Here is a 53159-nt window from a genome sequence, read left to right on the forward strand (position 1 = left end):
CCACCCGTGAGGGTGGCCGGCCCCGGTGCCGGGCGCCTGCGGCGCTGTGGACCCGCTCCGGTGGGAGCGGATCCGCTCACCGGCCCCGAGACCGCGTCGTGCGCGGCTGAGTCCGCTGCCGTGCCCCCGAGTAGGACGGCTGCGATGAGGCAGGGGGTGGGGCCCCGCCGACGGCGGGGCGTGACCGCCTCCGGATGGGGTCAGCTTTCGGCGAGGATGTGGGACAGCTCCCGGTCGAGGTCGAAGTGACGGTGTTCGGTGCCGGGGGGCACCGCGGCGTCCGTCCGCTTGAGGAACGACTCAAGCGCTCGGGCCGGGGCCTCCAGCAGGGCTTCTCCTTCCGGAGAGCTCAGTGCGATGCAGACCACCCCTTGCCCGTGGCTGCGCGACGGCCACACCCGGACGTCGCCGGTACCGGTGGGTCGGTGCAGCCCCTCCGCGAGGAGATCTCGGGCGAACACCCACTCCACGGTCTCGTCGGCGCCTGTGTGGAACGTGGCGTGCACGGCATAGGGGTCGGCGGTGTCGTAGCGCAGGCCCGCGGGGACGGGCAGTGATGACTCGCTGGACACGATGAGGCGCAGGTGCAGCTCGCAGCTGACCGTGGTGTTCATAAGCGCCATGGCCTTTCGCTCAGTGTGCGCTCGGGGAATCGCACGTCGGCGAACGGACCATCCCACCCCCAAGACCGATGTAAACCCCTCTGTCCCGATTCGGGCGCGAGTCGTACCCCTTACGGCGCATTGCGGAATCGCCCCGCAGTGGCCGGGCCGGGCATTACCCGGCGCTTCTTGGTTAGTTTCCTGGCATGACTGTGCGAAACGACAAGACGGCCGGGAACACGGGAACGGGTGAAGCGGCTGTGGCGGTTGACGCGGCCGTCGACGGCGGACGGGCGGTCGGATCGCGGGCCCCGGCCTTCGTCCGCCGCTCGCCCGCGCTGCACCGGGTCTGGCAGGTGGCGATCTTCCTGGCGGGCCTCGCCGTGGTGGTGCTCGGGCTGATCATGCTGCCGCTGCCCGGCCCCGGCTGGCTGGTGATCTTCCTGGGCATGGGGATCTGGGCGACCGAGTTCGTCTGGGCCCAGCTGGCCCTGCGCTGGACCCGCCGCAAGGTCGCCGAGGCCGCCCAGCGGGCCATGGACCCGCGGGTGCGCCGCCGCAACCTGACGCTCACCGCGATCGGGCTGGCCGCCCTCGTCGGGGTGGGCGGCTGGTACTTCGCCCGCTACGGCCTGGCCGTTCCCTGGCAGCTGGACGGGAGCTGACCCGCCCGGACGCGGGGCCGCGGGCAGGGAGCGTGTTCGGAGCACCCTCCGGGATGCGGTAATGTTTTCTCTGCACCCGGGCGATTAGCTCAGCGGGAGAGCACTTCGTTCACACCGAAGGGGTCACTGGTTCGATCCCAGTATCGCCCACCGGAATGCATTGTGATATGTGAGGCCCAGCCGATTATCGGCTGGGCCTCACGTGTATTTCCGGAATCCGCCTGAAGGGCCGCCGGTAATCGGCTGAGGGACAGTCACCTTCCCTGCGGGGCGCGAGTTCTGCGGAGGCGTCGGCGGTACCCGGAACGGGCGAGTTGTACGACCAGCCCCGAATGGTGCTAGAGTTCTTCTCGTTGCCCGGGCGATTAGCTCAGCGGGAGAGCACTTCGTTCACACCGAAGGGGTCACTGGTTCGATCCCAGTATCGCCCACCGGACAGCACGCAGGCCCTGACCAGGAAACCGGTCAGGGCCTGCGGCGCGTTCCGGGCCCGGAACGCCGGGCCGCGCGTCACGCCGCCGCCTCGCAACGGTGCTCCGGTTCCAGCCGGCGCCCGCATCCGCACCGGGCCGGCCGTAGCGGCCAGGACAGGTCCACCCGCTCCGGCGTCCCCGAGCGGTCGAACCAGTTCTGCAGCCCGCGTGCCTGCGCCGCGTGCCAGACCGCCTGCCGCAGGTGCAGCTCCGCCGCAGACAGCCCGCCGAGCGCCGCCGGGTAGCGGGAGCCGATCCGCCGGGTCAGCGCCAGTGCCGCCGCCGCGTCCGCCGCCGCGTCGTGCGCCCCGGCCAGGACGACGCCGTAGTGGGCGCACAGGTCGGTCAGCGTCCGGCGGCCCTTGCGGTAGCGGTCCACGTGCTTGTCCAGCACCCGGGGATCCAGCACCACCAGCCCGGACGTTGCCAGCCCCGCGGCCAGCGTCAGCCCGTGATGGCGGCGCAGTTCCCGGTCCAGCAGCGTCAGGTCGTAGGGCGCGTTCATCACCACCACCGGACGCCCGGCCCGCGCCTCGGCCGCCAGTGCCCGGGTGACCTCCGCCACCACCGTGCGGGCCGGGCGGCCGTGGGCGCGCACCTGCTCGTCGGTGATGCCGTGCACCGCGCGGGCGCCGTCCGGGATCGGAACCCCCGGATCGGCGAGCCAGGTCGTGGTCCGGGCCGGCTCGCCCGGCGCGAGCTGGACGACCAGGGCGGCGGAGACGATCCGGTCGTTCTCCACGTCCACCCCGGTCGTCTCGGTGTCGAAGGAGGCGAGCGGGCCGGTGTACCAGTGCTTCTGCATGACTGCCCCTCAGACGAGCGTTGCGCCCGGCTGATACCCGGTTCTGACGCCCCTTCAACCCGTTTGGCCCAAGCCCGGCCGGGGATCCTGCCCATGACTGTCCCGTTCGAATCGACCGGCCCGTCCGGAGCGGGACGGGCCCGGAACCGGGGGAGGGCACGGGGCGATGGCACTGACCCAGCCGCAGCCCGAGGAGGCGGCGGCGGCCGTACCGCGCGGGAACCTCGCGGTCACCGCCTGCATGGAGACCCTGCAGGTCGGCTACCTGCACGCGGTCGCCGCCGCGGCCGGCTGCTCGCTCTCCCAGCCGTTCCCGGACAACGGCATCGACTGGCACGTCAGCCACGGCTCCCGGGCGCACGAGGTGGACGACGAGGTCACCGTCAAGATCCAGCTCAAGGCCACCCAGCAGATCGCGCCCGACCCGGCCGGGCCGTTCTTCAGCTTCACCCTGGACAACGACCACCTGCGCAAGCTCGCCCGGCCCCGGGTCGCCGTGCCGCGGATCCTGGTCGTGCTGCTGCTGCCGCGCCGGGTCGACCAGTGGCTGCGGGCCCGCCCGGACGCCCTGGAACTGCGGCACTGCTGCTACTGGGTCAACCTGGCCGGCCACCCGGTCACCGGGCAGCGGCGCACCAACGTCCGGGTGCCCACCGCCAGGGTCTTCGACGACCGCGCGCTCTGCGACATCATGGCCCGGGTCGGCGCGGGCGGCAGCCCGTGACGGCCCGGGCCCGGCAGGGAGGAACCGGACCCATGACACCGCCGCACGCACCGGGCGAACCGGCCCGGCCCCTGCCCGACCCGGCCACCGTCGACCCGAGGGTCCTGGCCACCCTGCTCGCCCGGCACGGCTGGGTCCGCCGCGGCGGACCGGCCGCCCGGTACGGACGCTGGACCCCGCCCGACGACGAACCCGGCACCAGCCTGCTCGTCCCGGCCGGGGACGGCTTCGACGACGCCGTCGAACTCCTCGCCGACGCCGTCACCGCGCTCTCCCGCTCCCGCACCCCCTCCGCCCGCTCGATCCTGCTCGCCCTCACCGTCCCCGGCGACGAACTGCGCTGGCACCGCGAACCGTCCGGCCCCGCCGGGGCCACCCCCTGGGACGAGGCCGAGCGGCTCCGGCGGGCCGCCCGCGGGATGCTCGCCGCCGGCGCCAAGGCCGCCCGCAGCAGGGCCGGCTACTTCGGCGCCCGGCTGGACGCCCTCGCCGGGGACTTCCTGGACCGCGTCCTGCTGGTCGAACAGGGCGCCGAGCTCACCGCCCACACCCCCGCCCCCGAGGGCCGCGCCGCCGTCACCACCCTGGTCCGCGCTCTGGAGGCACTGCGCGACGCCGTCGACTACCGCCGGGTCAGCGGCGGGCCCGAGGCCTTCGGGAACGCCGTCCGGGCCGGGGTCAGCCGGGAGCTCGTCCGGTCCGTCGAGGAGCTGGTGCGCGACGCGACGGCCGCCCGGCTCAGCGTCGCCTGGTCACCCGCCGCCGGGACCCCGGGCGGCTTCGGGGACCGCCGGATCGACCTCGACTTCTCGCCCGGCGACCTGCCCGCCCTGGCGGAGGCCGCCGAGCTGCTGGAACGGATCGAGCCCGCCGTCGACGTCACCGTGGTCGGCGTGGTCACCCGGCTCAAGCGCGCCGACCCGGCCGGTCCCGGCTCGGTACGACTGCGGGTGCTCACCGGCGCCGAGGTCCGCGAGCTCAAGCTCCGCCTGCCCGACCCCGACTACCGGCTCGCCGCCGAGGCCCACCTCGCGGGCCTGCCGGTCCGGGTCTCCGGCCGGCTGGAGCGGCACGGCGGCTTCCGCCGGCTGACCCGCCCGCACGGACTGGAACTCCGCGGCTGGGAGGAGGGGGACCGCGAGCGGCTGCTGAAGGCGCTCGGGGAGAAGGCGGAGCGAGCGGGGGAAGGGGCGTAGGTGGACGGCGGGGGCGGCGCTCTCGGTACCATCGTCACGCGCAGCGCAGTGTTGCGTCCTCTGAAATCCAGCACGTCAGGAGAGACCGGTGACGGACGTCCGGGTAATCATCAGCCGCGAACCCGATCGGGAAGAGCGCGTGGTGACGACGGGCACCACGGCCGCCGAGCTCTTCGCCGACGACCGCTCGATCATCGCCGCCCGCGTCGGCGGCCAGCTCAAGGACCTCGCCTACGCCGTCCAGGACGGCGACGAGGTCGAGCCGGTCGAGATCGGCAGCAAGGACGGCCTCGACATCCTGCGCCACTCCACCGCGCACGTCATGGCCCAGGCCGTGCAGCAGCTCTACCCCGAGGCCAAGCTGGGCATCGGCCCGCCGGTCAAGGACGGTTTCTACTACGACTTCGACGTCGAGAAGCCCTTCCACCCCGATGACCTCAAGGCCATCGAGAAGAAGATGCAGGAGATCATCAAGCGCGGGCAGAAGTTCTCCCGCCGCGTGGTCACCGACGAGTCCGCCCGCGAGGAGCTGGCCGCCGAGCCGTACAAGCTCGAACTGATCGGTCTCAAGGGTTCCGCCGCCACCGCCGGCGAGGGCGCCGACGTCGAGGTCGGCGCCGGCGAGCTCACCATCTACGACAACCTGGACGCCAAGACCGGCGAGCAGTGCTGGGGCGACCTCTGCCGCGGCCCGCACCTGCCCAGCACCCGGAACATCCCGGCGTTCAAGCTGATGCGCAACGCGGCCGCCTACTGGCGCGGCAGCGAGAAGAACCCCATGCTGCAGCGCATCTACGGCACCGCCTGGCCGACCAAGGACGAGCTCAAGGCCCACCTCGACTTCCTCGTCGAGGCCGAGAAGCGCGACCACCGCAAGCTCGGCAACGAGCTCGACCTCTTCTCCATCCCGGAGGAGATCGGCTCCGGCCTCGCCGTCTTCCACCCCAAGGGCGGCATCATCCGCCGGGCCATGGAGGACTACTCGCGCAAGCGGCACGAGGAGGAGGGCTACGAGTTCGTCTACACCCCGCACGCCACCAAGGGGAAGCTCTTCGAGAAGAGCGGCCACCTCGACTGGTACGCGGACGGTATGTACCCGCCCATGCAGCTCGACGAGGGCGTGGACTACTACCTCAAGCCGATGAACTGCCCGATGCACAACCTGATCTTCGACGCGCGCGGCCGTTCGTACCGTGAACTGCCGCTGCGCCTCTTCGAGTTCGGGACGGTGTACCGCTACGAGAAGTCCGGCGTCGTGCACGGCCTCACCCGTGCCCGCGGCTTCACGCAGGACGACGCGCACATCTACTGCACCCGTGAGCAGATGGCGGAGGAGCTCGACTCCACGCTGACCTTCGTGCTCAACCTGCTCCGCGACTACGGTCTGACCGACTTCTACCTGGAGCTGTCGACCAAGGACCCGGTCAAGTACGTCGGCAGCGACGAGACCTGGGAGGAGGCCACCGCCGTCCTGGCGAGCGTGGCCGAGAAGCAGGGCCTGCCGCTGGTCCCGGACCCGGGCGGCGCGGCCTTCTACGGCCCGAAGATCTCGGTGCAGGCGAAGGACGCCATCGGCCGCACCTGGCAGATGAGCACCATCCAGCTGGACTTCAACCTGCCCGAGCGCTTCGACCTGGAGTACACCGCGGCGGACGGCTCGCGCCAGCGGCCGGTCATGATCCACCGGGCGCTGTTCGGTTCGATCGAGCGCTTCTTCGCGGTGCTGCTGGAGCACTACGCCGGCGCCATGCCGCCGTGGCTGGCCCCGGTCACCGTGACCGGCATCCCGATCACCGACGAGCACGTGCCGTACCTGCTGGAGGTCGCGGCCGAGCTGAAGAAGCACGGGATCCGGGTCGAGGTGGACACCTCGGACGACCGCATGCAGAAGAAGATCAGGAACGCACAGAAGACCAAGGTGCCGTTCATGCTGATCGCCGGCAACGACGACGTCGAGGCGGGCGCGGTGTCGTTCCGCTACCGCAACGGCGAGCAGAAGAACGGCGTTCCGCTGGCGGACGCGGTTCAGGAGATCGTGGACGCGGTGAAGAGTCGCATCCAGGTGTGAGTTCGGCCCCGCCCGAGCGGGGACAGCGCGGGGCAGGCTCTCGACGAGTCTGCCCCGCGCGGCTTTGCAAGCACCGTCGGGCGAATATGCTGATCAGCATGACGACTGAGCCGGAACTTCAGCGGGGCGTCGGTGAGCCGGACGGCTTCCGCCGCCTGTGGACGCCTCATCGGATGGCGTACATCCAGGGTGAGAACAAGCCCACCGGCCCGGCTCCGGACGACGGTTGTCCGTTCTGCTCGATCCCGTCCCTGAGCGACGAGGACGGGCTGATCATCGCCCGGGGGAGTGCCGTGTTCGCGGTGCTGAACCTGTACCCGTACAACGGCGGGCACCTGATGGTGGTCCCGTACCGGCACGTCGCCGACTACACCGACCTGGACGAGGCCGAGACGGCCGAGCTGGCGGACTTCACCAAGAGGGCGATGACGGCGCTGCGGGCGGCCTCCGGGGCGCACGGGTTCAACATCGGGATGAACCAGGGCGCGGCGGCCGGGGCCGGGATCGCGGCGCACCTGCACCAGCACGTGGTGCCGCGCTGGGGCGGGGACACCAACTTCATGCCGGTGGTCGGCCACACCAAGGTGCTGCCGCAGCTGCTGGCGGACACCCGGAAGATGCTGGCCGAGGCCTGGCCGCAGGGCTGATCCGAGGAACAACGCGGAAGGGCCCCACCGAGATCCTCGGTGGGGCCCTCCCGCATGCGCCGCGCCGGATCAGCCGGCGTTGAAGGTGTCGACGTCGTAGGGGCGGGGGCTCTGCGCCTCGGACTTGATGATCGAGGTGCGGTTCTTGAAGAAGCGGTCGGCGTCCAGGTCGTGCTCCTCCAGGAACTCCAGCGTGGCGGCATGGACCGCCGCGAGCACCGGGACGGCGGCGTTCTGGGCGTTGTCGACCATGGAGCGGTTCTCCCAGGCGCGGCCGGCCCAGATGTGCCGCAGCCCGAAGGGCTCGGGCAGGCCGAGTCCGCCGCCGAGCCAGCCGAGCAGGCCGGGCATCCGGTAGAAGGGGGCGCGGACGGCCTGGCGGACGACCTCGTCGTTGTCGATCAGGGGGAGCTTGACGGTGCGCTCCTCCCAGAACCGCACGGTCTTGGCGACCGACTTCTCCTTGTCCTTGGGCTTGTCGAAGAAGACGCCCTTGACCGGGCCGAGCGCGTAGCCGGACACGGTGATGTTCAGGACGTTGGCGAGCAGGGTGACGGTGACGGTGAAGGTGAGGACCAGCTTGCCGTCGTGGGTGATGAACTGGGTGGCGAGGTAGTGCCGGGGGCCGCCGGAGAAGGTCTGCTTGTCGGCGACGCTCTGCACGGCGAAGTCGCGCATCCGGTCGCCGTCCATGTCGGCGTTGCCGGGGCGGCTGATCTCGTCGGCGCCCTCGCCGATGTCGAAGACCACCCACTGCTTGATGGCGACGTTGGGCATGCCGCTGTTGGCGACGTGGCTGACACCGAGGCCCTTGAGGTGGGAGGAGATCCGGCGGATCAGGTCCCAGGGGTGGAAGGCGCGGAAGTCGGCGTGGCCCTCCGCGGGGTGGAGGGTGTCGGCGAGGCGCCATTCGCCCCAGCGGCGGCCGGCACCGAGGATGCCCTTGGGGCCGGCGTAGTGGTGGATGTTGGTCTCCTGCTCGGCGTCCAGGCGGCCGAGCTTGTCGCGCAGGTCGGCGGCCTTCTTGTCGAGGTCGTCCCGGGGGACGGCCTTGGCGACGGAGGCGGCCACCACGCTGCCCTCGACCAGCGCCTGCCAGCGGGAGCGCAGGTCCTTGGCGGAGCGCTCGACGATCCGGCGGGCGAGGTACCAGCCGACGATCGGGGCGAGCATGGTCACGCGCAGGTAGACGCCGATGAAGCCGCTGGCCGGCGGGCGCAGCGCGAGCAGGACGGCGAGGGCGGCGGTCGCGGCGAGCACGATGCCGCCGTAGACGGCCGCGTTCTTCGGGTTGTCCCGCTTGAGCCAGGCGCGGAGCTGGAAGGCGCCGAGCCAGATCAGGGTGCCGGGGAGGAAGAGCACGCCGGTGGCGATGGAGACGGTGCTGAGTTGCCGGTCGCGGGTGTTGCGCAGTTCCTCGGCGGCCAGGCAGTGTTCGACGACCTGGCGGGTGTCGACTCCGAAGGCCGGGACGATGGGCTTGCGGCCGCCGCCCAGGGCACGGGAGATCAGCGCCTTGCTGAAGGCCTCGCCGAGGTTGGGGCGGAAGAGCGCGAAGCGGCCCTTCTTCTCGGTGGCGTCGGTGACGGCGCCGACGAAGCCCTTGATCTCGCCGTCGCGGTACGCGGTCGAGGAGAGTCCCTGGGTGATGGCGGTCTGCGGGCCGGCGTCGGTCCGGGGTATCTGCGCACCCGGGGTCATGTCGAGTGTGGTCACGGTGGCGTCCCCTCCTCCCCTTGTCAGCGGCAGGTTACCGTGCCGTGGCACCCCCGCGCGGATGATCGTCTGAAGTACCGTCACCGGAGGCCTGAGGGGCATGATGCCCAGCTTCGGGCGGGTCGATACCCGTCGCGAGGAGGATGGGGGCGGTGGGGCAGGATGGACGGTGGGAGCGAGGAAAGGGGAGCGGCCGTGAAGGATCCGGTGCTGGTCTACGACGGGGACTGTTCGTTCTGTTCGTCCTGCGTGCGCTGGTCGGAGCGGTACCTGCGGCAGACGCTGGCCTCGGGGGGCTGGGAGGCGGTGCCGTTCCAGTTCGCGGATCTGGCGGGCCTGGACGGGTACGCGGGCGGCCGGGGTGAGGTGTCGGCGGAGCGGGCGGAGCGCGAGGTGCTCTGGGTGACGCCGAGCGGCCGGGTGTACGGGGGCGCGCAGGCGGTTGCGCGGCTTCTGATGCGCTCCGGCGGGGTGTGGGCGTACCTGGGCGCTGTGTTGACGGCGGCGCCGGTGCGGCCGCTCGCGGGGCTGGCCTACCGCTGGGTGGCGCGCAACCGGCACCGGATGCCGGGGGGGACGGCGGCGTGCGAGCTGCCGGCCCGCAAGCCCGTCCGGCCGTGAGGCCGCCCGGCCGTGGGGCCGCTCAGTCGGTGTAGCGCTGGGCGAGGGCGGGGGGCATGGGTTCGTGGCGCAGGTAGGCGCGGGAGAACTCGGCGGTGCCGTGGGTGAGCGAGCGCAGGTCGATCGGGTAGCGGACGAGTTCGAGCTCGGGGACCTCGGCGCGCAGCAGGGTGAGGCCGGTGCCGCCGGTCTCGCTGCCGAGGACGCGGCCGCGGCGGGCGGAGAGGTCGCCGAGGACGGCGCCGAGGTAGTTGTCGGGGAGCAGGACGCTGACGGCGGCGACGGGTTCGAGCAGGCGGATGACGGCGTGCTCGGCGGCGTCGCGCAGGGCGAGGGCGGCGGCGTTCTGGAAGGACGCGTCGGAGGAGTCGACGGAGTGCGCCTTGCCGTCGGTGAGGGTGATCCGGACGTCGACGAGCGGGTACCCGGTGGTGACCCCCTTGGCGAGCTGGGCGCGGACGCCCTTCTCGACGGAGGGGATGAAGTGCTTGGGGACGGAGCCGCCGACGACGTGTTCCTGGAACTCGAAGCCGGAGCCGGCGGGGAGCGGTTCGACCTCCAGGTCGCAGATGGCGTACTGGCCGTGGCCGCCGGACTGCTTGACCAGGCGGCCATGGCCGGCGGCGGCGGTGCCGAAGGTCTCGCGCAGGGCGACCTTGGGTTCGACGGTGTCGACGTGGACGCCGTGGCGGGTGCGGAGGCGGTCGAGGACGACATCGGCGTGGGCCTCGCCGGTGCACCAGAGGACGAGCTGGTGGGTGTCGGGGTTCTGTTCCAGGCGTAGCGCCGGGTCCTCGGCGGTGAGGCGGGCGAGGGCCTGGGAGAGCTTGTCGTCGTCGGCCTTGCTGTGGGCCTCGACGGCGATCGGGAGGAGCGGTTCGGGGAGGGTCCAGCCGTCGAGGGCGACGGGGTGGCCGGGGTCGTGGACGGTGTCGCCGGCGCGGGCGGTGGTGAGTTTGGCGGCGCAGACGAGGTCGCCGGCGACGGCGTGCGGGACGGGGCGCTGCGCCTTGCCGAAGGGGCTGGTGAGGCCGGTGACGCGTTCGTCGCCGTTCTGGTCGGCGGTGTGGGCGGGGCCGGCGAGGTGGATCCTGGTGTCGGGGCGCAGGGTGCCGGCGTACAGGCGCAGCAGGCTGATCCGTCCGACGTAGGCGTCGCCGGTGACACGGACGACCTGGGCGGCGAGCGGGGCGTCGGGGTCGCACTCGGGGGCGGGGCGGGTGCGTTCGGTGGGGTCGGGGAAGGTGTGCGCGACGAGGTCGAGGAGTTCGGCGGCGCCGAGGCCGTTCTCGCTGGTGGGGACGGCGGGGTGGAGGGCGCAGGAGAGGACCTCGCGGCGCAGGCCGGCTTCGAGGGAGTCGGTGTCGAGGGTGTCGCCGGAGAGGTAGCGCTCCATGAGGGTGTCGTCCTGGCCGGAGATGGCTTCGACGAGGCTGTCGTGGGCGGGGGCGGTGTCGGGCAGGGGGTCGGCGTCGCCGTAGGTGTCGCCGGTGAGGAGGTCGACGCTGCCGTCGGGGTGTCCGTCGTGGTGGACGGGCAGGAAGAGCGGGCGCAGGGTGTCCGGGCCGAGTCCGAAGGCGTCGTGGCAGGCGGTGAGGATGTCGTCGAAGCCGGTGTGGGCGAGGTCGAGTTTGGCGACGGCAATGGCGCGGGGGATGCCCTCGGCGGCGCATTCGCGCCACAGGGCGCGGGTGGGGGCGGTGACCGGGTCGGTGGCGGAGACGACGAAGACGGCGGCGTCGGCGGCGTGCAGGGCGGCGCGCAGGTCGGCGGCGAAGTCGGGGTGGCCGGGCGGGTCGATCAGGTTGATCTTGACGCCCTTCCATTCGAGCGGGAGGAGCGAGAGCTGGACGGAGCGCTGCTGCTGGTGCTCGATGTCCTCGTGGTCGGAGACGGTGGTGCCGTCGGTGACGCGGCCGGCCCGGCCGGTGGCGCCGGCGGCGAGGGCGAGGGATTCGGCGAGGGTGGTCTTGCCCACACCGCTGGGGCCGATGAGGACGACGTTGCGCAGGTCCTTCGGGCCGGTGACGGCGGGTGCCTGGCCGGCTCGTGCCGTGCTGCGGTCGGGCATCGGGGTCTCCTCCCGTGGCGCCGAGGCTTGTCCATCGCAGTCTAGGGTCGGGTGTCGAAGTGGCGCGTGTCGTACGGCCGATCGGTGATCGTGCGTGTGCACGGCGTGGCGGGGCGGCGTCCGGCGGTGCGTGCGCCGGAGCGTGTCCTCGGCCTGGCTACGATGGGTGGGCCGGACGGGCTGATCCGCCCGGCCGTCTGCCGCGCGTTTCTGCGCCAGGCGGGTATCTGGGAGATCGGAGCGGCTGGGAAGGCCATGCTCAACAAATACGCGCGTGCCTTCTTCACACGTGTCCTGACCCCGTTCGCCGCGTTCCTGATCCGGCTGGGCGTGAGCCCGGACGCCGTGACGCTGATCGGTACCGCCGGCTCGGTGGCCGGTGCGCTGGTGTTCTTCCCGCGCGGGGAGTTCTTCTGGGGCACCATCACGATCACGCTGTTCATCTTCTCGGATCTGGTGGACGGGAACATGGCCCGCCAGCTGGGCCGGAGCTCGAAGTGGGGGGCGTTCCTCGACTCCACCCTGGACCGGGTCGCCGATGCGGCGATCTTCGGCGGTCTGGCGATGTGGTACGCGGGCAAGGGTGACAACAACCTGCTCTGTGCGGTGGCGATCTTCTGCCTGGCGAGCGGTCTGGTGGTGTCGTACACGAAGGCGCGGGCGGAGAGCCAGGGCCTGCCGTGCGACGTGTCGGGGCTGGTGGAGCGGGCCGAGCGGCTGGTGGCCAGCCTGGTGGCGGCCGGGGTCGCGGGTCTGCACAAATTCGGTGTGCCGTACGTGGAGTGGCTGCTGCCGGTGGCGCTGTGGCTGGTGGCGGCGGGCAGCCTGGTGACGGTGTTCCAGCGGATGCTGACCGTGCGCCGGGAGGCGTTCGAGGCCGACCGAGCGGCGGCCGGGAGCTGATGGGGGGCGTCCTGCGGTGACGGACCGACTGGTGTACTGGGCGTACGCGCTGGGGTGGGGGCTGCTGAAGCACCTGCCGGAGCGGGTGGCCCGGGGGCTGTTCGACCGGCTGGCGGACTACGCGTGGCGCAAGCGCGGCAAGCGGGTGCTCCAGCTGGAGGCGAATCTGCGCCGGGTCCGTCCGGGCCTGGACGAGGCCGCGGTGCGGGAGTTGTCCCGGGCCGGGATGCGCTCGTACCTGCGGTACTGGATGGAGTCGTTCCGGCTGCCGGTGTGGAGCCGGGAGCGGGTGGCCCGGGACGTCCAGGTGGAGGGCTTCGAGCATCTGCGGGAGTCGTTGGAGGCGGGGCGGGGCGCGATGATAGCGCTGCCGCACATGGGCAACTGGGACCTCGCGGGGGCCTGGGTGGCGCAGCAGGGCTACCCGTTCACCACCGTCGCGGAGAGGTTGAAGCCGGAGCGGCTGTTCGACCGGTTCGTGGCGTTCCGGGAGGGCCTGGGCATGGAGGTCCTGGCGCTGACCGGCGGTTCGGTGAACGTGATCGGCACGCTGGCGCGGCGGTTGCGCGAGGGCCGGCTGGTCTGCCTGGTGGGGGACCGGGACCTCTCGGAGGCGGGCATCGGGGTGTCGTTCTTCGGTGAGCCGACCCGGATGCCGGCCGGTCCGGCGGCGCTGTGCCAGCGCACCGGGGCGGCGCTGCTGCCGGTGACGCTCTGGTACGACGGCCCGGTGCTGCGGGCGCGGATCCATCCCGAGGTGCCGGTGCCCGAGGAGGGCGACCGCAAGGAGCGCACCCGGGTGATGACCCAGGCGATGGCGCAGGTGTGGGAGCGGAGCATCCGCGAGCACCCGCAGGACTGGCACATGCTGCAGAAGTTCTGGCTGGCCGACCTGCCGGTCCGTAAGACGGTGAAGGCGGCGCCCGCGGAGCGCGCGGAGGCGGTCCCGGAGCCCGCGGCCGAGGCCTCCGGGTCCTGAGCCGTTCCGTCCTGCCCGCCCGCACCACTGTCCGAAGGAGCTTGAGGAACCCGTGAAGATCGGCATCGTCTGCCCGTACGACTGGGACGTCCCCGGTGGGGTGCAGTTCCACATCCGGGACCTGGCCGAGCACCTGATCGGTGTGGGGCACCAGGTGTCGGTGCTGGCGCCGGCCGAGGACGACGAGGCGCTGCCGCCGTACGTGGTCCCGGCCGGGCGGTCGGTGGCGGTGCCGTACAACGGGTCGGTGGCGCGGCTGAGTTTCGGGATCCTGTCGGCGGCCCGGGTGCGGCGCTGGCTGCACGACGGGCGCTTCGACATCCTGCACGTGCACGAGCCGGCCGCGCCGAGCCTGTCGATGCTGGCCGCCTGGTCGGCGACCGGGCCGATGGTGGGGACCTTCCACACCTCCAACCCGCGTTCGCGGGTGATGATCGCGGCCTCGCCGATCCTCCAGCCGGGGCTGGAGAAGATGCGGGCCCGGATCGCGGTGTCGGAGTACGCCCGGCGCACCCTGGTGGAGCACCTGGGCGGGGACGCGGTGGTGATCCCGAACGGCGTGGACGTGGGGTTCTTCGCGGCGGCCGAGCCGGACGAGCGGTGGACCGGCGGCGCGGCGAAGGGGGAGCCGGGCACGATCGGCTTCATCGGCCGGATCAACGAGCCGCGCAAGGGCCTGCCGACGCTGCTGGCGGCGCTGCCGGGGATCCTGGCGGAGCGGCCGGGGGTGCGGCTGCTGGTGGCGGGCAAGGGCGACGAGGAGGAGGCCGTCGCGGGCCTGGCGCCCGAGGTGCGCCGGCAGGTGGAGTTCCTCGGCATGGTGAGCGACCGGGACAAGGCCCGGCTGCTGCGCAGCGTGGACCTGTACGTGGCGCCGAACACCGGGGGCGAGAGCTTCGGGATCATCCTGGTCGAGGCGATGTCGGCGGGCGCGCCGGTGCTGGCGAGCGATCTGGACGCGTTCAAGCAGGTGCTGGACGGCGGGGACGCGGGCGAGCTGTTCCCGGTGGAGGACGCGGACGCGCTGGCCCGTACGGCGCTGCGGCTGCTGGGTGATCCGGCGCGGCTGGAGGAGCTGCGGGAGGCGGCCTCGCGGCATGTGCGGCGGTTCGACTGGTCGACGGTGGGCGCGGACATCCTGGCGGTGTACGAGACGGTGACGGCCGGCCAGGCGGCGGTGGTCGAGGAGGACGTGCGCGGCGGGCGGCGCCGGTTCGGGCCGGCCCGGGACTGATCCGCCGCGGCGGTTCGGGCCGGCCCGGGACCGGTCCCGGGCGGCGGGCCGGGGTGCCGGTGGCGTTAGGGTCGGGCGTCCGTACCACTGCGATCCACGGGGGCAACGATGCCGCAGATCTCCGTCGACTACTCGGCCGGCCTGGCCGGAACCTTCGACCGCCGGGGCCTCGGCCTGGCCATCAACCGGCTGGCGGAGGCGACGATCGACGCGAAGCCGGAGTCCTGCAAGACGGTGTTCCGCCAGAGCGAGGTGCTGGTGGTCGGTACCAGCGGGGCGGCCGCCGACGCCCAGGTGTTCGTGGAGTTCCAGATCTTTCCGGGCCGTTCGCCGGAGGCGAAGGCGGCGCTGAGCGAGGGCGTGCTGGCGCTGCTGGCGCAGTACGTCCGGCCGCGGCCGGGTACCCGGCTGTTCACGGCGGTGAACATCGCGGACATCGACCGGGAGAGCTACCGGAACGCGACCGCCCAGGGCTGAACCGGTGACACCCGGTAACGTAGCGGCCCGTGACTACCTGGATCTGGGCCGGCGTGGCCGTGGTGCTGTTCGGCATGTACCTGAGTTGGACGGCCGGCCGTCTGGACCGGCTGCATGCCCGGATCGACGCCGCGCGGGCGGCGCTGGACGCGCAGCTGGTCCGCCGGGCCTCGGTGGCGTTGGAGCTGGCGACGTCCTCGTTGCTGGATCCGGCGGCCTCGCTGCTGCTGCTGGACGCGGCGCACGCGGCCCGGCAGGCCGATGACGAGCAGCGCGAGGTGGCGGAGAGCCAGCTGAGCCTGGCGCTGCGGGCGGTGTTCGAGGAGCCGGAGCAGATGGCGGCGCTGGCGGCCGAGCCGGGTGGCGAGGACGCGGTTCGTGATCTGACGGCCGCGGTGCGGCGGGTGCCGATGGCCCGCCGGTTCCACAACGACGCGGTGCGGGCGGCCCGGGCGGTGCGCGAGCACCGGCTGGTGCGGTACTTCCGGCTGGCGGGCAAGGCGCCCTTCCCGCTGGCGTTCGAAATGGACGATGCCCCGCCGCCCGCTCTCACACCCGAAGGGGCACCTGCTTAAGGTGTCCCCCGGATACGGCCCGTTTGTCGTGTCCCGTCGTCCTGGCTGGACTTGGTGGCGCATGGTTGGGTCACCCGTTCTGCCTACCATAGGGCGATAGCACTGATTCATCTTCGAGTGAGGTCTCACGTGTCCACCACCCCCACCACCGCAGACCAGCCGCAGATCGGCACCGCCCGGGTCAAGCGCGGCATGGCCGAGCAGCTCAAGGGCGGTGTGATCATGGATGTGGTCAACGCCGAGCAGGCCAAGATCGCCGAGGACGCCGGCGCGGTCGCCGTCATGGCCCTGGAGCGGGTCCCCGCGGACATCCGCAAGGACGGCGGCGTGGCCCGCATGTCCGACCCGAACATGATCGAGGAGATCATCGCCGCGGTCTCCATCCCGGTGATGGCCAAGTCCCGCATCGGCCACTTCGTCGAGGCCCAGGTGCTCCAGTCGCTGGGCGTCGACTACATCGACGAGTCCGAGGTGCTGACCCCGGCCGACGAGGTCAACCACTCGGACAAGTTCGCCTTCACCACCCCCTTCGTCTGCGGTGCCACCAACCTGGGCGAGGCCCTGCGCCGCATCGCCGAGGGCGCGGCCATGATCCGCTCGAAGGGCGAGGCCGGCACCGGCAACGTCGTCGAGGCCGTCCGCCACCTGCGCCAGATCAAGAACGAGATCGGCCAGCTGCGCGCCCTGGACAACAACGAGCTGTACGCCGCCGCCAAGGAGCTGCGCGCCCCGTACGAGCTGGTCAAGGAGGTCGCCGAGCTCGGCAAGCTGCCGGTCGTGCTGTTCTCCGCCGGTGGCGTCGCCACCCCGGCCGACGCCGCCCTGATGCGCCAGCTGGGCGCCGAGGGCGTCTTCGTCGGCTCCGGCATCTTCAAGTCGGGCGACCCGGCCAAGCGCGCCGCCGCCATCGTGAAGGCCACCACCTTCTTCGACGACCCGAAGATCATCGCGGACGCGTCCCGCAACCTGGGCGAGGCCATGGTCGGCATCAACTGCGACACCCTGCCGGAGACCGAGCGCTACGCCAAGCGCGGCTGGTAGTCGCCCGGTAGTCCTGGGCCGGCCCGCCGCAGCGCCTCGGCGCGCGGCGGGCCGCGCCACGTAGTCCGTCGTAACGATCGATAGAGGTTGAAGACCGTGAGCACTCCTGTCATCGGCGTCCTCGCCCTCCAGGGCGACGTCCGCGAGCACCTGGTGGCGCTGGCCGAGGCCGACGCGCTCGCCCGTCCGGTGCGCCGCGCCGAGGAGCTGGCCGAGGTCGACGCGCTGGTGATCCCCGGCGGGGAGTCCACCACCATGTCCAAGCTGGCGCTGCTGTTCGGCGTGATGGACCCGCTGCGCGAGCGGGTCGCCGCCGGGATGCCGGTCTACGGCACCTGCGCGGGCATGATCATGCTGGCGGACAAGATCCTGGACGGCCGCGAGGACCAGGAGACCGTCGGCGGCATCGACATGACGGTGCGCCGCAACGCCTTCGGGCGCCAGAACGAGTCCTTCGAGTCCGGGATCGACTTCACGGGCCTGGCCGACGCGCCGGTGCACGGCGTCTTCATCCGCGCCCCCTGGGTCGAGTCGGTCGGCGCGGGCGTCGAGGTGCTGGCCGAGCTGCCCGCCGCGGACGGCCCGGAGAGCCGGATCGTGGCGGTGCGCCAGGGCAACCTGCTCGCCACCTCCTTCCACCCGGAACTGACCGGCGACCACCGGGTGCACGCGTACTTCGTGCGGATGGTCGAGGAGCACCTCGCCGGGGACGCGCGCTGACGGCGTCGACAACGCGCTGACCGTGTGCGCTTCACCGGTGACGACACCGGTAAGATCTCATCTGTTCATTTCCCTTTGGCGACGTAAAGGAGCTGGCGATGTCCGGCCACTCTAAGTGGGCTACCACCAAGCACAAGAAGGCCGTGATCGACGCCAAGCGCGGCAAGCTCTTCGCCAAGATGATCAAGAACATCGAGGTGGCGGCGCGCACGGGCGGTCCCGACCCGGCGGGCAACCCGACCCTCTACGACGCCATCCAGAAGGCCAAGAAGAGCTCGGTCCCGATCGACAACATCAACCGCGCCGTCAAGCGCGGCGGCGGTCTGGAGGCCGGCGGCGCCGACTACCAGACCATCATGTACGAGGGCTACGGCCCGAACGGCGTCGCGGTCCTGATCGAGTGCCTCACCGACAACCGCAACCGCGCGGCCTCCGACGTGCGCGTCGCGATGACCCGCAACGGCGGCTCGATGGCCGACCCGGGCTCGGTGTCGTACCTGTTCACCCGCAAGGGTGTCGTCATCGTCCCCAAGGCCGACGGCGTGGACGAGGACAAGCTGTTCGAGGTCGTCCTCGACCAGGAGCCGGAGGAGATCAACGACCTCGGCGACTCGTTCGAGATCGTCTCCGAGGCCTCGAAGATGGTCGCCGTGCGCACCGCGCTGGTCGACGCCGGCGTCGACTACGACTCGGCCGAGGCCAACTTCCTCCCCAGCATGCAGGTCGAGCTGGACGTCGACGGCGCCCGCAAGATCCTCAAGCTGATCGACGCCCTGGAGGACAGCGACGACGTGCAGAACGTCTTCGCCAACTTCGACATCTCCGACGAGGTCGGCGCGCAGCTCGACGCCGAGTGATCACTGCCCAGTGATCGTCGGTGAGTGACCGTTCTCACTGCCCGGCCCGGTGGTCCCTGGACCACCGGGCCGGTGTCGTCGGTCGGGTTGTCGGACCCGGGCGGTAGCCTGCGGAGGTCCTTCGTGGCGAGTGACAGGGAGACGGGCGAGTGGTGCGGGTACTGGGCGTGGACCCGGGGCTGACCAGGTGCGGGGTCGGCGTGGTCGAGGGTGCGCCGGGCCGGCCGCTGCGGATGGCCGGGGTCGGCGTGGTGCGCACCCCCGCCGAGGCCGAGATCGGGGAGCGGCTGCTCCGGGTCGAGCAGGGCATCGAGGCCTGGCTGGACGAGCACCGGCCCGACCTGGTCGCCGTCGAGCGGGTCTTCGCCCAGCACAACGTCCGCACCGTGATGGGCACCGCCCAGGCCAGTGCCGTCGCGATGCTCTGCGCGACCCGGCGCGGCATCCCCGTCACCCTGCACACCCCCAGCGAGGTCAAGGCCGCCGTCACCGGCTCCGGCCGGGCCGACAAGGCGCAGGTCACGGCCATGGTGCAGCGCCTGCTGCGGCTGGACGCGCCGCCCAAGCCGGCCGACGCCGCCGACGCGCTGGCGCTGGCCATCTGCCACATCTGGCGCGGCGGGGCGACCAACCGGCTGGAGGCCGCCGTCCGGGCCGCCCGGGCCACCCCCCGCTCCACTCCTCCGAAAGGCACCGTCCGATGATCGCCTTCGTGCAAGGGCCCGTGGCGGCCATCTCCTCCGGGACCGCGGTGGTCGAGGTCGGCGGGGTGGGCATGGCCGTGCAGTGCACCCCGAACACGCTGGCCGGGCTGCGGCTGGGCGAGCCGGCCCGGCTGGCCACCTCGCTGGTGGTCCGGGAGGACTCGCTGACCCTGTTCGGCTTCGCGGACGACGACGAGCGCGGCGTGTTCGAGATCCTCCAGGCCGCGCCCGGCGTCGGCCCCAAGCTCGCGCAGGCGATCCTCGGGGTGCACAGCCCCGACGCGCTGCGCGCCGCGGTCGCGGGCGGCGACGAGAAGGCGCTGGTCGCGGTGCCGGGCATCGGCAAGGCCAAGGCGGCCAAGCTGCTGCTGGAGTACAAGGACAAGCTCGGCGCCCCGCACGGCGCCGTCCCGGCGCAGAAGCCGATCGCCACCGGCCCGGCGCCGTGGAGCGATCAGCTGCACTCCGCGCTGACCGGCCTCGGGTACGCCCCGCGCGAGGCGGACGAGGCGGTCGCGGCCGTCACCCCGGAGGCCGAGGCGCAGGCGACGCCGGACGTCGGCGCCCTGCTCCGGCTCGCCCTGCGCGGCCTCAACCGGGCCCGCTGACCACCTGACGATCTGTCCATTTGTCGATACTGGAGACTCTGGAGCCCGCGACGATGTACGACCCGGAACCCGCCGACCGGCTGGTCACGGCCGCCGCCGACGGTGAGGACCAGGCGGTGGAGGCGGCGCTGCGCCCCAAGCTGCTGGACGAGTTCATCGGCCAGGAGCGGGTGCGCGAGCAGCTGTCGCTGGTGCTCCAGGCCGCCCGCAAGCGCGGCAGCGCGCCCGACCACGTGCTGCTGAGCGGGCCGCCCGGGCTCGGCAAGACCACCCTGTCCATGATCATCGCCGCTGAGCTGGGCGCGCCGATCCGGATCACCTCCGGCCCGGCCATCCAGCACGCCGGGGACCTCGCGGCGATCCTCTCCTCGCTCACCGAGGGCGAGGTGCTCTTCCTCGACGAGATCCACCGGATGTCCCGGCCGGCCGAGGAGATGCTCTACATGGCGATGGAGGACTTCCGGGTCGACGTGATCGTCGGCAAGGGCCCGGGCGCCACCGCCATCCCGCTGGAGCTGCCGCCGTTCACCCTGGTCGGCGCCACCACCCGGGCCGGCCTGCTGCCGCCGCCGCTGCGCGACCGCTTCGGCTTCACCGGGCACATGGAGTTCTACGCCCCGGCCGAGCTCCAGCGGGTGGTGCACCGCTCGGCCGCGCTGCTGGACGTGGAGATAGACCCGGCCGGCGCGGCCGAGATCGCCGGGCGCTCGCGCGGCACGCCGCGCATCGCCAACCGGCTGCTGCGCCGGGTCCGCGACTACGCGCAGGTCCGGCACGACGGGCAGGTCACCGTCGAGATCGCCGCCCAGGCGCTGGACGTCTACGAGGTGGACGCCCGCGGCCTGGACCGGCTGGACCGCGCGGTGCTGGACGCGCTGCTGAGGCTGTTCGGCGGCGGTCCGGTCGGCTTGTCGACACTGGCGGTCGCCGTGGGGGAGGAGTCCGAGACGGTCGAGGAGGTCGCCGAGCCGTTCCTGGTCCGCGAGGGCCTGCTCGCCCGTACCCCGCGCGGCCGGATCGCCACCGCCGCGGCCTGGCAGCACCTCGGTCTGACCCCACCGGTCCAGACCGTTCGCGGACGTGTTCCGGCGCAACCGGAGCTGTTCCCCGCCGATGAAAGTTGACCGCCATCGGCTGAACGGGTGAGTCGGTCCGGTCGGTTCCCATCCGGTGCTTCCGTGGTGGCACACGGAGGAGCCGGGAGTGAGGTCCGGGGAAACTGTGCAGGCGGAGGCTCGCCACTTTCGGTGGCAGGATGCGATGCTTGGCGTTGTCCGATCGATTCGGGGTCGCCTAGACTCCGCCGGACCGCCCCTCTCACCTGACGGGCCGACCAATACCACACAGGCCGCCGGCCGGCGGCCCGTAAAGGACCCTGGCTGCAGTGAACCTCATCATCCTTCTCCTCCCGATCATCGCGATCGTGCTCATGTTCCGGTCGCAGAAGAAGCGCCAGTCGCAGATGCAGCAGATGCAGACCGCGCTGGAGCCGGGGGCCGGTGTGCGCACCATCGGCGGTCTTTACGCCCAGGTGAAGGCGGTCAACGACGAGACCGTCGAGCTGGAGATCGCGCCCGGCGTGGTCACCCACTTCACCAAGAGCGCGGTCGCGGCGGTCCTGGACCCCCAGGAGTACGACGCGATCATCAACGGCCGCCCCGCCGATGACGAGCTGCCCGAGCCGGAGGCCGCCGACGCCGAGCCGGTCGAGGACAAGCCGCTGTCGCTCAGCAAGGACAGTGCCGAGAAGGGTGACGTCGAGGGCGGGGCTCCCGCGAGCAAGTAGTACGGACGGGCAACCCGCCCGGCCGCGCGGCACAGTGCCGCGAGCCCACAGGACCTCAGGGCCGCAGAACCGCCGGACCCCTGTCCCGCCACGAGCCGGACGGGGGTCCGGTCGGGGAAGTGGCATGGACAGGGAGAAACGAGCAAGGTGGCAACACCCAAGTCGCGCCCGCGCGACGGCTACCCAGGGCGGGCGCTGGCCCTCATCCTGGTCGTCACCGTCGGACTGGTCGCCCTCATGTTCGGGACGGGCACCACCAAGCCCAGGCTCGGGATCGATCTCGCCGGTGGCACCAGCATCACGCTGACCGCGAAGTCGACCGATCCCAAGGCGATCAGCAAGTCCAACATGGACATCGCCACCGGGATCATCGAGCGCCGCGTCAACGGCATGGGTGTCTCCGAGGCGGAGGTCCAGACCCAGGGCGACAACACGATCATCGTGAACATCCCCAAGGGCGGCAACCAGCAGAACGCGGCGGACCAGGTGGGCACCACCGCCAAGCTGTTCTTCCGTCCGGTCCTGGCCGTGGCGCCCAGCGGCGTCACCGCTCCGATGCCGACCGGCACCCCCTCCGCGGGCGCCACCGGCACCCCGGGGGCGACCCCGTCCGCCACCGCGACCGGCAGCCCCTCCGCGAGCGCCACCAAGCAGGGCCGCCCCGCGAGCGAGGCCCTGGCCGCCGAGGGCGCCAGCCCGACCGCCGCCGCCACCGGCGCGAGCACCGCGCCCTCCGCCGCCGCCACCGGCGCCCCGAGTGCCGCGGCCACCCCGCCGAGCGCCGCCGACCTCACCGCCGCGATGACCCAGGGCACCGTGCCGCCGGAGCTGACCGCCGCGTTCGCCGCGCTGGACTGCTCCAAGCCCGAGGTCCGCACCGCCCAGACCGGCGCCGATGACAAGGCCGTCGTGGCCTGCTCGCAGAAGCCCGAGAACGGCTACTACGAGAAGCTCGCCCTCGGCCCCGTCGCCGTGAAGGGCTCGGACGTCTCCAAGGCCCAGCCGAGCCTCGACACCCAGTCGGGTGCGGGCTGGCAGGTCCAGCTGCAGTTCAACGGCACCGGCACCGACGACTTCACCAAGATCACCGGCCAGCTCGCCACCCAGGCCCCGCCGAACAACCAGTTCGCGATCGTGCTGGACAACCAGGTCGTCTCGCACCCCGAGGTCAAGAACGCGATTCCCGGCGGCAGCGCCGTGATCACCGGCCGCTTCACCCAGACCGAGGCGCAGGACCTGTCCAACGTTCTCGGCTACGGCGCCCTGCCGCTGGAGTTCGTCAAGAGCGACATCACCACCGTCTCCCCGGCGCTCGGCAGCGACCAGCTCAAGGCCGGCCTGGTGGCCGGCGCGATCGGCATGCTGCTGGTGGTCGCCTACTCGCTGGTCTACTACCGCGGCCTCGGCCTGGTCTCGATCGCCGGTCTGCTCGTCTCGGCGGCCCTGACCTACTCGATCATGAGCCTGCTCGGCAACGCGATCGGCTTCGCGCTGAACCTGCCGGCGGTCTGCGGTGCCATCGTCGCGATCGGCATCACGGCGGACTCCTTCATCGTGTACTTCGAGCGCATCCGCGACGAGGTCCGCGAGGGCGCCCCGCTGCGCCCGGCGGTCCAGCGGGCCTGGCCGCGCGCCCGGCGCACCATCCTGGTCTCGGACTTCGTCTCCTTCCTCTGTGCCGCCGTGCTCTACGTGGTCTCGGTCGGCAAGGTCCAGGGCTTCGCGTTCACCCTGGGTCTGACCACGGCGCTCGACGTCGTGGTGATCTTCCTCTTCACCAAGCCGCTGATCACGCTGCTGGCCCGCCGCAAGTTCTTCCTGAACGGCCACCCGTGGTCCGGCCTGGACCCGAAGCGGCTGGGCGCCCGCCCGCCGCTGCGCAGCAGCCGTCGCCGTAACCCCTCCTCTGCCGCCGTGAAGGAGGCCTGACACCGTGTCACGCTTCTCCAACCTGGGCCACCGGCTCTACCAGGGTGAAGTCAGCTTCGACTTCGTCGGACGCCGCAAGCTCTGGTACTCCATCTCCGGCGTGATCGTGCTGGTCGCGGCGATCGGCCTGGCCATGGGCCTGCACCTGGGCATCGAGTTCAAGGGCGGCTCGGTCTACACCGTGGCCAAGCCCGGCCTGACGGTCTCCCAGGCACAGGAAACCGCGGACGGGGTCGTCTCCTCGCACCCGCTGGTGCAGTCGACCGACAACGGCAAGATCCGCATCCAGGTCAGCACCGAGGAGTCGAAGAGCTCCGACCAGATCCGCGCCGAGCTCTCGCAGAAGCTCGACGTGCCGCTGGACACCGTCGAGGCCCAGGTGATCGGCCCCAGCTGGGGCAAGCAGATCTCCCAGAAGGCACTCACCGGTCTGATCGTCTTCATGGTCCTGGTGACGGTCTACCTGGCGATCGCCTTCGAGTGGCGGATGGCGGTGTCCGCCCTGGTCGCCCTCATCCACGACCTCCTGATCACCATCGGCGTGTACGCCCTGGTGGGCTTCGAGGTCACCCCGGGTACGGTGATCGGCTTCCTGACCATCCTCGGGTACTCGCTCTACGACACGGTCGTCGTCTTCGACACCGTGAAGGAGAACACCAAGGGGCTCACCAAGCAGAACAAGCTCACCTACAGCGAGGCCGCGAACGCGGGCCTCAACCAGACCCTGGTGCGCTCGCTCAACACCACCGTGGTGGCCCTGCTTCCGGTCGCCGCACTGCTGTTCATCGGTGGCGGCTTCCTGGGCGCCGGCACCCTGAACGACATCTCGCTCGCGCTGTTCATCGGCCTCGCGGCCGGTGCCTACTCCTCGATCTGCGTCGCCACCCCGCTGCTGGCGCAGCTCAAGGAGGAGCAGCCGGAGATGAAGGCGTTGCGCAAGCGGGTCCTCCAGCACCGGGCCGCCGCGGCCGCCAAGGCCGAGGCCGCGGACGAGGAGCCGACGGGCGAGGAGCAGCCTGCGGGTATGGTCGGACAGCGTGGCCGCTCGGCCGGCACCTCCCGTGCCAAGGGCCGTCCGTCCACCAAGCGCTGACCCCGACCACGACCCCGGGGCCCCACCAGACCGTGAAGGACACCACCGTGACCACCGCCGACACCGCACTGGCCGAGCTGCTGAACAGCCGGATCCGCGACGTCCCGGACTACCCGAAGCCGGGTGTGCTGTTCAAGGACATCGCGCCGCTGCTCGCCGACGCCGAGGCCTTCGGTGCCCTCACCCGGGCGCTGGCGGACCGGGCCGCGGAGCTCGGTGCGACCAAGGTGGTGGGCCTGGAGGCGCGCGGCTTCGTGCTGGCGGCCCCGGCGGCCTTCGCGGCCGGGCTCGGCTTCGTGCCGATCCGCAAGCAGGGCAAGCTGCCCGGCGAGGTGTTCCGGCGCTCGTACGAGCTGGAGTACGGCTCGGCGACGCTGGAGGTGCAGTGCGACGCCTTCGCGCCCGGTGAGCGGGTGCTGGTGGTGGACGACGTGCTGGCCACCGGTCGCACCATCGGCGCCTCGCTGGACCTGGTGAAGGAGGCCGGGGCCGAGCTGGCGGGCGTCGTGGTGCTGATGGAGCTGGGCTTCCTGGACGGCCGCGAGCGGCTGGCCGGGCACCTGGGCGGCGCTCCGCTGGAGACGCTGGTCACGGTCTGACGGATCCGTCAGGAGGACGGCGGTCGGAACATCCGACCGCCGTCCTTCCGTTTCCTGGCCCGGCCGGATGAACACCCCGGCGCCCGGCTCGGTACCATGAAGATTCATCCCCTCCCGGTTGTCCCCGAAGGTCCGGGCCCCGGCAGGGGCCGGCCCCGGTGCCCCGAGGAGTTGTCCTTGCCCGACGAGGTTGTGCCCACGGCCGCAGCGGCCGCCCCCGAAGACCGTCCCACGCCCTCGGGGGCCACCCCGGCACGCCCGGCGCCGACCTCCTCGCGTTCGCTCGGCCCCTCCGGCCGCGGTTCCACCGGCGGTATGCGCGCCCGCCTGGCCCGCCTCGGCGGCCAGCGCTCCAGCGTGCTGAACCCCGTCCTGGAGCCGCTGTTCCGCTCGATCCGGGCGAACGACCCCAAGGCCGACCCGGCGCTGCTGCGCGACATCGAGAAGGCGTACGCGGTGGCCGAGAAGTGGCACCGCGGACAGAAGCGCAAGAGCGGCGACCCGTACATCACCCACCCGCTGGCCGTCGCGACGATCCTGGCCGAGCTCGGCATGGACGCCCCGACCCTGATGGCCGGGCTGCTGCACGACACCGTCGAGGACACCGACTACGGCCTGGAGACCCTGCGCAAGGACTTCGGCGACTCGGTGGCCCTGCTGGTGGACGGCGTCACCAAGCTGGACCGGGTCAAGTTCGGCGAGGCCGCGCAGGCCGAGACCGTCCGCAAGATGGTCGTGGCGATGGCCAAGGACCCGCGGGTCCTGGTGATCAAGCTCGCCGACCGCCTGCACAACATGCGCACGATGCGCTACCTCAAGCGGGAGAAGCAGGAGAAGAAGGCCCGCGAGACGCTGGAGATCTACGCCCCGCTGGCGCACCGGCTGGGCATGAACACCATCAAGTGGGAGCTGGAGGACCTCGCCTTCGCGATCCTCTACCCCAAGATGTACGACGAGATCGTCCGGCTGGTCGCCGAGCGCGCCCCCAAGCGGGACGAGTACCTGGCGACCGTCATCGACCAGGTCCAGGCGGACCTGCGCGGCGCCCGGATCACCGCCTCCGTCACCGGCCGGCCGAAGCACTACTACTCGGTCTACCAGAAGATGATCGTCCGGGGCCGGGACTTCGCCGAGATCTACGACCTGGTGGGCATCCGGGTCCTGGTCGACACCGTCCGCGACTGCTACGCGGCGCTGGGCACCATCCACGCGCGGTGGAACCCGGTGCCGGGGCGGTTCAAGGACTACATCGCGATGCCCAAGTTCAACATGTACCAGTCGCTGCACACCACGGTGATCGGTCCCGGGGGCAAGCCGGTCGAGCTGCAGATCCGCACCTTCGACATGCACCGGCGGGCCGAGTACGGCATCGCCGCGCACTGGAAGTACAAGCAGCGCGCGGTGGCCGGGGCGTCCAAGGTCCGCACCGACACGCCGACCCAGGTCCGCAAGGAGGACAAGGCCGGCGCCGTCAACGAGATGGCCTGGCTGCGGCAGCTGCTGGACTGGCAGAAGGAGACCGCCGACCCGGGCGAGTTCCTGGAGTCGCTCCGCTTCGACCTGGCCAGCAACGAGGTCTTCGTCTTCACCCCCAAGGGTGACGTGATAGCCCTGCCGGCCGGGGCCACCCCTGTCGACTTCGCCTTCGCGGTGCACACCGAGGTCGGCTACCGGACGATAGGCGCCCGGGTCAACGGGCGGCTGGTGCCGCTGGAGTCGACCCTGGAGAACGGCGACACCGTCGAGGTCTTCACCTCCAAGGCGGAGAACGCCGGACCCTCCCGGGACTGGCTGGGCTTCGTCAAGTCCCCGCGCGCCCGCAACAAGATCCGCGCCTGGTTCTCCAAGGAGCGCCGCGAGGAGGCGATCGAGCACGGCAAGGAGGCGATCGTCCGGGCGATGCGCAAGCAGGGCCTGCCGATCCAGCGGATCCTGACCGGCGACTCGCTGGTCACCCTGGCCCACGAGATGCGCTACCCCGACATCTCCTCGCTCTACGCCGCGATCGGCGAGGGCCACGTCGCCGCACCGAACATCGTGCAGAAGCTGGTGCAGGCGCTCGGCGGCGAGGAGGGGGCGACCGAGGACCTGGCGGAGACCGCCACCCCGACCCACGACAACCGCCGTGCGGTGCGCCGCCGGGCCAAGGGCGACCCGGGCGTGATCGTCAAGGGCGTCGAGGACGTCTGGGTCAAGCTCTCCCGCTGCTGCACCCCGGTGCCCGGCGACCCGATCGTCGGCTTCGTGACCCGCGGCAACGGCGTCTCGGTGCACCGCGCCGACTGCGTCAACGTGGAGGCGCTGAGCCAGCAGCCGGAGCGCATGATCGACGTCGAGTGGGCGGCCACCCAGTCCTCGGTCTTCCTGGTGGCCATCCAGGTCGAGGCGCTGGACCGCTCCCGGCTGCTCTCGGACGTCACCCGGGTGCTCTCCGACCAGCACGTCAACATCCTGTCGGCGGCGGTGCAGACCTCCCGGGACCGGGTGGCGATGAGCCGCTTCACCTTCGAGATGGGCGACCCGAAGCATCTGGGCCACGTGCTCAAGGCGGTGCGCGGCGTCGAGGGCGTGTACGACGTCTACCGCGTCACCTCCGCCCGCAAGTAGCGCGCGGGTACGCGGAAGGCCCCCGGGAGCTCCCGGGGGCCTTCCGCGTTCAGCGTTCGGGGCGGTCAGCCGCTGAACTCCTCCTGGCTGCGGTGCGCCTGCTCCAGCAGGGTCTGCACGCCGGCCAGCTCGGACTCCAGCTTGGCGGTCCTGGACGCGTTGCCGGCCGCGCGGGCCTTGTCCAGGTCGGCCTGGATCTTGTCGGCCTTGGCCTGGAACAGGCCCACCATGCCGGCCGCGCGGGCCTTGGCCTCCGGGTTGGAGCGCTTCCACTCGGCGTCCTCGGCCTCGCGGATGGCCCGCTCGACCGTGTTCAGCCGGCCGTCCAGCTTCGGACGGACCTCGCGGGGCACGTGGCCGATGGCCTCCCAGCGCTCGTTGACCTCGCGCAGCGCGGCCTTGGCGGTCTTGAGGTCGGTGATCGGCAGGATCGCCTCGGCCTCGGCGGCCAGCGCCTCCTTGAGCTTCTGGTTCTCCACCTGCTCGGCGTCCCGCTCGCTGAACACCGAGGAGCGGGCCTGGAAGAAGACGTCCTGGGCGCCGCGGAACCGCGCCCACAGCTCGTCCTCGATGTCCCGCTGGGCCCGGCCGGCGGACTTCCAGCGCGCCATCAGGTCGCGGTAGGCGGCCGCGGTGCTGCCCCACTCCGTGGACGAGGACAGCGCCTCGGCCTCGGTGACCAGCGCCTCCTTGGTCTGCCGCGCCTTCTCGCGCTCGGCGTCCAGGGTGGCGAAGTGCGCCTTGCGGTGCTTGGAGAAGACCGAGCGGGCGTGCGAGAAGCGGTGCCACAGCTCGTCGTCGCTCTTGCGGTCCAGCCGCGGCAGGCCCTTCCAGATGTCCACCAGGGCGCGCAGCCGGTCCCCGGCCTCCCGCCACTGGGTCGACTCGGCGAGCTGCTCGGCCTCGGTGACCAGGGCCTCCTTGGCCGTACGGGCCTCGTCCTGGGCCTTGGCGCGCGCGGCCTTGCGCTCCTCGCGCCGGCTCTCGATCTCGCCGGCGAGCGTGTCCAGCCGCTTGGCCAGGCCCTCCAGGTCGCCGACCGCGTGTCCCTCGACCACCTGGGCGCGCAGGTGCTCCAGCGCGGTCTGGGCGTCCTTGGCGGTCAGGTCGGTGGTGCGCACCCGCTTCTCCAGCAGGCCGATCTCCACCTCGATGCCCTGGTACTTGCGCTCGAAGTAGGCGAGGGCCTCCTCGGGCGAGCCGGCCTGCCAGGAACCGACGACGCGTTCACCGTCGGCCGTCCTGACGTAGACCGTGCCCTGCTCGTCCACACGGCCCCACGGGTCGCTGCTCATAGCGCGTCCTCCACATGACGTCGCGCCCGCGCCGGGGCGGCGCGCGTCCGTCGTCCACAGTTGATGTGCGACGGACCGAAAGAGTCCGCCGTCCCCGTCCGCCGTGCCTTGCTGCCGAGGGTGACGGCCAGGCGGGTGCGGGCACCCTATACAACGCCAACATAGGCGACCGGGACCGGTGCTGTCCGCATCCGGGCCGGGCGATTTCGGTCCGGGGCGCTGCGGGGACGGCGCCCAGGCCGCCCCCGCAGGGCCCCGGAGTAGGTCAACCCTTCGCCACCGTAACGGAGTTGAAGGTGACGTCGGCCATCGGGTGGCCGTCCGGCGAGCCCTCCAGGGTGCCCGCGGCGGCGATCTTCTGCACCACGTCCAGGCCCCCGGTGATCTTGCCGAAGGGGGTGTAGTTCGGCGGCAGCTTGGTGTCCTTGTAGACCAGGAAGAACTGGCTGCCGTTGGTGCCCGGGCCGGAGTTGGCCATCGCCACGGTGCCGGCCGGGTAGGTCGCGCCGGTCAGGTTCTCGTCCGCGAACTTGTAGCCGGGGCCGCCGGTGCCGCCCGGGACGGTCGCGCTGGCGGTCGGGTCGCCGCACTGGAGCACGAAGATGCCGTCGGTGGTGAGCCGGTGGCACTTGGTGTGGTCGAAGTACTGCTCGCCGGCCAGGAAGGCGAAGGAGTTCACGGTGTGCGGGGCCTTGGCGGCCTCCAGCGCGATCGTCACCTTGCCGCAGTTGCTGTCCAGCGTCATGGCGTACGAGCCGCTCGGGTCGATCGTCATGGGCGGCTCGGCCTGCCACTGCTTGCCGTTGGGCGCGCCCGGCGCCGGGGCGGCGCAGCCCTCGACCGGCTTGCGGGTCGGGGTGGTCGGCTCGTCGGTGCTGGTCGGCGCCGCCTGGGCGCTGTTCGCCGAGGCCTTCTTGTCGCCCTTGTCGTCGGAGCTGAACGCGCCGGTGGCGATCAGGGTGCCACCGCCGGCCAGCACCACGACGGCGAGCGAGGCGCCCAGGATCGTGTTGCGCCGCCTGCGTGCGGCCGCGGCCGCGACCCGGCGCTCCAACTGGCGCTCGTACTTGTCTCGGGCGAGCTGCCGCCGCCGTTGTTCGCTGCTGACCACCGGCCGTGTCTCCTACGGATGTGCGGGAAAAGTGGATGGATTCCGGAGCGGATCATCGCATCCCTCGGCGGCCAAGTGTAGGGACCGGGCCTGTAAGAACCCGGTGAACCTGCCGGGCCGCGGCGCCCCGTCACCGCTATCTGGTTCGCAACCGGACCCGCGGCGCCGGTAGGCTGCACCTACATCACCACTGGCAGCGATCACCACTGGTAGCCGCCGCAGCCGACCGCCGCACACCCGAAGGACGCGCGTGTTCATCGCCGGATTCCCCGCTGGAGCCTGGGGCACCAACTGCTACCTGGTCGCTCCGGCGGCGGGCGAGGAGTGCGTCATCGTCGATCCCGGCCACCAGGCGGCCCGCGGCGTCGAGGACATGGTCCGCGAGCACCGGCTGAAGCCCGTCGCCGTGCTGCTCACCCACGGCCACATCGACCACGTGGCCTCGGTGGTCCCGGTCTGCGGCGCCCGCGGCGTCCCGGCCTGGATCCACCCCGAGGACCGGTACATGATGTCCGACCCGGAGAAGGCGCTCGGCCGCTCCCTGGGCACCCAGCTGATGGGCGAGCTCACCGTCGGCGAGCCCGACGACGTGCGCGAGCTCACCGACGGCAGCGTGCTGGAGCTGGCCGGCCTGAAGCTCACCGTGGACCACGCCCCGGGCCATACCGGGGGGTCGGTGACCTTCCGGACGCCCGGTGCCGAGGACCTCCCCCCGGTGCTGTTCTCGGGCGACCTGCTGTTCGCCGGCTCCATCGGGCGTACCGACCTCCCGGGCGGGGACAGCGCGGCGATCATGAACTCGCTGGCCCGGGTGTGCCTGCCCCTCGACGATTCCACCGTGGTCCTCTCCGGCCACGGCGGTCAGACCACCATCGGCCGCGAGCGCGCCACCAACCCCTACCTCCGACAGGCAGCGGGGGCGGCCGGCGCCCCGGCTTTCCCGCGACGAGGAATGTGACGGAAGAGAAGTTGAGCACCTTCACCGCCCCCAAGGGCACCTACGACCTGCTGCCCCCCAGCTCCGCGACGTTCCTGGCGATCCGCGAGCGCATCGCCGCGCCCGCCCGCCGGGCCGGCTACGGCTACGTCGAGACCCCGGTCTTCGAGGACGTGAAGCTGTTCTCCCGCGGTGTCGGCGAGTCCACCGACATCGTCTCCAAGGAGATGTACACCCTCACCACCAAGGGCGGCGACGAGCTGTCGCTGCGCCCGGAGGGCACCGCCTCGGTGCTGCGCGCCGCCCTCCAGGCCAACCTGCACAAGCAGGGCAACCTGCCGGTCAAGCTCTGGTACTCCGGCTCGTACTACCGCTACGAGCGCGCCCAGAAGGGCCGCTACCGCCAGTTCTCCCAGGTCGGTGCCGAGGCGATCGGCGCCGAGGACCCGGCGCTGGACGCCGAGCTGATCATCCTGGCCGACGACGCCTTCCGCTCGCTGGGCCTGGGCAACTACTCGCTGCTGCTCAACAGCCTCGGCGACAAGCAGTGCCGCCCGGTCTACCGTGCCGCCCTGATCGAGTTCCTCTCGGGCCTGGACCTGGACGAGGAGACCCGCCGCCGCGCCGAGATCAACCCGCTGCGCGTCCTCGACGACAAGCGCGAGTCGGTGCAGGCCCAGCTCACCGACGCCCCGATGCTCCGCGACTACCTGTGCGAGGAGTGCAAGGCGTACGACGAGAAGGTCCGTGAGCTGCTCACCGCCAACGGCGTCGCCTTCGTCGACGACCCGAAGCTGGTCCGCGGCCTGGACTACTACACCCGCACCACCTTCGAGTTCGTGCACAACGGCCTCGGCGCCCAGTCCGCCATCGGCGGCGGCGGCCGCTACGACGGCCTGTCCGAGATGATCGGCGGCCCCGCGCTGCCGTCCGTCGGCTGGGCCCTCGGCGTGGACCGCACCTTCCTGGCCCTGGAGGCCGAGGGCGTGGACCTCGACCTGCCGGCCGCCACCTCCGTCTACGCCGTCGCGCTCGGCGAGGAGGCCAAGAACATCCTGTTCGCCAAGGTGGTCGAGCTGCGCCGGGCCGGCGTCGCCACCGACCTCGCCTTCGGCGTCAAGAGCATCAAGAACGCCATGAAGTCCGCCGACCGGTCCGGCGCCCGCTTCGCCCTGATCGCCGGGGACCGGGACCTCGCCGAGGGCGTCGTCCAGCTCAAGGATCTGAGCACCGGCGAACAGGCCCCCGTCGCCCTCGACGCACTCGTCACCACCCTGAAGGAGAAGCAGCTGTGATCCGCACGCACGACGCGGGCACGCTCCGCCCGGAGCACGCAGGCACCACCGTCACCCTGGCCGGCTGGGTCGCCCGCCGCCGCGACCACGGCGGCGTCGCCTTCATCGATCTGCGCGACGCCTCCGGCACCGTGCAGATCGTGGTCCGCGACCTCGACTCGGTGCACGGCCTGCGCGCCGAGTACTGCGTCAAGGTCGTCGGCGACGTCCGGGTCCGCCCCGAGGGCAATGAGAACCCGGACATCCCGACCGGTGCGGTCGAGGTCGTCGTCAGCGCGATCGAGGTGCTCTCCGAGGCCGCCCCGCTGCCCTTCCCGGTCGCCGAGTACGAGCCGGGCACGGTCAACGAGGAGGTCCGGCTGCGCTACCGCTACCTGGACCTGCGCCGCGAGGGCCCGGCCAAGGGCCTGCGCCTGCGCTCCAAGGTCAACAACATCATCCGCCGGGTGATGGAGGAGAACGACTACCTCGACATCGAGACGCCGTACCTCACCCGCTCCACCCCCGAGGGTGCCCGCGACTTCCTGGTCCCGGTCCGCCTCCAGCCCGGCCACTGGTACGCCCTGCCGCAGTCGCCCCAGCTGTTCAAGCAGCTGCTGATGGTGGCCGGCATGGAGCGCTACTACCAGATCGCCCGCTGCTTTCGCGACGAGGACTTCCGCGCCGACCGGCAGCCGGAGTTCACCCAGCTGGACATCGAGGCCTCGTTCGTCGACCAGGAGGACATCCTGGCCCTCGGCGAGAAGATCATCGGCTCCGTCTGGCGCGAGGTCCACGGCTACGAGATCCCCAACCCGCTGCCGCGGATGACCTACGCGGACGCCATGGGCCGCTACGGCTCGGACAAGCCGGACGTCCGCTTCGGCCAGGAGCTCACCGACCTGACCGCGTACTTCAAGGGCACCGACTTCCGCGTCTTCCAGGCCCCGTACGTCGGCGCCGTGGTCATGCCCGGCGGTGCCTCGCAGCCGCGCAAGCAGCTGGACGCCTGGCAGGACTGGGCCAAGGCGCGCGGTGCCCGCGGCCTCGCCTACGTCCTCATCGACGCCGAGACCGGCGAGCTGCGCGGCCCGGTCGCCAAGAACCTCTCCGAGGAGCACCTGGCCGGCCTCGCCGCCGCCGCGGGCGCCAAGAACGGCGACGCGATCTTCTTCGCGGCCGGCAAGGAGCGCGCCTCGCAGGAGCTGCTCGGCGCGGCCCGTCTGGAGATCGGCCGCCGCTGCGAGCTGATCGACGAGTCCCAGTGGGCCTTCCTCTGGGTCGTCGACTTCCCGATGTTCGAGCCGATCGAGGACGACAAGGGCCAGTTCCAGGGCTGGCACGCGGTGCACCACCCGTTCACCGCCCCGACCGCGGAGTCGCTGGCCACCTTCGACACCGACCCGGGCTCGGCGCTCTCCAACGCCTACGACCTGGTCCTCAACGGCTCGGAGCTGGGCGGCGGTTCGATCCGTATTCACCAGCGCGACGTGCAGAAGCGGGCGTTCGACGCGATCGGCCTCTCCGAGGAGGAGGCGGCCTCGCAGTTCGGCTTCCTGCTGGACGCCTTCAACTACGGCCCGCCGCCGCACGGTGGCGTCGCCTTCGGCCTGGACCGCATCGTCACGCTGCTGGGCGGGTACGACACCATCCGGGACGTCATCGCCTTCCCGAAGACGTCCACCGGCGGCGACCCGCTGACCGGCGCCCCGACCCCGATCACCCCGGCGCAGCGTCGCGAGGCCGGCGTGGACGCCCAGCCGAAGGTCCGCGAGGACGCCAAGGGCGAGGCTCAGCCCAAGTCCTGACGTCGCGTCATCCGCTAACCTGCAACGGCCCCGGACGGCTCGCCCGTCGTCCGGGGCCGGTCCACAACGGTGTGTGACACAGGGAGGGTTGACTCAATGCAGGTCACAACGAGAGTCGAGTGTCCGGACGACGTCCCGGCGACCAGACGCGTCCACATGGCCGCGTTCCCGGGGCCGGACGAGGCGGACCTGGTGGACGCGTTGCGCCGCGATCCCGCCTGGCTGCCCGGGCTGTCCGTGGTGGCGGTCGACGGTGCCGGGCTGGTGATCGGCCACGCGCTGCTGACCCGGCTGCGGGTCGGCGACGGCAAGGCACTGGCGCTCGCGCCGGTCGCGGTGGCGCCCGAGTGGCAGCGCCGGGGCGTCGGCGAGCTGGTCGTCCGGGCCGTGCTGGCGGCGGCCGAGGAGGCGGGCGAGAAGCTCGTGGTCGTCCTCGGCGATCCGGAGTACTACGGGCGGTTCGGCTTTGCGCCGGCCGGGCGGCACGAGGTCACCGGCCCGTTCGAGGTGCCGGAGGCGTACTTCCAGGCGCTGCCGCTGGCGGCGTACGACGGGGCCCCGCGCGGGCTCTGCCGCTACCCCGAGCCCTTCGTCGCCGTATAGAGCCTGCCTCCAGGCTCTTGCCCCGCCCCGAGCGCCGCTCCCTCGGGCGCCTCTCCCGGGGCCGGTCCACGAGACCGGCCCGGTCGCCACGGCCTCGCCGACCTGCGGATCCGGCCGCCGGCGCCTACGGTGAATGCTCATCAGCATTCGACCGAACGGAGGACCCGAGGGTGGCCGAGCAGCGGCGGACCGGGAAGCCGGGGAAACTTGCCAGGAGGCCGTACGAGCGGGAGCTGCTGCGGCTCCAGGAGGAGCTGGTGAAGCTCCAGGAGTGGGTGCGGGTCGAGGGCGCCCGGCTGGTGGTGGTCTTCGAGGGCCGCGACGCCGCCGGAAAGGGCGGAGCGATCCAGCGGGTGACGGAGTACCTGAACCCGCGCATCGCCAGGGTCGCGGCGCTGCCCACGCCGACCGAACGGCAGAAGACCCAGTGGTACTTCCAGCGGTACGTCGAGCATCTGCCGGCCGCCGGGGAGATCGTGCTGTTCGACCGCAGCTGGTACAACCGCGCGGGCGTCGAGCGGGTGATGGGCTTCTGCAGCGACGAGGAGTACTGGCAGTTCCTGCGCCAGTGCCCGACCTTCGAACGGATGCTGATCGAATCGGGCATCCTGCTGCGCAAGTACTGGTTCTCGGTGAGCGACACCGAGCAGGAGCGGCGCTTCCGAGGCCGGCTGGAGGATCCGATGAAGCGCTGGAAGCTCTCCCCGATGGACGTCGAGTCGATCACCCGCTGGGAGGACTACTCGCGGGCCAAGGACGAGATGTTCCTCCACACCGACATCCCGGACTCGCCCTGGCACGTGGTGGAGAGCGACGACAAGCGCCGGGCCCGGATCAACATGATCGCCCATCTGCTGTCCACCGTGCCGTACCAGGAGATCAGGGTCCCGCAGGTCAAACTGCCGCCCCGCCCGGCCTCGCGCGGCTACCAGCGGTCCCCGCGGGACCTGCAGAAGTACGTCCCGGACCACGCCGCCGGGCTGGAGTAGGACGGCCCCGTCGCGGGCCCTGCCGGGCTGTCCGGGGCCGCCGGGCTGTCCGGGGCCTCGCATAGGCTTCCGGTGTGGACGAACCGGACCTCTTCACCGCCGCAGCCGAGGAACGCCAGACCAGGGAGCCCGGCCGGGCGCCCCTGGCCGTACGGATGCGTCCGCGCACCCTGGACGAGGTGGCGGGGCAGCGGCAGCTGCTGAAGCCCGGCTCGCCGCTGCGCCGGCTGGTCGCGGGCTCGCGGGGCCCGGCGGCGACCAGTTCGGTGATCCTCTGGGGGCCGCCCGGCACCGGCAAGACCACCCTGGCGCACGTGATCAGCCAGGCGGTCGAGGGCCGCTTCGTGGAGCTGTCCGCGATCACCGCCGGGGTCAAGGAGGTCCGGGCGGTGATCGACGGCGCCCGGCGGGCGGTCGGGATGTCCGGCCGGGAGACGGTGCTCTTCCTGGACGAGATCCACCGCTTCTCCAAGGCCCAGCAGGACTCGCTGCTGCCGGCCGTGGAGAACCGCTGGGTGACCCTGATCGCGGCGACGACCGAGAACCCGTACTTCTCGGTGATCTCCCCGCTGCTGTCCCGCTCGCTGCTGCTCACCCTGGAGTCGCTGACCGACGAGGACATCCGGGCGCTGCTGCGCCGCGCGGTGGCCGACGAGCGCGGCCTGGAGGGCTCGCTGGAGCTGTCCGCGGAGGCCGAGGACCACCTGGTGCGGCTGGCCGGCGGGGACGCCCGGCGGGCGCTCACCACGCTGGAGGCGGCGGCCGGCGCCGCGCTGGAGAAGGGCGAGCCGAGCATCACGCTGGCCACCACCGAGACGGCGGTCAACCAGGCGGCGGTGCGCTACGACAAGGACGGCGACCAGCACTACGACGTGGCGAGCGCGCTGATCAAGTCGATCCGCGGCAGCGACGTGGACGCCACCCTGCACTACCTGGCCCGGATGATCGAGGCGGGGGAGGACCCGCGGTTCATCGCCCGCCGGCTGATGATCTCGGCCAGCGAGGACGTCGGCCTGGCCGACCCGACCGCCCTGCAGACGGCGGTGGCGGCGGCCCAGGCGGTGGCCCTGATCGGCTTCCCGGAGGCCCGGATCATCCTCTCCCAGGCCGCCATCGCGCTGGCGCTGGCGCCCAAGTCCAACGCCGCCTACCTGGCGATCGACGCGGCGCTGGCGGACGTCCGGCAGGGCCTGGCGGGCGCCGTCCCGCCCCACCTGCGGGACGCGCACTACGGCGGCGCGGGCAAGCTCGGCCACGGCCAGGGCTACCGGTACCCGCACGACCTGCCGGAGGGCATCGCCGCCCAGCAGTACGCGCCGGACGCGGTGCACGGCAAGGAGTACTACCGGCCGACCAGGCGCGGCGGCGAGGCCCGGTACGCGGACGTGGTGGAGTGGACGCGCGGGCGGCTGCGGGGGGAGCGCAGGGTGGAGGGCAAGGCCGGGAAGAAGGACGGGAAGGCGCCCGCGAAGCCGGAGCGGAAGGCAGAGGAGCAGCCCGGGGAAAAGGGCGAGTGATCCACCGGTATACTCGGTCGGAGTGCCATGTCCCGGGACGGCGGCGGGGGAGACCCCACCGACCGGCCGCACCAGCGGGGCACCGGCCGTAGGCCCCCTCCGAGGGGCCCGCACCAGGAGCGTCGCGCACCGTTTCGGTGTCGCGGGCGGCCCAGATTCTGGGCCGGTCCGTGTGACCAGCACTTTCGTGCCCGGCTCCGGAGAGCGGCTGACCGCATCGCCTCGGCGATGGGTTGTCTCCGGGTCGCGAGATGCGACCTCCGTCAACACCTGGTGAAGCCGTATTCGTAAGCAAGGAAGGTTTGGTTCATGGCGAACCAGAAGCGTCCCAAGGTCAAGATCGCGCGTGCGCTCGGCGTGCCGCTGACCCCGAAGTCCGTCAAGTACTTCGAGGCCCGCCCGTACCCGCCCGGCCAGCACGGCCGTGGCCGCAAGCAGAACTCGGACTACAAGGTCCGTCTGCTCGAGAAGCAGCGTCTGCGCGCCCAGTACGACCTGAGCGAGAAGCAGATGGCGCGCGCGTTCGACCGCGCGAAGAAGGCCGAGGGCAAGACCGGTGAGGCGCTCGTCGCCGACCTGGAGACCCGTCTGGACTCCCTGGTCCTGCGTTCGGGCATCGCCCGCACCATCTACCAGGCCCGCCAGATGGTCGTCCACGGCCACATCGAGGTCAACGGCGGCAAGGTCAACAAGCCGTCGTTCCAGATGAAGCCGGGCTTCGTGGTCACCGTCCGCGAGCGCTCCAAGGAGAAGGTCCCCTTCCAGGTCGCCCGTGAGGGTGGCTACGCGGGTGAGGGCCAGACCCCGAAGTACCTCGAGGTCAACCTGAAGGCCCTGGCCTTCCGCCTGGACCGTGCGCCGCAGCGCAAGGAGGTCCCGGTGATCTGTGACGAGCAGCTGGTCGTCGAGTACTACTCGCGCTGACCCGGCTCCGCTCTTCGCGGCACCACGAGCGAGCCCCCGCCGCCTTTCGAGGCGACGGGGGCTCGCCCCTTTTCCGTGCGGCCCTTCCCGCTGCGGTCAGATGCTCTCGCCGGTCATCGCGGCGGCCAGCCGCAGGTGCGGGCGGGCCTCCTCGGGCCGGCCCTGGCGCTCCAGGGTGCGGCCGAGCATCAGCCGGGCGTAGTCCTCGGCCGGGTCGGCCTCCAGGATCCGCAGCAGCTCGGCCTCGGCGCGGCGGAGCTGGGCCGAGTGGAAGTAGCTGCGGGCCAGCAGCATCCGGACGGAGAGGTTGGTCGGCTCCTCGGCCAGGACACCTTCGAGCGCGCGCGCCGCGTCGGTGTACGCCTTGGAATCGAAGTAGAACTTCGCCATGCGGTACTCGTTGGCGGCGTTGTGGACGGCCATGATGCTCCTTCCGGGCAGTTCCTTGCCTCCTCAAGCAATCGGCAAGTTTCAACTATTCCGCGCCGTCGAGGGCGCCGGCGGGGGCGGCACCGAGCGGGGGCCCCGCGCCGCTTCCGGGCCCTGCGTCCGGCCCCCGCCGCCGAGCGCCCGGGTGACCGCCGCGTCCAGGTCCAGCAGGGTCCCGGCCCGGTAGCACTCCTCGTACTCCTGGGCGGTCAGCCCGGCCAGCGCCCGCTCGGCGCACTCCTGGTGGGGGCCGAAGAAGTTCCGCGAGCCCAGGAACGGGTTGCCGACCGTGCGCCAGATCCGGTGCGCGGCCCCCTGCAGCACCCGGGCCTCGCGCAGGTCGCCCGGCTCGCCCGGTCCGCTCGGCTCGGTCTTCAGCAGGGCCAGCAGGTCGATGCCCAGCACGATGCCGAGCAGGTCGCGGAAGAGGTGGTTCAGCCGCACGCACTCCCGGGCCAGCGCCCGGGCTGGCTGCACGGCGCCGTCCAGCCAGTGCGAGAACGCCATCGCGTAGAGCACGTACCCGTAGGCCCACTGCTCGCCGTGCTCCTCGCACAGCTCGCGGGCCTGGCCGAACCAGAGTTCGCCGCTGTCCGGATCGCCCTGGAAGAGGTGGGCCAGGCCCAGCTCCAGCATGGCCATCACCACGTTGCTGTTGAGCTCGCCGATGGTCCGGTAGTGCCAGAGCGCCTCCTCGAACAGCTCGGCGGCCCGGTCGGGGTCGTCGCCGACCAGGGCGACGCAGCCCTGGCGGTGGACGGCGTAGGCCAGCGCCCGGTCGTCGCCGGTGTCCAGCGCCTGGCGGCGGCACTCCTCCAGTGCCGGGCGGGCGAAGCCGAGGTCGCCCTGGAGGGTGGCCATGTAGCCGGTCACCCAGAGGGCCTTGGCCCGGGCCTCGGTGGGCTCGCGGTCCAGCGCGAGCGCGCGGTCCAGCCAGTGCCGGCCCTCGGCGAGGTGGCCGCAGCCGATCCAGTAGAACCAGAGCGTGCCGGCCAGCAGCAGGGCGATCTGCTCCTCGCCCGGCTCGGCGAGGCAGAACTCCAGCGCCGCGCGCAGGTTGCCGTGAGCGAGCCCGGTGCGCTCGGCGGTCTCCGCCTGCCGGGGGCCGAACCACTCGACCTCGCCCCAGGTGGCGACGCCCAGGTACCAGTCCCGGTGGCGGCGCAGCAGCCGCTGCTGCTCGCCGGCGGCGCGCAGCCACTGGCCGCCGTACTCGCGCAGGGTGTCCAGCAGCCGGAAGCGCACGCCGAAGGCGCTGTCCTCGCGCAGCACCACGGACTGGGCGACCAGCTCGTCGAGCAGGTCGAGGACCTCCTCGGCCTCGATGCCCTCGCCGGCGCAGACGTACTCGGCGGCCTCCAGGTCGAAACCGCCGGCGAAGACCGAGAGGCGGGCCCAGAGTAAACGTTCCTGCACGGTGCACAGCTCATGGCTCCAGCCGACCGTCGTGCGCAGCGTCCGGTGCCGCGGCAGGGCCGTCCGGTAGCCGCAGGTGAGCAGCCGGAAACGGTCGTCCAGCCGGGCGGTGACCTGCTCCACCGACAGCGCGCGCAGCCGGCCGGCGGCCAGCTCCAGGGCCAGCGGGATGCCGTCCAGTCGGCGGCAGAGCAGCGCGACCGCCTCCGCGTTGGCCTCCGTCACCTCGAAGGACGGCAGCACCGCCCCGGCCCGCTCGACGAACAGCCGTACCGCGTCCGGCAGCGCGTCCGGCCGCACCGGGCCGGAGGGCGCCGGGCCGACCGGCAGCGGCGTGAGGGCCAGCAGGTGCTCGCCCGAGGCCCGCAGGGTGGTGCGGCTGGTGGTCAGCAGCCGCAGACCGGGCAGCGCCCGCAGCAGCGCGTCGGCCAGCTCGGCGCAGGCCTCCACCAGGTGCTCGCAGCCGTCCAGCACCAGCAGCAGGCGCCGGCCCTCCAGCCGCTCGATCAGGATGTCCAGCGGCGGACGGGCGGAGCCGTCGGCGAGCCGCAGCGCCTCCAGGACGGCGTGGCCGAGCAGCAGCGGATCCTGCACCGGGGCCACGTCCACCAGCCAGGTGCCGTCCGGGAAGGCGTCGGCCGCCCGGGCCGCCGCGCGCAGGGCCAGCCTGCTCTTGCCCACGCCGCCCGGCCCGGTGACGGTCACCAGCCGGGCCGAGTCCAGCAGCCCGGCCAGCTCGGCCAGTTCGCCCCGCCGCCCGACGAAGCCGGTCACCTCGGCCGGCAGTCGGCCGGGCTCCGGTCCGTGCGGCCCCGCCGCGGGCTCCCCGGGCGGTGCTGTCCAGTCCCCGGCCAAAGGCTGCTCCCCGTGCTCCAGGCCGGACCGGTCGGGGTCCGGACGTGCGTCGGGCCGTACGGGCGACGGCCTGCCAGGCAGAACGAGGTGACCGATCGGTAGGTTACGCGCGCGGATCGCACACCCGACCGGATCGCCGGGCGAACAACCCGGTCCGGAAACCGGGCCCGGGCGCGATAGGGTTTCCTGCTGGGGCCTGTCTGACAGGCCCAGGAGAACTGCAAGGCGAGGGAGCGCGCAAAGGTGTCCGTGGGAGAGCTGGCCGGATTGCTCGTCGCCGTGTTCTGGGCGGTCCTGGTCACCCTGCTCGCCGTGGTGCTGGTCCGCCTCTCGCGGGTGCTCAAGGAGGCCGCCGTCCTGGTCTCCGCGGTCACCGAACAGGCCGTTCCGCTGCTGACCGACGCGGGCGCCGCGGTGCGCAGCGCCAACGAGCAGCTGGAGCGGGTCGACGAGATCACCGCCAACGTGCAGGACGCCGCCGCCAACGCCAACGCGCTCTCCTCCACCGTGGCCGCCACCCTGGGCGGACCGCTGGTGAAGGTCGCGGCGTTCAGCTACGGCGTGCGCAAGGCCGTCGCCCGGCAGCAGGGCGGCCTGCCGCCGGTGCCGGCGCAGGCCGGCGAGCGCGAGGAGCTGGCCCGGCTGATCCGGGCCGAGGTGCGCGCCGCGACCGCGTCCAGGAGCGGCCTGTTCTCCCGGGTCCGGCGCGCGGTGAGGGGCTGACGGCATGGTGCGACGCATCTTCTGGATGGCGGTCGGCGCCGGCGCCACCGTCTGGGCCATGAACAAGGCCAACGAGGCCGTGCACCGGCTCACCCCGGACAGCCTCTCCGGCACCGCCGCCCGCGGCGCGCTGCACCTGGGCGACCTGGCCAAGCAGTTCGCCCGGGACGTGCAGGCCGGCATGGCCGAGCGCGAGGAGCAGCTGAAGGACGACCTCGGGCTGCACGGCACCGCCGTGGTGGAGCCCCGCGGCGACCGCCGGTCCCTCCTGGGGAAGCGTTCCGCGCTGCCCCCCTCCGGCGAGCCGCAGTACCGAGCTATCTCGGCGGCGCCCGGTAGCCCGGCCGCCGCCCTGCCTCCGTCCCGCAGCTCCTGCACCACCCCCCGGACCACTGAAGAAACGCCCCGCCGCGCCCTGCCGCCGCGGGGCGGCACCCCGAACCGGAAGGACCACTAATGGAGTCGGCTGAGATCCGCCGCCGCTGGCTGCGCTTCTTCGAGGAGCGCGGCCACACCGTCGTTCCGTCGGCGTCCCTGGTCGCCGACGACCCCACCCTGCTGCTCGTCAACGCCGGCATGGTGCCGTTCAAGCCCTACTTCCTGGGCGAGGTCAAGCCGCAGTTCTCGCGCGCCACCAGCGTCCAGAAGTGCGTGCGCACCCTGGACATCGAGGAGGTCGGGAAGACCACCCGGCACGGCTCCTTCTTCCAGATGTGCGGCAACTTCTCCTTCGGCGACTACTTCAAGGAAGGAGCCATCAAGTTCGCGTGGGACCTGCTCACCACCCCCGTCGCGGACGGTGGCTACGGCCTGGAGAAGGAGAAGCTCTGGATCACTGTCTACAAGGACGACGACGAGGCCGAGCAGATCTGGCGTGACGTCATCGGCGTGCCCTCGGAGCGCATCCAGCGCCTGGGCATGAAGGACAACTTCTGGTCGATGGGCGTCCCCGGCCCGTGCGGCCCGTGCTCGGAGATCAACTACGACCGCGGCCCCGCGTACGGCGAGGAGGGCGGCCCGGCCGTCAACGGCGAGCGCTACCTGGAGATCTGGAACCTGGTCTTCATGCAGTACGAGCGCGGCCACGGCGACGGCAAGGACGGCTTCGAGATCCTCGGCGACCTGCCGAGCAAGAACATCGACACCGGCCTCGGCCTGGAGCGCCTCGCCGCCATCCTGCAGGACGTCGACAACCTCTTCGAGATCGACACCAGCCGGATGATCCTCGACCGCGCCGCCGAGCTCACCGGCCACACCTACGGCGCCGACCACAAGTCGGACGTCTCGCTGCGCGTGGTCACCGACCACATCCGCACCGCGCTGATGCTGGTCGGCGACGGCGTCACCCCCGGCAACGAGGGCCGCGGCTACGTGCTGCGCCGCATCCTGCGCCGCGCCATCCGCAACATGCGCCTGCTGGGCGCCACCGAGCCGGTGGCCAAGGAGCTCATCGACGTCGCGATCAAGGCGATGGCCCCGCAGTACCCCGAGCTGGAGAGCGACCGCAAGCGCATCGAGACGGTCGTCGTCGGCGAGGAGGGTGCTTTCCTCCAGACCCTGAAGGCCGGCACCAACCTGCTGGACGTCGCGGTCACCGAGACCAAGCAGGCCGGCGGCGCGGTGCTCTCCGGCGAGCAGGCGTTCAAGCTGCACGACACCTACGGCTTCCCGATCGACCTCACCCTGGAGATGGCCGAGGAGCAGGGCCTCCAGGTGGACGAGTCCGGCTTCCGCCGCCTGATGCAGGAGCAGCGGGACCGGGCCAAGGCGGACGCCAAGGCCAAGAAGATGGGCCACGCCGACGTCGCCGCGTACCGCGAGGTCGCCGACAAGTCCGGCGCCAGCGTCTTCACCGGCTACGCCCTCACCGAGGGCGAGGCCACCGTGGTCGGCCTGCTGGTGGACGGCGTCCCGTCGCCGGCCGCCTCCGAGGGCGACGAGGTCGAGATCATCCTCGACCGCACCCCGTTCTACGCCGAGGGCGGCGGCCAGCTCGCCGACCAGGGCCGGATCCGGCTGGAGTCCGGTGCGGTGGTGGAGATCCGCGACGTGCAGCAGCCCGTCCCGGGCGTCGTGGTGCACTCCGGCGGGGTGCTGTTCGGCGAGGTCGTGCTGGGCGCCTCGGCGTACGCCACGATCGACATCGAGCGCCGCCGGGCGATCGCCCGTGCCCACTCGGCCACCCACCTGACCCACCAGGCGCTGCGCGACGCGCTCGGCCCGACGGCCGCCCAGGCCGGCTCCGAGAACGCCCCCGGCCGCTTCCGCTTCGACTTCGGTTCGCCCGCCGCCGTCCCGGGCAGCGTGCTGGTCGACGTCGAGCAGAAGATCAACGACGTGCTTGGCCGCGAGCTGGAGGTCACCGCCGAGGTCATGACGATGGACCAGGCCCGCAAGGCCGGCGCCATCGCGATGTTCGGCGAGAAGTACGGCGACGAGGTCCGGGTCGTGACCATCGGTGACTTCTCCAAGGAGCTGTGCGGTGGCACCCACGTCGGCAACACCGCCCAGCTGGGCCTGGTGAAGCTGCTCGGCGAGTCCTCGATCGGCTCCGGCGTGCGCCGCGTCGAGGCGCTGGTCGGCACCGACGCGTACCGCTTCCTGGCCCGTGAGCACACCGTGGTCGCCCAGCTCACCGAGCTGGTCAAGGGCCGCCCGGAGGAGCTGCCGGAGAAGATCTCGGGCATGCTCGCCAAGCTCAAGGACGCCGAGAAGGAGATCGAGCGCTTCCGCGCCGAGAAGGTGCTGGCCGCCGCGGCGGGTCTGGCCGACTCGGCCGAGGACGTGCACGGCATCGCCGTGGTCGCCGCGCAGGTCGCCGACGGCGTGGGCGCGGACGAGCTGCGCAAGCTGGTCCTGGACGTGCGCGGCCGCCTCGGCTCGCGCCCGGCCGTGGTCGCCGCCTTCACGGTGGCCAATGACCGCCCGCTGACCGTCATCGCCACCAACGAGGACGCCCGCGGCCGCGGCATCAAGGCCGGCGAGCTGGTCCGGACCGCCGCCAAGACCCTCGGCGGCGGCGGTGGCGGCAAGGACGACGTCGCCCAGGGCGGTGGCTCCAACCCGGCCGCGGTCGGCGAGGCCATCGCCGCGGTGCGCGGCCTGGTCGCGGAGCGCGCCAGCTGATGGAGCAGGAGGAGAGGCCCTTCCGGCGTGGGCGGCGGATCGCCGTCGACGTCGGGGACGCCCGGATCGGGGTCGCGTCCTGCGACCCCGACGGGGTGCTCGCCACGCCCGTGGAGACCGTCCCGGCCGGGGTGAAGTCGCAGGCCAGGATCGCCGCCATCGTCGACGAGTACGGCGCGATGGAGGTGATCGTCGGGCTGCCGCGCTCGCTCAGCGGCAAGGAGGGCCCGGCGGCGGAGAAGGTCCGGGCGTACGCGGCCCGGCTGGCCGACCGGCTCTACCCGGTGCCGGTGCGGCTGGTGGACGAGCGGATGTCGACCGTCACCGCGACCCACGGGCTGCGCGCCTCGGGGGTCAAGGCGAAGAAGGGCCGCTCGGTGGTGGACCAGGCCGCCGCGGTGGTGATCCTCCAGACCGCTCTTGAGTCCGAACGGGTGAGCGGACGCCCGCCCGGTGAGAGCGTCGAGGCGGTCGGCTGACCGGTCTGATCTAACGTCCCGTTTGAGGGGTCCGTGCGGACGCGTCCGCACGGACCCTTTTCGTTCGCTTCCGTGTCCGTTATGGATCGATCCGTATCGATTCATAACGGTCCGGATCGATCCGGGACCGCCGAGGGGGCGCGAGCCATGACCGACCAGGACTTCCACCCGGGGCTCACGCCGGGGCATCTGGGCGCGCCGGTGCTGGAACCGGAGGGCCGTCCGCCGGGCGCGCCCCGCCCGCGCTTCGATGCGCCGGATCCGCACCGACGGCGCAACGGGCTGGCCTGCGGGCTCACCGCGCTCGCGCTGATCGCGGTGTTCGGCGGGATCGGGCTGACCGGGTACACCTGGTTCCAGGCGCAGCGCAAACCCCCGGCCGCCGCCGACTTCGCCGGGCAGGGCACCGGCAGCGTGCAGGTCTCCGTCCCGGAGGGCGCCGGCCTCTCCCAGATCGCCTCCGCGCTGGTCCGCAACGGGGTGGTGGCCAGCTCGCTCGCCTTCACCCGGGCCGCGAAGGGCAGCGCGGCGGCGGCCGGGCGGATCCAGCCCGGGACGTACACGCTGAGGCAGAAGATGTCGGCCGCGGCGGCGCTGGCGATCCTGATCGACCCGGCCAACGCCAACGGCCTGACCATCCCCGAGGGCTGGCGCGGTTACCAGATCTACGCGGCCATCGACCGGAAGCTGAACCTGCCCGCGGGCACCGCCCAGAAGACCGCCCAGGACCAGGGCGCCGAACTCGGCCTGCCCGACTTCACCAACGGCAGCCCGGAGGGCTACCTCTTCCCGGCGACGTACAGCGTCACCGAGGGCACCACCGCCTTCGACCTGCTGAAGCAGATGGTGGACCGGGCCGGCAGGGAGTTCGGCCGGGACGACGCCACCGTGGTCGCGCAGAACCTCGGGCAGAGCGTGTACGGGCTGATCACCGTGGCCAGCATGGTCCAGGGCGAGGCCGACAACACCGAGGACATGGGCAAGGTGGCCCGGGTGATCTACAACCGGCTGGCCAAGGGCATGCCCCTGCAGCTGGACTCCACCATCAACTACGCGCTCGGCCGCTCGACCCTGAACACCTCGGTGACCGACACCAAGCTGGACTCCCCGTACAACACCTACCAGCACCCCGGGCTGCCGCCGAGCCCGATCTCCAACCCCGGGCGGCAGGCGATCCTGGCCGCGCTGGACCCGACGCCGGGGGACTGGCTGTACTTCGTCACCGTGAAACCGGGGGACACCCGCTTCACCGACAGCTTCGACGTTCAGCAACGCAACGTGGCCGAGTTCAACGCCAACCGGGCGGCGGCCAGGCCCACTGCCCCGGCCGCGGGCCCGTCCTCCCCGGAGTCCTCCGGCCCGGGGGGCGCGGGCGGGGCCGGTGCGGGGACGCCGTGACGGTGTCGGGGGCACCGTAACGGTGTTGTGTGCCGTCGGTGAGATCGCTCACTGACCGTGCGTCCGCCCGGGCGGGGGTAAGGCTGCGGTACGGTAACGTCTCCCTCCAGGCGCTGCGCTAGCACGCCGGTTCGAGAATCAGCCGGGACGGCGTCGTCCCGGACGGCCGGTTTGATCCTCCGGTCGTCACCGTCGGTTAAGGGGATCGATGACCGATCTGGGTGGGGGCTACGGCCCCCAGGGCGAGCCGTGGCACCCCGGTGATCCCGGGTACGACGGCCGGCAGCCGGTCCCCGGCCAGCAGGACGGCCAGTGGCAGCAGCAGTACCCGCAGCAGGGCCAGGCGGCCCAGCAGCAGCCGTACGGGGACGTGCAGCAGGGGTACGCCCAGCAGCAGATGACGCCGCAGATGCAGCAGCAGATGATGGCGCAGCAGGGCTATCCGCAGCAGCAGCAGGCGCAGATGCCGCAGCAGGGTTACCCGGGCGGTCAGCAGGGCTACCCCCAGCAGGTGCCGCAGCAGCAGGTGCCGCAGCAGGGCTACCCCCAGCAGGGGTACGCGCAGCAGCAGGTGCAGCAGGGCTATCCGCAGCAGCAGATGCCCCAGCAGCAGGTGCCGATGCCGCAGCAGGGCTACCAGCAGGGCTTCCCCGGCGGCCAGCAGGCCGCCCAGCAGCAGGCCGCCCAGCAGCAGACCCCTCAGCAGCAGGTGTCCCTGCCCCAGCAGCATGCCCAGCCCCAGCAGGACCAGTCCCAGCAGGCTCCCCAGCAGGAGCAGCAGACGCCGCGGCGACGGCGGCGGCAGCAGCCGGAGGCCCCGGCGCCCGCGCCGGCCTCCGGCCCGGGCCCGGACGGGATCGACTGGGAGGCCGAGGCCGCCGCGCTGGAGGCCGGCGCCGACCCGGTCGGTGCCCCGCGCGAGGCCGGGACGGACGAGTGGGACGGCCACCAGGACGTCCGCCACGAGGACGACGGCTACCTCGACGAGCACGCCGAGGCCGGGGAGGCCGGCTTCCTCGGGGAGCAGGACGAGTCCCGCGAGGCCCAGAAGAAGCGCAAGGAGAAGGGCAAGAAGTCGGGCCGCCGCAACGGCGGCGCCTGTCTGCTGGTCGCGCTGGTGCTGCTCGGCGCCGTGGGCGGGGCCGGCTGGTGGGGCTACGGCTTCTACCAGAGCCACTTCGGCCCGCCGGAGGACTTCACCGGCGAGGGCACCGGCTCCGTCCAGGTGGAGGTCAAGAAGGGCGCGGTCGGCGGGCAGATCGGTCTGGCGCTGAAGAACGCCGGTGTGGTCAAGAGCGTCGACGCGTTCTCCGCGGCCTGCAAGGCCGAGCCCAAGTGCGCCACCATCCAGTACGGCTACTACGGGCTGAAGAAGGAGATGCCGGCCGCGGCCGCGCTCAAGGAACTGCTCGCCCAGGCGGGCGGCGCGGCGATCGTCGTCCCCGAGGGCAAGAACTCCACCGAGATCTACACCCTCATCGACACCAAGCTGAAGCTGCAGGCGGGCACCACGGCGGGCGTCGCCAAGGCCCAGGTCAACGACCTCGGCCTGCCGCCGTACGCCAACGGCAACATCGAGGGCTTCCTCTGGCCGACCCGCTACAACATCGCCGAGGGCACGAAGCCCGAGGACCTGCTCAAGCAGATGGTGAAGAACGCCACCGAGAAGTACGCCGGCCTGGACGCCCAGGCCGCCTCGGTGGGGCTGAAGACCGGCTACGAGGTGCTCATCGAGGCGAGCATCCTCCAGCGCGAGGGCAACAACCCGGAAGACTTCGCCAAGATGGCCAAGACCATCCAGAACCGGCTGGCGGCCGGCGGCGAGATCAACCACCGGCTGGGCATGGACACCACGCTCCAGTACTCGCTGAACCGCAAGGACCTCGACAAGAAGGACATGGACGACGCGTCCAACAAGTACAACACCTACATCAACCCGGGCCTGCCGCCCGGTCCGATCTCCAACCCCGGGGACGAGGCGCTCAACGCGACGCTGCACCCGGCGGACGGAAAGTGGCTGTACTTCATCGCGATGTCCCCGATCCAGACCCGGTTCGCCGAGACGAGCAAGGAGCACTACGCCAACGTCAAGGAGTACTGCCAGTCGGCCGGGCAGGGCTTCGACGAGGCGCGCGGTCACTGCACCACCAAGAAGTAGCCACGGCCGGACGACAGTCCGCCAGTTCGCGGAGAGGCAGCGTTGACCAGCAAGCACCGGGCGGCCGTTCTCGGTTCGCCGATCGCCCACTCGCTCTCGCCGGACCTGCACCGGGCCGCCTTCGCGGCGCTCGGACTGGACGGCTGGCGCTACGACCGCTTCGAGGTCGACGAGGCCGGGCTGCCCGGGTTCGTCGCCGCGCTGGACGAGGCCGAGTGGGCCGGGCTGTCGCTCACCATGCCGCTGAAGCGGGCGGTCATCCCGCTGCTCGACGAGGTCAGCGCGACGGCCCGCTCGGTGGACGCGGTGAACACCGTGGTGTTCACCGCCGACGGTCGGCGCACCGGGGACAACACCGACGTTCCCGGGCTGGTCAACGCGCTGCGCGAGCGCGGGATCACCGAGGTGTCCGAGGCGGCCGTCCTGGGCGCCGGGGCCACCGCCTCCTCGGCGCTGGCCGCGCTCGCCCAGATCTGCACCGGCGAGGTGACGGTCTACGTGCGCAGTGCCGAGCGGGCCCGGGAGATGGCCGAGCTGGGCGAGCGGCTGGGCACGGCCGTCCGCACCGCCCACTGGGAGCGCGGCGCCGAGGCGCTGGCCCGGCCGCTGACCGTCTCCACCACGCCGGTGGGCGCGACGGACGTCTTCGCCGACGCGCTGCCCGCCGAGCCGGGCGCGCTGTTCGACGTGCTGTACCACCCGTGGCCGACGGCGCTGGCCGCCGCCTGCGCCGGGCGCGGGGCGACCGTCCTGGGCGGGCTGGACCTCCTGGTGCACCAGGCGGTGCTGCAGAGCGAGGCCTTCACCGGGCGGACGCCCGGGCCGCTGGCGGCGATGCGCGAGGCGGGGGAGAAGGCGCTCGCCGGGCACTGAGCCCCCGCGCCGAGTGGCGGGGGCACCGGTCGTGGGCCCGGTCCTCCGGCCGGGTGCCGGGCCCGTCCTGCGGCCGGTTCCCCGGGTGGTTCCCGGCCGGATGGTGGCCGGTTGCCGTCCGGCACGCGGACTGTGCCCCCAGGTGCTGCTGGGGCATGAAAGGATTCAGGCACAAGGCACGCCCGGGGCGGGCCCCGGCGGTGCCGAGGTCCGGTCCGCTGATGAAGGAGCTCCGTTGGGTACGTTGCGCTGGCTGACGGCGGGGGAGTCGCACGGCCCCGCACTCGTCGCGACGCTGGAAGGCCTGCCCGCCGGTGTACCGGTCACCACCGCTGTGGTGGCCGACGCGCTGGCGCGCCGCCGGCTCGGTTACGGCCGCGGGGCGCGGATGAAGTTCGAGCAGGACGAGGTGACCTTCCTCGGCGGCGTCCGGCACGGTCTGACCATGGGCAGCCCGGTCGCGGTCATGGTCGGCAACACCGAGTGGCCGAAGTGGGAGCAGGTCATGTCGGCCGACCCGGTCGACCCCGAGGTGCTGGCGGGCCTGGCCCGCAACGAGGCGCTCACCCGCCCCCGGCCCGGCCACGCCGACCTGGCCGGCATGCAGAAGTACTCGATCGACGAGGCCCGGCCGATCCTGGAGCGCGCCAGCGCCCGGGAGACGGCCGCGCGGGTCGCGCTGGGCGCCGTCGCCCGCGCGTACCTCCGCGAGGTGGCCGGGATCGAGATCGTCAGCCACGTGGTCGAGCTGGCCGCCGCCAAGGCGCCGGCCGGTGTGGTGCCGCTGCCCTCGGACGAGGCGCGACTGGACGCCGACCCGGTGCGCTGCCTGGACACCGACGCCTCGAAGGCGATGGTCGCCGAGATCGACCAGGCCCACAAGGACGGCGACACCCTGGGCGGCGTGGTCGAGGTGCTGGCGTACGGCGTGCCGGTGGGCCTCGGCTCGCACGTGCACTGGGACCGCCGGCTGGACGCGCGGCTGGCCGCCGCGCTGATGGGCATCCAGGCGATCAAGGGCGTCGAGGTCGGTGACGGCTTCGAGCTGGCCCGGGTGCCGGGCTCCAAGGCGCACGACGAGATCGTCCCGACCGCCGAGGGCGTCAAGCGCACCTCCGGCCGCTCCGGCGGCACCGAGGGCGGCCTGTCCACCGGTGAGGTGCTGCGGGTGCGCGCCGCGATGAAGCCGATCGCCACCGTGCCGCGGGCGCTGCAGACCCTGGACGTGCGCACCGGCGAGCCGGCAAAGGCGCACCACCAGCGCTCGGACGTCTGCGCGGTGCCGGCCGCGGGCATCGTCGCCGAGGCGATGGTCGCGCTGGTGCTGGCGGACGCGGTGAACGAGAAGTTCGGCGGCGACAACGTCTCCGAGACCCGCCGCAACGTGCAGAGCTACCTCGAAAACCTGATCATCCGATGACCAGTCCCGTTGTGGTGCTGGTCGGCCCGCCCGGCAGTGGCAAGTCCACCGTTGGGCGGGTCCTGGCCGAGCGCCTGGGCGTGGGCTTCCGGGACACCGACACCGACATCGAGGCGACCGTCGGCAAGCCCGTCCCGGACATCTTCGTCGACGAGGGCGAGCCGCACTTCCGCGCGCTGGAGGCGGCGGCCGTGCGCACGGCCGCCGAGGGGCACGACGGGGTCCTGGCACTCGGCGGCGGCGCGGTGCTGGCCGAGGCCACCCGCGCGCTGCTGCACGAGCTGCCGGTGGTCCTCCTGGAGGTCCCGCTCGCCGACGCCGTCAAGCGGGTCGGCCTGGACGCCCCGCGCCCGCTGCTGGCCGTCAATCCGCGGGCCCGCTGGCGCGAGCTGATGGAGGCCCGCCGCCCCCTCTACCTGGAGGTGGCCACCGCCGTGGTCGACACCGCCGGGCGCACCCCGGAGCAGGTCGCGGACGCCGTACTGGAAGCACTGGAGCTGAAGACCCCCCATGACTGACACCACCGTCAGGATCCACGTCGGCGGCAGCGCCGGCCACGACCCGTACGACGTGCTGATCGGGCACCAGCTGCTCGGTGAGCTGGCGCCGCTGATCGGTGCCCGGGCCAAGCGGGTCGCGATCATCCACCCGGAGGCGCTGGCCGCCACCGCCGACGCGATCCGCGACGACCTGGTCGGCGAGGGCTACGAGGCCATCGCGCTGCAGGTGCCCAACGCCGAGGAAGCCAAGAGCGTCGAGGTCGCCGCGTACTGCTGGTCGGTGCTCGGGCAGACCGGCTTCACCCGCAGCGACGTCGTCGTCGGCCTCGGCGGCGGCGCCACCACGGACCTGGCCGGCTTCGTCGCCGCCACCTGGCTGCGCGGGGTGCGCTGGATCTCCATGCCCACCACGCTGCTCGGCATGGTCGACGCGGCCGTCGGCGGCAAGACCGGCATCAACATCGCCGAGGGCAAGAACATGGTCGGCGCCTTCCACCCGCCGGTGGGCGTGCTGGCCGACCTCGGCACCCTGGAGACCGTGCCCAAGCACGACTACGTCTCCGGCCTGGCCGAGGTCATCAAGTGCGGCTTCATCGCCGACCCGGCCATCCTCGACCTGATCGAGGCCGACCCGGAGGGCGCGAGGACGCCCGCCGGGCCGCACACGGTCGAGCTGATCCGCCGGGCCATCCAGGTCAAGGCCGACGTGGTCTCCGGGGACCTCAAGGAGTCCGGCCGCCGCGAGATCCTCAACTACGGCCACACCCTCGGCCACGCCATCGAGCGCAACGAGCGGTACAAGTGGCGGCACGGCGCCGCGATCTCCATCGGCATGGTCTTCGCCGCCGAACTCGGCCGCCTGGCCGGGCGGTTGGACGACGCGACGGCCGACCGGCACCGCACCGTGCTGGCCTCGGTCGGCCTGCCGCTGAGCTACCGGGCGGACGCCTGGCCGAAGCTGCTGGACGCGATGAAGATCGACAAGAAGTCGCGCGGCGACCTGATCCGCTTCATCGTGCTGGACGGCCTGGGCAAGACCTCGGTGCTGGAGGGCCCCGACCCGTCGCTGCTGGTCGCCGCGTACGCGGAGGTCTCGGCGTGACCAGGGTGATGGTGCTCAACGGCCCCAACCTGGGCCGGCTGGGCAGCCGGGAGCCGGACGTCTACGGTGCCACCTCGTACGCCGGACTGGTCGAGCGCTGCACCGCGCTGGGCAAGGAGTTCGGCTTCGAGGTCGAGGTGCACGAGACCAACTCCGAGCAGCAGATGGTGGAGTGGCTGCACGAGGCGGCCGACGGGCAGGTGCCGGTGGTGATCAACCCCGGCGCGTTCACCCACTACTCGTACGCGATGCGGGACGCCGCGGCCCAGCGCACCGCGCCGCTGATCGAGGTGCACATCTCCAACCCGTACGCCCGGGAGACCTTCCGGCACACCTCGGTGATCGCCGCGGTGGCCTCCGGTACCATCGCCGGCTTCGGGCTCGGCTCCTACGAGCTGGCGCTGCGCGCGCTGGCCGAGCGGCTCACCACCCGCTGAGGGTACGGGCGGTGGGGCCGGCGGGGGGGGGTGGCCCCCCCCCGGCCCCCGGGTCTGTGGCCCCCGAGAGGGGGGGTAAGAAAAA

48 protein-coding genes and 2 tRNA genes are annotated in these 53159 nt (G+C 72.2%); 42 read left to right on the top strand and 8 right to left on the bottom strand.

Features of this window, described 5'->3' with window-relative positions; all coding sequences use genetic code 11:
• Positions 1-200 precede the first annotated feature (200 nt).
• Positions 201-614 (bottom strand): SsgA family sporulation/cell division regulator, encoded by a 414-nt coding sequence (locus ACWGJO_RS22485; RefSeq protein WP_030056266.1) that lies wholly within the window; start codon positions 612-614, stop codon positions 201-203.
• Between the two features lie 194 nt (positions 615-808).
• Here ACWGJO_RS22485 and ACWGJO_RS22490 point away from each other — a divergent pair, with 194 nt between their 5' ends.
• The 3 genes from ACWGJO_RS22490 (at position 809) to ACWGJO_RS22500 (ending at position 1698) form a co-directional block, all read left to right on the top strand.
• A complete protein-coding gene (locus ACWGJO_RS22490; protein WP_452186213.1) occupies positions 809-1267 on the top strand; it encodes a TIGR02611 family protein in 459 nt (152 codons plus the stop codon).
• A 78-nt stretch (positions 1268-1345) separates the two neighbouring features.
• Positions 1346-1417: transfer RNA gene (locus ACWGJO_RS22495), tRNA-Val, on the top strand.
• Between the two features lie 209 nt (positions 1418-1626).
• A tRNA-Val gene (locus ACWGJO_RS22500) sits at positions 1627-1698 on the top strand.
• A 79-nt stretch (positions 1699-1777) separates the two neighbouring features.
• On the opposite strand, the gene ACWGJO_RS22505 is transcribed toward ACWGJO_RS22500, so the two are convergent.
• Positions 1778-2545: an exonuclease domain-containing protein gene (locus ACWGJO_RS22505; protein WP_452186215.1), complete on the bottom strand. Its 768-nt coding sequence runs from the start codon at positions 2543-2545 to the stop codon at positions 1778-1780.
• Positions 2546-2711: 166 nt separating this feature from the next.
• Here ACWGJO_RS22505 and ACWGJO_RS22510 point away from each other — a divergent pair, with 166 nt between their 5' ends.
• From ACWGJO_RS22510 to ACWGJO_RS22525, 4 genes are all read left to right on the top strand, one after another.
• Positions 2712-3269, top strand: a complete 558-nt coding sequence (locus ACWGJO_RS22510) for a DUF4365 domain-containing protein (protein WP_452186217.1) — start codon at positions 2712-2714, stop codon at positions 3267-3269.
• A 32-nt stretch (positions 3270-3301) separates the two neighbouring features.
• Positions 3302-4465, top strand: a complete 1164-nt coding sequence (locus tag ACWGJO_RS22515; RefSeq protein WP_452186218.1) for a hypothetical protein — start codon at positions 3302-3304, stop codon at positions 4463-4465.
• A gap of 88 nt (positions 4466-4553) precedes the next feature.
• Positions 4554-6533, top strand: a complete 1980-nt coding sequence (gene thrS, locus ACWGJO_RS22520; protein WP_452186220.1) for a threonine--tRNA ligase — start codon at positions 4554-4556, stop codon at positions 6531-6533.
• A gap of 86 nt (positions 6534-6619) precedes the next feature.
• A complete protein-coding gene (locus ACWGJO_RS22525; RefSeq protein ID WP_045704733.1) occupies positions 6620-7180 on the top strand; it encodes an HIT family protein in 561 nt (186 codons plus the stop codon).
• 69 nt (positions 7181-7249) lie between these two features.
• Here ACWGJO_RS22525 and ACWGJO_RS22530 read toward each other — a convergent pair whose 3' ends face one another.
• A complete protein-coding gene (locus ACWGJO_RS22530; RefSeq protein WP_452186222.1) occupies positions 7250-8896 on the bottom strand; it encodes a hypothetical protein in 1647 nt (548 codons plus the stop codon).
• 195 nt (positions 8897-9091) lie between these two features.
• Between ACWGJO_RS22530 and ACWGJO_RS22535 the strand changes: the two genes are divergently transcribed.
• Positions 9092-9517 (top strand): thiol-disulfide oxidoreductase DCC family protein, encoded by a 426-nt coding sequence (locus ACWGJO_RS22535; protein ID WP_452179913.1) that lies wholly within the window; start codon positions 9092-9094, stop codon positions 9515-9517.
• Between the two features lie 22 nt (positions 9518-9539).
• Here the strand turns inward: ACWGJO_RS22535 and ACWGJO_RS22540 are convergent, their stop codons facing one another.
• Positions 9540-11588: an elongation factor G-like protein EF-G2 gene (locus tag ACWGJO_RS22540; protein ID WP_452186224.1), complete on the bottom strand. Its 2049-nt coding sequence runs from the start codon at positions 11586-11588 to the stop codon at positions 9540-9542.
• Positions 11589-11843: 255 nt separating this feature from the next.
• Between ACWGJO_RS22540 and pgsA the strand changes: the two genes are divergently transcribed.
• The 16 genes from pgsA to ACWGJO_RS22620 all read left to right on the top strand — a co-directional run bounded on the left by pgsA (position 11844) and on the right by ACWGJO_RS22620 (position 27700).
• Complete coding sequence (gene pgsA / locus ACWGJO_RS22545) at positions 11844-12491, top strand: phosphatidylinositol phosphate synthase (protein WP_452186265.1); 648 nt, start codon at positions 11844-11846, stop codon at positions 12489-12491.
• A gap of 16 nt (positions 12492-12507) precedes the next feature.
• Positions 12508-13470 (top strand): phosphatidylinositol mannoside acyltransferase, encoded by a 963-nt coding sequence (locus ACWGJO_RS22550; RefSeq protein WP_452186226.1) that lies wholly within the window; start codon positions 12508-12510, stop codon positions 13468-13470.
• 52 nt (positions 13471-13522) lie between these two features.
• Positions 13523-14704, top strand: coding sequence for a glycosyltransferase family 4 protein (locus ACWGJO_RS22555; protein WP_452186228.1), 1182 nt, complete (start codon positions 13523-13525; stop codon positions 14702-14704).
• A gap of 108 nt (positions 14705-14812) precedes the next feature.
• On the top strand, positions 14813-15181 hold the full coding sequence (locus ACWGJO_RS22560; RefSeq protein ID WP_359914511.1) for a 5-carboxymethyl-2-hydroxymuconate Delta-isomerase: 369 nt from the start codon (positions 14813-14815) through the stop codon (positions 15179-15181).
• Positions 15182-15210: 29 nt separating this feature from the next.
• Positions 15211-15756: a LemA family protein gene (locus ACWGJO_RS22565; protein WP_359914514.1), complete on the top strand. Its 546-nt coding sequence runs from the start codon at positions 15211-15213 to the stop codon at positions 15754-15756.
• 129 nt (positions 15757-15885) lie between these two features.
• Positions 15886-16797: a pyridoxal 5'-phosphate synthase lyase subunit PdxS gene (gene pdxS / locus ACWGJO_RS22570; RefSeq protein WP_380546481.1), complete on the top strand. Its 912-nt coding sequence runs from the start codon at positions 15886-15888 to the stop codon at positions 16795-16797.
• 96 nt (positions 16798-16893) lie between these two features.
• Positions 16894-17517, top strand: a complete 624-nt coding sequence (gene pdxT, locus ACWGJO_RS22575; protein WP_359897475.1) for a pyridoxal 5'-phosphate synthase glutaminase subunit PdxT — start codon at positions 16894-16896, stop codon at positions 17515-17517.
• 98 nt (positions 17518-17615) lie between these two features.
• On the top strand, positions 17616-18374 hold the full coding sequence (locus tag ACWGJO_RS22580) for a YebC/PmpR family DNA-binding transcriptional regulator (protein ID WP_049651428.1): 759 nt from the start codon (positions 17616-17618) through the stop codon (positions 18372-18374).
• A 152-nt stretch (positions 18375-18526) separates the two neighbouring features.
• Positions 18527-19078: a crossover junction endodeoxyribonuclease RuvC gene (gene ruvC, locus ACWGJO_RS22585; RefSeq protein ID WP_452186267.1), complete on the top strand. Its 552-nt coding sequence runs from the start codon at positions 18527-18529 to the stop codon at positions 19076-19078.
• Positions 19075-19686, top strand: coding sequence for a Holliday junction branch migration protein RuvA (gene ruvA / locus ACWGJO_RS22590; RefSeq protein ID WP_359897474.1), 612 nt, complete (start codon positions 19075-19077; stop codon positions 19684-19686). The genes ruvC and ruvA overlap by 4 nt, the downstream gene beginning before the upstream one ends.
• Before the next feature lie 53 nt (positions 19687-19739).
• Positions 19740-20810, top strand: a complete 1071-nt coding sequence (gene ruvB / locus ACWGJO_RS22595) for a Holliday junction branch migration DNA helicase RuvB (protein WP_387732153.1) — start codon at positions 19740-19742, stop codon at positions 20808-20810.
• Between the two features lie 260 nt (positions 20811-21070).
• Positions 21071-21472, top strand: a complete 402-nt coding sequence (gene yajC / locus ACWGJO_RS22600; RefSeq protein ID WP_387731677.1) for a preprotein translocase subunit YajC — start codon at positions 21071-21073, stop codon at positions 21470-21472.
• A gap of 147 nt (positions 21473-21619) precedes the next feature.
• A complete protein-coding gene (gene secD, locus ACWGJO_RS22605) occupies positions 21620-23401 on the top strand; it encodes a protein translocase subunit SecD (protein WP_452186231.1) in 1782 nt (593 codons plus the stop codon).
• Positions 23402-23405: 4 nt separating this feature from the next.
• On the top strand, positions 23406-24494 hold the full coding sequence (gene secF, locus ACWGJO_RS22610; protein WP_452186233.1) for a protein translocase subunit SecF: 1089 nt from the start codon (positions 23406-23408) through the stop codon (positions 24492-24494).
• A 47-nt stretch (positions 24495-24541) separates the two neighbouring features.
• The gene (locus tag ACWGJO_RS22615) at positions 24542-25093 is read left to right on the top strand and encodes an adenine phosphoribosyltransferase (protein ID WP_452186235.1); all 552 of its coding nucleotides are present in this window, start codon (positions 24542-24544) and stop codon (positions 25091-25093) included.
• A gap of 96 nt (positions 25094-25189) precedes the next feature.
• On the top strand, positions 25190-27700 hold the full coding sequence (locus tag ACWGJO_RS22620; RefSeq protein ID WP_452186237.1) for a RelA/SpoT family protein: 2511 nt from the start codon (positions 25190-25192) through the stop codon (positions 27698-27700).
• A gap of 65 nt (positions 27701-27765) precedes the next feature.
• On the opposite strand, the gene ACWGJO_RS22625 is transcribed toward ACWGJO_RS22620, so the two are convergent.
• Together ACWGJO_RS22625 and ACWGJO_RS22630 are read right to left on the bottom strand one after the other, a co-directional pair.
• The gene (locus tag ACWGJO_RS22625) at positions 27766-28995 is read right to left on the bottom strand and encodes a DUF349 domain-containing protein (RefSeq protein ID WP_452186239.1); all 1230 of its coding nucleotides are present in this window, start codon (positions 28993-28995) and stop codon (positions 27766-27768) included.
• Positions 28996-29260: 265 nt separating this feature from the next.
• Positions 29261-30106: a peptidylprolyl isomerase gene (locus ACWGJO_RS22630; protein ID WP_380546473.1), complete on the bottom strand. Its 846-nt coding sequence runs from the start codon at positions 30104-30106 to the stop codon at positions 29261-29263.
• Positions 30107-30356: 250 nt separating this feature from the next.
• Here ACWGJO_RS22630 and ACWGJO_RS22635 point away from each other — a divergent pair, with 250 nt between their 5' ends.
• From ACWGJO_RS22635 to rpsD, 7 genes are all read left to right on the top strand, one after another.
• Entirely contained in the window at positions 30357-31064 is a 708-nt protein-coding gene (locus tag ACWGJO_RS22635) for an MBL fold metallo-hydrolase (RefSeq protein ID WP_380351198.1), read from the top strand.
• A gap of 11 nt (positions 31065-31075) precedes the next feature.
• Positions 31076-32338, top strand: coding sequence for a histidine--tRNA ligase (hisS, locus tag ACWGJO_RS22640; RefSeq protein WP_452186241.1), 1263 nt, complete (start codon positions 31076-31078; stop codon positions 32336-32338).
• Entirely contained in the window at positions 32335-34125 is a 1791-nt protein-coding gene (gene aspS / locus ACWGJO_RS22645; protein WP_380546471.1) for an aspartate--tRNA ligase, read from the top strand. Before hisS ends, aspS begins: the two co-directional genes overlap by 4 nt.
• Positions 34126-34221: 96 nt before the next feature.
• Complete coding sequence (locus ACWGJO_RS22650) at positions 34222-34728, top strand: GNAT family N-acetyltransferase (RefSeq protein ID WP_380546469.1); 507 nt, start codon at positions 34222-34224, stop codon at positions 34726-34728.
• A 170-nt stretch (positions 34729-34898) separates the two neighbouring features.
• The gene (ppk2, locus tag ACWGJO_RS22655; protein WP_452186243.1) at positions 34899-35717 is read left to right on the top strand and encodes a polyphosphate kinase 2; all 819 of its coding nucleotides are present in this window, start codon (positions 34899-34901) and stop codon (positions 35715-35717) included.
• A gap of 74 nt (positions 35718-35791) precedes the next feature.
• Positions 35792-37234, top strand: coding sequence for a replication-associated recombination protein A (locus ACWGJO_RS22660; RefSeq protein ID WP_452186245.1), 1443 nt, complete (start codon positions 35792-35794; stop codon positions 37232-37234).
• A gap of 309 nt (positions 37235-37543) precedes the next feature.
• Positions 37544-38158 (top strand): 30S ribosomal protein S4, encoded by a 615-nt coding sequence (gene rpsD, locus ACWGJO_RS22665; protein ID WP_030240707.1) that lies wholly within the window; start codon positions 37544-37546, stop codon positions 38156-38158.
• Between the two features lie 96 nt (positions 38159-38254).
• Here the strand turns inward: rpsD and ACWGJO_RS22670 are convergent, their stop codons facing one another.
• Both ACWGJO_RS22670 and ACWGJO_RS22675 read right to left on the bottom strand, forming a co-directional pair.
• Positions 38255-38581 (bottom strand): tetratricopeptide repeat protein, encoded by a 327-nt coding sequence (locus tag ACWGJO_RS22670; RefSeq protein ID WP_452186247.1) that lies wholly within the window; start codon positions 38579-38581, stop codon positions 38255-38257.
• Between the two features lie 48 nt (positions 38582-38629).
• Complete coding sequence (locus tag ACWGJO_RS22675; RefSeq protein WP_452186249.1) at positions 38630-40777, bottom strand: ATP-binding protein; 2148 nt, start codon at positions 40775-40777, stop codon at positions 38630-38632.
• A gap of 324 nt (positions 40778-41101) precedes the next feature.
• Here ACWGJO_RS22675 and ACWGJO_RS22680 point away from each other — a divergent pair, with 324 nt between their 5' ends.
• The 11 genes from ACWGJO_RS22680 (at position 41102) to aroQ (ending at position 53074) form a co-directional block, all read left to right on the top strand.
• Entirely contained in the window at positions 41102-41581 is a 480-nt protein-coding gene (locus ACWGJO_RS22680; RefSeq protein WP_452186251.1) for a DUF948 domain-containing protein, read from the top strand.
• A gap of 4 nt (positions 41582-41585) precedes the next feature.
• On the top strand, positions 41586-42038 hold the full coding sequence (locus ACWGJO_RS22685) for a DUF6167 family protein (RefSeq protein ID WP_452186253.1): 453 nt from the start codon (positions 41586-41588) through the stop codon (positions 42036-42038).
• A complete protein-coding gene (alaS, locus tag ACWGJO_RS22690; RefSeq protein ID WP_380351189.1) occupies positions 42038-44707 on the top strand; it encodes an alanine--tRNA ligase in 2670 nt (889 codons plus the stop codon). Before ACWGJO_RS22685 ends, alaS begins: the two co-directional genes overlap by 1 nt.
• Complete coding sequence (gene ruvX / locus ACWGJO_RS22695; protein WP_387691946.1) at positions 44707-45186, top strand: Holliday junction resolvase RuvX; 480 nt, start codon at positions 44707-44709, stop codon at positions 45184-45186. Before alaS ends, ruvX begins: the two co-directional genes overlap by 1 nt.
• A 147-nt stretch (positions 45187-45333) precedes the next feature.
• Positions 45334-46584 carry an endolytic transglycosylase MltG gene (gene mltG, locus ACWGJO_RS22700; RefSeq protein WP_452186255.1) on the top strand — a complete coding sequence of 417 codons (1251 nt, stop codon included), beginning with the start codon at positions 45334-45336 and terminating at the stop codon, positions 46582-46584.
• A 208-nt stretch (positions 46585-46792) separates the two neighbouring features.
• Positions 46793-48742, top strand: a complete 1950-nt coding sequence (mltG, locus tag ACWGJO_RS22705) for an endolytic transglycosylase MltG (RefSeq protein WP_452186257.1) — start codon at positions 46793-46795, stop codon at positions 48740-48742.
• 42 nt (positions 48743-48784) lie between these two features.
• On the top strand, positions 48785-49615 hold the full coding sequence (locus tag ACWGJO_RS22710; RefSeq protein WP_452186258.1) for a shikimate dehydrogenase: 831 nt from the start codon (positions 48785-48787) through the stop codon (positions 49613-49615).
• 235 nt (positions 49616-49850) lie between these two features.
• Positions 49851-51035: a chorismate synthase gene (gene aroC / locus ACWGJO_RS22715; protein ID WP_452186260.1), complete on the top strand. Its 1185-nt coding sequence runs from the start codon at positions 49851-49853 to the stop codon at positions 51033-51035.
• On the top strand, positions 51032-51553 hold the full coding sequence (locus ACWGJO_RS22720) for a shikimate kinase (RefSeq protein WP_452186261.1): 522 nt from the start codon (positions 51032-51034) through the stop codon (positions 51551-51553). The genes aroC and ACWGJO_RS22720 overlap by 4 nt, the downstream gene beginning before the upstream one ends.
• Complete coding sequence (gene aroB, locus ACWGJO_RS22725) at positions 51546-52637, top strand: 3-dehydroquinate synthase (RefSeq protein ID WP_452186263.1); 1092 nt, start codon at positions 51546-51548, stop codon at positions 52635-52637. Before ACWGJO_RS22720 ends, aroB begins: the two co-directional genes overlap by 8 nt.
• Positions 52638-52645: 8 nt before the next feature.
• Positions 52646-53074, top strand: coding sequence for a type II 3-dehydroquinate dehydratase (gene aroQ, locus ACWGJO_RS22730; RefSeq protein ID WP_049653999.1), 429 nt, complete (start codon positions 52646-52648; stop codon positions 53072-53074).
• Positions 53075-53159: the final 85 nt, after the last annotated feature.

The organism is Kitasatospora sp. NPDC054795, assembly GCF_053611565.1.

Coding starts and splice junctions, on each gene's coding strand:
- ACWGJO_RS22560 (WP_359914511.1), top strand. CDS start 14,813: ATGCCGCAGATCTCCGTCGACTACTCGGCCGGCCTGGCCGGAACCTTC.
- ruvX (WP_387691946.1), top strand. CDS start 44,707: ATGGAGCAGGAGGAGAGGCCCTTCCGGCGTGGGCGGCGGATCGCCGTC.
- ACWGJO_RS22515 (WP_452186218.1), top strand. CDS start 3,302: ATGACACCGCCGCACGCACCGGGCGAACCGGCCCGGCCCCTGCCCGAC.
- ACWGJO_RS22685 (WP_452186253.1), top strand. CDS start 41,586: ATGGTGCGACGCATCTTCTGGATGGCGGTCGGCGCCGGCGCCACCGTC.
- ACWGJO_RS22490 (WP_452186213.1), top strand. CDS start 809: ATGACTGTGCGAAACGACAAGACGGCCGGGAACACGGGAACGGGTGAA.
- alaS (WP_380351189.1), top strand. CDS start 42,038: ATGGAGTCGGCTGAGATCCGCCGCCGCTGGCTGCGCTTCTTCGAGGAG.
- aroB (WP_452186263.1), top strand. CDS start 51,546: ATGACTGACACCACCGTCAGGATCCACGTCGGCGGCAGCGCCGGCCAC.
- ACWGJO_RS22670 (WP_452186247.1), bottom strand. CDS start 38,581: ATGGCCGTCCACAACGCCGCCAACGAGTACCGCATGGCGAAGTTCTAC.
- rpsD (WP_030240707.1), top strand. CDS start 37,544: ATGGCGAACCAGAAGCGTCCCAAGGTCAAGATCGCGCGTGCGCTCGGC.
- ACWGJO_RS22650 (WP_380546469.1), top strand. CDS start 34,222: ATGCAGGTCACAACGAGAGTCGAGTGTCCGGACGACGTCCCGGCGACC.
- ACWGJO_RS22510 (WP_452186217.1), top strand. CDS start 2,712: ATGGCACTGACCCAGCCGCAGCCCGAGGAGGCGGCGGCGGCCGTACCG.
- ACWGJO_RS22620 (WP_452186237.1), top strand. CDS start 25,190: ATGAAGATTCATCCCCTCCCGGTTGTCCCCGAAGGTCCGGGCCCCGGC.
- ACWGJO_RS22485 (WP_030056266.1), bottom strand. CDS start 614: ATGAACACCACGGTCAGCTGCGAGCTGCACCTGCGCCTCATCGTGTCC.
- aroQ (WP_049653999.1), top strand. CDS start 52,646: ATGGTGCTCAACGGCCCCAACCTGGGCCGGCTGGGCAGCCGGGAGCCG.
- pgsA (WP_452186265.1), top strand. CDS start 11,844: ATGCTCAACAAATACGCGCGTGCCTTCTTCACACGTGTCCTGACCCCG.
- mltG (WP_452186257.1), top strand. CDS start 46,793: ATGACCGATCTGGGTGGGGGCTACGGCCCCCAGGGCGAGCCGTGGCAC.
- ACWGJO_RS22720 (WP_452186261.1), top strand. CDS start 51,032: ATGACCAGTCCCGTTGTGGTGCTGGTCGGCCCGCCCGGCAGTGGCAAG.
- ACWGJO_RS22580 (WP_049651428.1), top strand. CDS start 17,616: ATGTCCGGCCACTCTAAGTGGGCTACCACCAAGCACAAGAAGGCCGTG.
- ruvA (WP_359897474.1), top strand. CDS start 19,075: ATGATCGCCTTCGTGCAAGGGCCCGTGGCGGCCATCTCCTCCGGGACC.
- ACWGJO_RS22625 (WP_452186239.1), bottom strand. CDS start 28,995: ATGAGCAGCGACCCGTGGGGCCGTGTGGACGAGCAGGGCACGGTCTAC.
- mltG (WP_452186255.1), top strand. CDS start 45,334: ATGACCGACCAGGACTTCCACCCGGGGCTCACGCCGGGGCATCTGGGC.
- ACWGJO_RS22540 (WP_452186224.1), bottom strand. CDS start 11,588: ATGCCCGACCGCAGCACGGCACGAGCCGGCCAGGCACCCGCCGTCACC.
- ACWGJO_RS22505 (WP_452186215.1), bottom strand. CDS start 2,545: ATGCAGAAGCACTGGTACACCGGCCCGCTCGCCTCCTTCGACACCGAG.
- ACWGJO_RS22525 (WP_045704733.1), top strand. CDS start 6,620: ATGCTGATCAGCATGACGACTGAGCCGGAACTTCAGCGGGGCGTCGGT.
- ruvB (WP_387732153.1), top strand. CDS start 19,740: ATGTACGACCCGGAACCCGCCGACCGGCTGGTCACGGCCGCCGCCGAC.